Annotated in this window: 45 protein-coding genes (1 of these 45 running past the window's edge); 30 read left to right on the top strand and 15 right to left on the bottom strand. The window is 61.0% G+C overall.

The window, feature by feature from the left end:
- Positions 1-234 precede the first annotated feature (234 nt).
- Positions 235-513 carry a DUF167 domain-containing protein gene (locus tag VJZ71_00005; GenBank protein HKQ46433.1) on the top strand — a complete coding sequence of 93 codons (279 nt, stop codon included), beginning with the start codon at positions 235-237 and terminating at the stop codon, positions 511-513.
- 2 nt (positions 514-515) lie between these two features.
- On the opposite strand, the gene VJZ71_00010 is transcribed toward VJZ71_00005, so the two are convergent.
- Positions 516-989 carry a hypothetical protein gene (locus tag VJZ71_00010; GenBank protein HKQ46434.1) on the bottom strand — a complete coding sequence of 158 codons (474 nt, stop codon included), beginning with the start codon at positions 987-989 and terminating at the stop codon, positions 516-518.
- A 134-nt stretch (positions 990-1123) separates the two neighbouring features.
- Here VJZ71_00010 and hslV point away from each other — a divergent pair, with 134 nt between their 5' ends.
- The 12 genes from hslV to VJZ71_00070 all read left to right on the top strand — a co-directional run bounded on the left by hslV (position 1124) and on the right by VJZ71_00070 (position 13962).
- Positions 1124-1669, top strand: a complete 546-nt coding sequence (gene hslV, locus VJZ71_00015; GenBank protein HKQ46435.1) for an ATP-dependent protease subunit HslV — start codon at positions 1124-1126, stop codon at positions 1667-1669.
- Between the two features lie 122 nt (positions 1670-1791).
- Positions 1792-3096 carry a PEP-CTERM sorting domain-containing protein gene (locus VJZ71_00020; protein HKQ46436.1) on the top strand — a complete coding sequence of 435 codons (1305 nt, stop codon included), beginning with the start codon at positions 1792-1794 and terminating at the stop codon, positions 3094-3096.
- A 120-nt stretch (positions 3097-3216) separates the two neighbouring features.
- Complete coding sequence (locus VJZ71_00025) at positions 3217-3525, top strand: tetratricopeptide repeat protein (protein HKQ46437.1); 309 nt, start codon at positions 3217-3219, stop codon at positions 3523-3525.
- A 44-nt stretch (positions 3526-3569) separates the two neighbouring features.
- Positions 3570-6188 (top strand): DNA gyrase subunit A, encoded by a 2619-nt coding sequence (gene gyrA / locus VJZ71_00030; GenBank protein ID HKQ46438.1) that lies wholly within the window; start codon positions 3570-3572, stop codon positions 6186-6188.
- Between the two features lie 23 nt (positions 6189-6211).
- On the top strand, positions 6212-7000 hold the full coding sequence (locus VJZ71_00035; GenBank protein HKQ46439.1) for a double zinc ribbon domain-containing protein: 789 nt from the start codon (positions 6212-6214) through the stop codon (positions 6998-7000).
- A 154-nt stretch (positions 7001-7154) separates the two neighbouring features.
- Positions 7155-7523 carry a ribosome-associated translation inhibitor RaiA gene (gene raiA, locus VJZ71_00040; GenBank protein ID HKQ46440.1) on the top strand — a complete coding sequence of 123 codons (369 nt, stop codon included), beginning with the start codon at positions 7155-7157 and terminating at the stop codon, positions 7521-7523.
- A 12-nt stretch (positions 7524-7535) separates the two neighbouring features.
- Positions 7536-8009, top strand: a complete 474-nt coding sequence (locus VJZ71_00045) for a PTS sugar transporter subunit IIA (GenBank protein ID HKQ46441.1) — start codon at positions 7536-7538, stop codon at positions 8007-8009.
- Positions 8010-8106: 97 nt separating this feature from the next.
- Positions 8107-8394: an HPr family phosphocarrier protein gene (locus VJZ71_00050; GenBank protein HKQ46442.1), complete on the top strand. Its 288-nt coding sequence runs from the start codon at positions 8107-8109 to the stop codon at positions 8392-8394.
- Positions 8395-8437: 43 nt separating this feature from the next.
- The gene (ptsP, locus tag VJZ71_00055; GenBank protein ID HKQ46443.1) at positions 8438-10171 is read left to right on the top strand and encodes a phosphoenolpyruvate--protein phosphotransferase; all 1734 of its coding nucleotides are present in this window, start codon (positions 8438-8440) and stop codon (positions 10169-10171) included.
- A 23-nt stretch (positions 10172-10194) separates the two neighbouring features.
- Complete coding sequence (locus tag VJZ71_00060) at positions 10195-10953, top strand: TIGR03936 family radical SAM-associated protein (protein HKQ46444.1); 759 nt, start codon at positions 10195-10197, stop codon at positions 10951-10953.
- 42 nt (positions 10954-10995) lie between these two features.
- Positions 10996-13431, top strand: coding sequence for an Rne/Rng family ribonuclease (locus tag VJZ71_00065; GenBank protein HKQ46445.1), 2436 nt, complete (start codon positions 10996-10998; stop codon positions 13429-13431).
- Between the two features lie 99 nt (positions 13432-13530).
- On the top strand, positions 13531-13962 hold the full coding sequence (locus VJZ71_00070; protein ID HKQ46446.1) for a hypothetical protein: 432 nt from the start codon (positions 13531-13533) through the stop codon (positions 13960-13962).
- Positions 13963-14004: 42 nt separating this feature from the next.
- Here VJZ71_00070 and VJZ71_00075 read toward each other — a convergent pair whose 3' ends face one another.
- The 5 genes from VJZ71_00075 to VJZ71_00095 all read right to left on the bottom strand — a co-directional run bounded on the left by VJZ71_00075 (position 14005) and on the right by VJZ71_00095 (position 20074).
- Positions 14005-14256, bottom strand: coding sequence for a hypothetical protein (locus tag VJZ71_00075; protein ID HKQ46447.1), 252 nt, complete (start codon positions 14254-14256; stop codon positions 14005-14007).
- Positions 14253-17099, bottom strand: a complete 2847-nt coding sequence (gene alaS / locus VJZ71_00080) for an alanine--tRNA ligase (GenBank protein HKQ46448.1) — start codon at positions 17097-17099, stop codon at positions 14253-14255. The genes VJZ71_00075 and alaS overlap by 4 nt, the downstream gene beginning before the upstream one ends.
- An 81-nt stretch (positions 17100-17180) precedes the next feature.
- Entirely contained in the window at positions 17181-18575 is a 1395-nt protein-coding gene (locus tag VJZ71_00085) for an FG-GAP repeat protein (GenBank protein ID HKQ46449.1), read from the bottom strand.
- A 216-nt stretch (positions 18576-18791) separates the two neighbouring features.
- On the bottom strand, positions 18792-19127 hold the full coding sequence (locus VJZ71_00090; GenBank protein ID HKQ46450.1) for a rhodanese-like domain-containing protein: 336 nt from the start codon (positions 19125-19127) through the stop codon (positions 18792-18794).
- A gap of 98 nt (positions 19128-19225) precedes the next feature.
- On the bottom strand, positions 19226-20074 hold the full coding sequence (locus tag VJZ71_00095) for a thermonuclease family protein (GenBank protein ID HKQ46451.1): 849 nt from the start codon (positions 20072-20074) through the stop codon (positions 19226-19228).
- 298 nt (positions 20075-20372) lie between these two features.
- On the opposite strand from VJZ71_00095, the gene VJZ71_00100 reads away from it, so the two are divergent.
- From VJZ71_00100 to VJZ71_00135, 8 genes are all read left to right on the top strand, one after another.
- Positions 20373-22844 (top strand): DNA translocase FtsK 4TM domain-containing protein, encoded by a 2472-nt coding sequence (locus VJZ71_00100; GenBank protein ID HKQ46452.1) that lies wholly within the window; start codon positions 20373-20375, stop codon positions 22842-22844.
- A gap of 56 nt (positions 22845-22900) precedes the next feature.
- The gene (gene panB, locus VJZ71_00105; protein ID HKQ46453.1) at positions 22901-23770 is read left to right on the top strand and encodes a 3-methyl-2-oxobutanoate hydroxymethyltransferase; all 870 of its coding nucleotides are present in this window, start codon (positions 22901-22903) and stop codon (positions 23768-23770) included.
- Between the two features lie 347 nt (positions 23771-24117).
- Positions 24118-24507 (top strand): hypothetical protein, encoded by a 390-nt coding sequence (locus VJZ71_00110; protein ID HKQ46454.1) that lies wholly within the window; start codon positions 24118-24120, stop codon positions 24505-24507.
- 114 nt (positions 24508-24621) lie between these two features.
- Positions 24622-25476: a type II secretion system protein gene (locus tag VJZ71_00115; GenBank protein ID HKQ46455.1), complete on the top strand. Its 855-nt coding sequence runs from the start codon at positions 24622-24624 to the stop codon at positions 25474-25476.
- A gap of 139 nt (positions 25477-25615) precedes the next feature.
- Complete coding sequence (locus VJZ71_00120; GenBank protein ID HKQ46456.1) at positions 25616-26053, top strand: hypothetical protein; 438 nt, start codon at positions 25616-25618, stop codon at positions 26051-26053.
- Positions 26050-26901, top strand: coding sequence for a prepilin-type N-terminal cleavage/methylation domain-containing protein (locus VJZ71_00125; GenBank protein ID HKQ46457.1), 852 nt, complete (start codon positions 26050-26052; stop codon positions 26899-26901). Before VJZ71_00120 ends, VJZ71_00125 begins: the two co-directional genes overlap by 4 nt.
- A gap of 54 nt (positions 26902-26955) precedes the next feature.
- Positions 26956-28782 (top strand): translation elongation factor 4, encoded by a 1827-nt coding sequence (gene lepA / locus VJZ71_00130; GenBank protein HKQ46458.1) that lies wholly within the window; start codon positions 26956-26958, stop codon positions 28780-28782.
- Positions 28783-28888: 106 nt separating this feature from the next.
- Positions 28889-31450, top strand: a complete 2562-nt coding sequence (locus tag VJZ71_00135) for a M28 family peptidase (protein ID HKQ46459.1) — start codon at positions 28889-28891, stop codon at positions 31448-31450.
- A 26-nt stretch (positions 31451-31476) separates the two neighbouring features.
- Here the strand turns inward: VJZ71_00135 and VJZ71_00140 are convergent, their stop codons facing one another.
- Both VJZ71_00140 and VJZ71_00145 read right to left on the bottom strand, forming a co-directional pair.
- Positions 31477-32367 carry a zf-HC2 domain-containing protein gene (locus tag VJZ71_00140; GenBank protein HKQ46460.1) on the bottom strand — a complete coding sequence of 297 codons (891 nt, stop codon included), beginning with the start codon at positions 32365-32367 and terminating at the stop codon, positions 31477-31479.
- Positions 32364-32921 carry an RNA polymerase sigma factor gene (locus VJZ71_00145; GenBank protein HKQ46461.1) on the bottom strand — a complete coding sequence of 186 codons (558 nt, stop codon included), beginning with the start codon at positions 32919-32921 and terminating at the stop codon, positions 32364-32366. The genes VJZ71_00140 and VJZ71_00145 overlap by 4 nt, the downstream gene beginning before the upstream one ends.
- A gap of 260 nt (positions 32922-33181) precedes the next feature.
- On the opposite strand from VJZ71_00145, the gene lysS reads away from it, so the two are divergent.
- The 5 genes from lysS to VJZ71_00170 are packed head-to-tail and all read left to right on the top strand — an operon-like array spanning position 33182 to position 39853.
- A complete protein-coding gene (gene lysS / locus VJZ71_00150) occupies positions 33182-34645 on the top strand; it encodes a lysine--tRNA ligase (GenBank protein HKQ46462.1) in 1464 nt (487 codons plus the stop codon).
- A 32-nt stretch (positions 34646-34677) separates the two neighbouring features.
- Positions 34678-37332: an FtsX-like permease family protein gene (locus VJZ71_00155; GenBank protein HKQ46463.1), complete on the top strand. Its 2655-nt coding sequence runs from the start codon at positions 34678-34680 to the stop codon at positions 37330-37332.
- Positions 37333-37350: 18 nt separating this feature from the next.
- Positions 37351-38154 (top strand): ABC transporter ATP-binding protein, encoded by an 804-nt coding sequence (locus VJZ71_00160; protein HKQ46464.1) that lies wholly within the window; start codon positions 37351-37353, stop codon positions 38152-38154.
- A 58-nt stretch (positions 38155-38212) separates the two neighbouring features.
- Positions 38213-39109, top strand: a complete 897-nt coding sequence (ilvE, locus tag VJZ71_00165) for a branched-chain-amino-acid transaminase (protein HKQ46465.1) — start codon at positions 38213-38215, stop codon at positions 39107-39109.
- Positions 39110-39142: 33 nt separating this feature from the next.
- Positions 39143-39853 carry a site-2 protease family protein gene (locus tag VJZ71_00170; GenBank protein HKQ46466.1) on the top strand — a complete coding sequence of 237 codons (711 nt, stop codon included), beginning with the start codon at positions 39143-39145 and terminating at the stop codon, positions 39851-39853.
- 6 nt (positions 39854-39859) lie between these two features.
- On the opposite strand, the gene VJZ71_00175 is transcribed toward VJZ71_00170, so the two are convergent.
- From VJZ71_00175 to VJZ71_00185, 3 genes are all read right to left on the bottom strand, one after another.
- Positions 39860-40471: a hypothetical protein gene (locus tag VJZ71_00175; GenBank protein HKQ46467.1), complete on the bottom strand. Its 612-nt coding sequence runs from the start codon at positions 40469-40471 to the stop codon at positions 39860-39862.
- A 41-nt stretch (positions 40472-40512) separates the two neighbouring features.
- Positions 40513-42987 (bottom strand): glycoside hydrolase family 31 protein, encoded by a 2475-nt coding sequence (locus tag VJZ71_00180; GenBank protein HKQ46468.1) that lies wholly within the window; start codon positions 42985-42987, stop codon positions 40513-40515.
- Between the two features lie 210 nt (positions 42988-43197).
- Positions 43198-44742: a radical SAM protein gene (locus VJZ71_00185; GenBank protein ID HKQ46469.1), complete on the bottom strand. Its 1545-nt coding sequence runs from the start codon at positions 44740-44742 to the stop codon at positions 43198-43200.
- A 372-nt stretch (positions 44743-45114) separates the two neighbouring features.
- Between VJZ71_00185 and VJZ71_00190 the strand changes: the two genes are divergently transcribed.
- On the top strand, positions 45115-45480 hold the full coding sequence (locus tag VJZ71_00190; GenBank protein ID HKQ46470.1) for a hypothetical protein: 366 nt from the start codon (positions 45115-45117) through the stop codon (positions 45478-45480).
- 351 nt (positions 45481-45831) lie between these two features.
- On the top strand, positions 45832-46179 hold the full coding sequence (locus tag VJZ71_00195; GenBank protein HKQ46471.1) for an RNA-binding protein: 348 nt from the start codon (positions 45832-45834) through the stop codon (positions 46177-46179).
- Positions 46180-46257: 78 nt separating this feature from the next.
- Here VJZ71_00195 and VJZ71_00200 read toward each other — a convergent pair whose 3' ends face one another.
- From VJZ71_00200 to VJZ71_00215, 4 genes are all read right to left on the bottom strand, one after another.
- Positions 46258-47118: a carbohydrate ABC transporter permease gene (locus tag VJZ71_00200; GenBank protein HKQ46472.1), complete on the bottom strand. Its 861-nt coding sequence runs from the start codon at positions 47116-47118 to the stop codon at positions 46258-46260.
- Positions 47115-49463: an extracellular solute-binding protein gene (locus VJZ71_00205; protein ID HKQ46473.1), complete on the bottom strand. Its 2349-nt coding sequence runs from the start codon at positions 49461-49463 to the stop codon at positions 47115-47117. Before VJZ71_00205 ends, VJZ71_00200 begins: the two co-directional genes overlap by 4 nt.
- Before the next feature lie 83 nt (positions 49464-49546).
- A complete protein-coding gene (locus VJZ71_00210) occupies positions 49547-52696 on the bottom strand; it encodes an alpha amylase N-terminal ig-like domain-containing protein (protein ID HKQ46474.1) in 3150 nt (1049 codons plus the stop codon).
- Between the two features lie 198 nt (positions 52697-52894).
- Positions 52895-53926, bottom strand: a complete 1032-nt coding sequence (locus VJZ71_00215) for a LacI family DNA-binding transcriptional regulator (protein HKQ46475.1) — start codon at positions 53924-53926, stop codon at positions 52895-52897.
- 394 nt (positions 53927-54320) lie between these two features.
- Between VJZ71_00215 and VJZ71_00220 the strand changes: the two genes are divergently transcribed.
- Together VJZ71_00220 and VJZ71_00225 are read left to right on the top strand one after the other, a co-directional pair.
- Positions 54321-55232, top strand: a complete 912-nt coding sequence (locus VJZ71_00220; GenBank protein HKQ46476.1) for a type II secretion system protein — start codon at positions 54321-54323, stop codon at positions 55230-55232.
- A gap of 342 nt (positions 55233-55574) precedes the next feature.
- On the top strand, positions 55575-57671 hold the start of the coding sequence (locus tag VJZ71_00225; protein ID HKQ46477.1) for a proprotein convertase P-domain-containing protein. It continues 2118 nt past the right edge of the window; only the first 2097 of its 4215 coding nucleotides appear in the window; it begins with the start codon at positions 55575-55577; its stop codon lies beyond the right edge, outside the window.

Raw genomic sequence — 57671 nt, forward strand, 5'->3', positions numbered from 1 at the left:
CGGCGCAACGTGATAACGTCATCGATCGATCCGAACACGACGTACCTTATTCGTGTCGCGGGTCGGGCGGTGGTCGGCCATCCCGGGGCCTCGCGAGGCGTCTTTACCCTTACGGCGACCGAGCCCTAAAACCGCTCGGACTGAATAGAGTCCATCCTCGGCCTCCGGAGTGACATGCTCCGGAGGCCGATTCTTTTTAGGGCAGGTGATGGAATGTCCGCCGTGAGTCCTTGTTTGAAAACAACGGCCGAGGGAGTCGAGATTCGCGTCAAGGTTGTGCCGGGCGCGTCGCGAAGCCGCATCGACGGGCTGTACGGAGACTGCCTGAAGATACGAGTGGCCGCACCTCCGGAAAAGGGTCAGGCGAACCGGGCGATTACAGCACTCCTGGCGGAGCAGTTGGGAATAAGCGAGTCGCTAGTGGCGGTCGTCGCCGGCAAGACGTCGCCTCGCAAGACCGTGCGAATACTGCAACGCAGCGCGATCCAAGTCGCGGCGGCGCTGGCCCTATAGGGTCATTCTCTCCGTGGCGATTTCTCGCGGTCCACCGCCCAGATGCCGTTGGGCGAGCGAACGAGATCCAGGACTTTTCCGCGGACGCCGGTAATTTGAATCCCCTGCTGGTCGATCTGCAGGTTCCAGGGCCCACGGCGCGGCGCGCCCGGTGGGAGCCTGGTCAGGTCCACCGTGAGGCGCGTGACGTTAATTGTCACGACCTGAAGCCGGTTGCCCCCGGTCCATTGGGCGTCGCACAGAACGTCTTCGCTGGGGTCGGTGGCGTTTCGGAAGATGACCCAGGAATCGACGGGCCGAAGGGGACGGCGCGGCGGCGACTTCGTCGTCAATTCCTCCGGGTCGGTGACGGAGGGACGGGCTGGCGGCGCGGGAGATTCCTCCTTGTGAGCGGCTCTCGACGTCGCAATGGGTGGCGATTGCTCCGGCTGGGTGACAATGGGCCGAGCGCTTTCGGAACAGCCCGAAAGTGGCATAATGAACAATGCCAACTGACAAAGGGAGCCGACAGAATTTCCGCGGCACGGACGATTGATTGGGGCCATAGGTTTCCTGTTCGCGTCGGTTGCCGTACAATGATACCCGCCACGTCGGCAGGAGGTCGCGAGGAATGCCCCGCCTACACAACCGATTCCGCTCGACGACCATTCTTTCCGTGCGCCGGGACGGCCAGGTCGCCATCGGAGGTGACGGGCAGGTCACGCTGGGGGATGCCGTGGTCAAGGACGACGCGGTGAAGATCCGGCGTTTATATAAGGGCAAGGTGCTGGCCGGTTTCGCGGGGTCCGCGGCGGATGCGTTTGCCCTGCTGGAACGATTCGAAGGCAAACTGGAGGAATTCAAGGGGGCAACAAAGCGCGCGGCCATCGAATTGGCCAAGGATTGGCGGACCGATCGAAATTTGCGGCGGCTGGAGAGCCTCCTGGCGGTGGCGGATTCGGAAGCGAGTTTGATCATCGGCGGCAGCGGTGATGTCATCGAGCCGACCGACGGAGTGCTGGCGATCGGCAGTGGGGGGGTCTCGGCCATGTCGGCGGCGCGAGCCCTTTTGGCCCATACGGAGATGACCGCCGCCCAGATCGTCGAAACGGCACTAAAGATCGCGGGCCGGATCAATATCTACGCCAACGATCAGATTACGATAGAAAAACTCTAGATTATTCGAGCGGAGTCCCCTATTGACACAACCCCCAACAAACCCTTATAGTTATCGCTAACACCAAGGGGTTGGTTGAAGCAAGATTCTGCCTTGTCGATTTGGGCACCGGAGGGTTTCACATGTCGCGTTCGATTCATCGGGTCATCGCTGGTCTGATCGTCGGAGTTTTATTCGCAGCCACGCCCGCGGCATTCGCCGTGACTCCTGTGGACATCGTCATTAAACAGGGAGATGTCTTCGGCGCACGGACTGTGAGCACGCTGAACGCGCCTTTTACCGATGGCCTCGGCAAGGTCGGTTTCGTCGCCGCTTTTGACGACAGCACTCGAGGCATCTGGCATAGTTCGGGTTTCGTTTTTAACAGCAGCGATGCGCTTCCGGATTCGCTGACCGGCGGCGAGGGCACGATGGGCGTGAGCAATCTTGGAAACTTCATCTATAGCCCATCCTTCAACGGTGGCGATGCCGTCTATACCGCCGGAGGCAAATTGCTGGCGGACGGGGACGCGGTTCCCAATAACCCCGGGCTGTTCAGCGTTTTCAATAGCCGTCCAACGATGTTGCCCAATGGAACGGCGCATTGGATAGGCGGAACTTCGACGACGGCGGGGGGGAGCACCTCGAACCGGCATCTGTTCCGAGCGACCGATCCGAATAACCCGATGAGCATTTCCCGCATCATCAGTGGCGGGGATGTTATCGAAGGCAAGGCGATTTCGACGGCGGCCAGCAATTTCAACTACGACATCTCCGACAACGGTTCACATCACGTCCATATCCTCGACATGGTTACGGGGTCCACGACCAATAACGTACACGTCTATCGGGATGGCGCCTTCGTCGCCCAGGAAAGCCTACCGGTCGGAGACGGCACCAACTGGGAGAACTTCGACGGCGTATTTGTGAATAACGCCGGCGATTGGCTGCTGCACGGCGACACGTCCGGCGCCACGACCAGCGATGAGTTCATCGCGTTCAAGGGTGAGATCAAGGTGCGCGAGGGCCAGACGATCGACGGTATCACTCTGGCCTCGGGCGCGTCGGTCAACGCGGCGAGCATCGACAACAAGAACAACGTGGTTCACACGTGGGGATGGGGCAGCGGAACCACGGCCCAGGAACACCTTTTCTTCGGCGATGCTGATGACTTGATAAACGGCGTGCGGCTGCTGAGCCGCAACGACCAGGTTGACTCGGATGGGGATACCATCGCCGACTGGATCATCACGGACTTTGAGGCCAGCACGGTCATCGGGCCGGGATTGGATCTGGCGGAGGATGGGTTTGTATTCGTCGAGGTAAGTATGATCCCGGCCGCAGGAGGGACGGAAATAGGCGCTATCCTTCGAGTGGAGGTACCCGAACCAGCGACGGTCGGCCTGTTGGCACTTGGGCTACTGGCCATCCGCCGGCGGCGGCGCTGATTCAGCCCTTTGCTCGTCAGCTATCATGACGAGCCGGATCGTCGAAAGGCGTTCCGGCTCGTTTTTTGTTGAGACTTCCCACACAATAAGGCGTACGGGGCCGCCGTCGACTCGGAGCTTATGATGTCCAAGTTGGAGCAATTGGAGAGACTGCTGGCGAAGGAGCCGGACGATGCGTTCCTGAACTTCGGCATGGCGATCGAGCTGGCCAAGGCGCAGCGGTATGAGGAAAGTCTGGCCCGGTTTGAGCGCGTGACGGAGGTCGATCCGAATTACGTTGCGGCCTACCACCACAAGGCCAAGACGCTGATTACGATGGGGGACATCGAGGCGGCCAAGGCGGTGTTGGAAAAGGGCATGGACCAGGCCGGAAATTGCGGCGAAATGCACGCCAAAGGCGAGATGGAAGAACTTCTGAATTCCCTCTAAAATCTCTTCTCTAGCCCGGACGAATTCCGGGCCCCAAAGGACCCATGAGCGAATCACAACCCGAAGCCATTCGTAATCTTCCCATCGTCGATGAGATGCAGGATTCCTACCTGCGCTACGCGATGAGCGTCATCGTCGCGCGGGCCCTGCCGGATGTCCGCGACGGTCTTAAGCCGTCCCAGCGCCGCATCCTCGTGGCCATGAACGACCTCAAGCTCGGGCCGCGAGGGGCGCACCGCAAATGCGCGAAGATCTCCGGCGACACGACGGGCAACTATCACCCGCACGGGGACGCGGTGGTTTATCCCACGCTCGTACGCATGGCGCAGCCGTTCGCGCTGCGTTACCCGTTGATTGATGGCCAGGGCAATTTCGGGTCGATCGACGGCGATCCGCCGGCCGCGATGCGTTACACGGAAGCGCGCATGGCCCCGCCGACCGTGGACATGATGGACGACATCGACAAGGAGACGGTCGATTTCGTGCCGAACTACGACGAGACGACGACGGAGCCGGTCGTGCTGCCGTCGAAGTTCCCGAACCTGCTCGTGAACGGCTGTACGGGCATCGCGGTGGGGATGGCGACAAATATCGCGCCGCACAATTTGGGGGAGATTTGCGACGGTCTGCTGGCGTTGATCGCGAATCCCGAGGTCTCGATACCCGAGCTGATGAAGATCGTCCCTGGCCCGGACTTTCCGACGGGCGGGATGATCTGCGGGCGGCAGGGGATTCTGGACGCCTACACGCGGGGCCGGGGGTCCCTCACGCTGCGCGCCAAGACGCATCAGGAGGAGATGAAGGGCGATCGGGTTCGGATCGTCGTGGACGAGATTCCCTTCAATATCATCAAGAACACGATCACCGAGAAGATCGCAGAGTGCGTGAAGGAGGGGCGGCTGCCCGAGGTGAGCGACGTGCGGGACGAATCGGATCGCAAGCACGCGATCCGGCTGGTCGTCGAGTGCAAGTCGGGCGTGAGTCCCGAAGTGGTGTTGAACAAGCTGTACGAATACACGCCGCTGCAAACGACGTTTGCGGTGATCAACATCGCCCTCGTCGGCAAGCAGCCGCAGACGCTCACGATCAAGCAGTTGATGGAGCACTATCTCGAGCATCGCAAGGACATCATCACGCGGCGAACCCGGTATCTTCTGCGCAAGGCGCGACAGCGGGCGCACATTCTCGAAGGATTGATCCTCGCGTTGGGGGACATCGACGCCATCATCGAGCTGATCCGGAAATCACCGAACCCGGACGCGGCGAAGACGCGATTAATGGAACGAAAACTGCGGCTGGCGGAATCTTCAGCACTCACCAAGCTGCTTCCAGAGACGTTTGCGCGGCGGGCGGCGACCAGCGATCAGTTCCTGACCGGCGTGCAGGCCGCGGCCATCCTGGCGATGCAATTACAGCGTCTGACAGGGTTGGAGGTCGAGAAACTCGCGGGCGAATACACCAAGATCGTCGAGGAAATCGAGGGTTACCAGGCGATGTTGCGCGATCCAGCCCTGGTGTTGGACGTCATCCGCGAAGACCTGCACGAAATGAAGGCGAAGTACGCCGACCAGCGGCGGACGGAGATCACGGCGGCGGTCGGCGAATTCCGCATGGAAGAGCTGATCGAAGATCTGCCCATGATCGTGACGATCTCGCACGAGGGCTATATCAAGCGCGTGCCGGTGGACACCTATCGCAGCCAGGGGCGGGGCGGTCGGGGTATCCGGGGGAGCGATACGAAGGAGGGGGACTTCGTCGAGGACCTCTTCGTCGCAAGCACGCATAATTATCTGCTTTTCTTCACGAATCGCGGCCGTATCTACTGGCTCAAGGTCTATGACATCCCGGAGATGGCGCGCACGGCGCGGGGCCGGTCGATCGCAAACCTGCTTAAGCTGCAGGATAATGAACGGCACACCGCGGTTCTGCCGGTCTCGCAGTTCGAGGAGAAATTCATCTTTTTCGCGACCGCCAAGGGGACGGTAAAGCGGACGGCCCTGGGGGCGTTTTCCAACCCACGGCCCAGCGGCATTATCGCGATCAGTCTCGACCCGGATGACACATTGATCGGGGCCGCCCTCTCCAGCGACGAGGACGAGATCGTGCTCGGCACGCGGCAGGGCATGGCGATTCGCTACCAACAGACGGACGTCCGGGCGATGGGGCGGGCGGCGGGCGGCGTGCGGGGAATTTCGCTGCACCGTGACGACGTGGTCGTTGATCTGGTTGTGATTCGGCCGGGCATGAGCTTGCTGACGGTCTGCGAAAACGGCTACGGCAAACGGACGGACATCGAGGAGTACCGACTTCAAAAGCGAGGCGGCAGCGGCGTCATCAATATCAAAGCCACGGAGCGCAACGGCCTGGTTGTTGCGCTGCGGAGCGTCACCGACGCCGACGAGCTGATGCTGATCACGGCGAAGGGCATCATGCTGCGTACGGCTGTTTCGGAGACTCGAGAGATCGGTCGCGCCACACAAGGCGTGCGGCTCATCCGGCTTGATGAAGGTGACAAGGTCGTGTCGGTGGCCCGAGTGGCGAAGGATGAAGCCGATGAGGCGGAAACTCCGCCGGCCGGGTCGGGCGGCGTCGCACTCGAAGGGCCGGCGGGAGACAGCGACGGCGGCCCGGCGGCGCCGGATGGAACTGAGTCCGCTGAATAGTCGGATCCAAGTATCTCACACGCATGTTCGCGCAGTCATGGTCTCAACGTGTCGGCCGGGGGCTGGTGGACCTGTTGTTCCCGCCGGCCTGCGCGGCCTGCGGGGGCGGCATTCGGAGAGAAGAGGGCGAACTGTGCGCGCCCTGCGCTTTGGACCTGCAGCGTTGCCTCGGCGGCGACTATTGCCAAACGTGCGGCGAAGATCGAGGTGCGCATCTCCTGCTCGACGGACGGTGTACGCCATGCCGGCTGGGAAAGCCCGCCCTTCGATTCGATCATTTCGTTCGCGTCGGTCAATACGAAGGAGTGTTGAAGTCGTTGGTACTCCACTTCAAGACTCGATTCACGCTGGATCGACTGTTGGGGGAGCATCTGGCGGATGCGATTCAAGGCCGTATCGATCCGACGATCGTGGATGTATGGGTTCCCGTCCCCGCGCATTGGCGGCGACGATTGTCCATGGGATTTCAGCCGACGGCCGTTTTGGCGGCGGCGGCGGCGCGACGCTGGTCGGGAAAAGTAGTACCCGCACTGGTCGCTGCGAAATATGTCCGGGCCCTGCACCGTCGCCCGGGCATGACAGCCGCCGAACGGGCCGAGGCCGTGCGGGGCGTTTTTCGCGCAGCGCGATGGGCGAACATAAAAGGGAAACGGGTCGGCCTTATTGACGACGTGACTAACACCGGAGCGACGCTTCGGGAGGCCAAGCGCGCACTCAAAATCGCGGGCGCGTCTCCGGTCGTGGCCGCCGTCCTGGCTAGAGTATCGCGGCAACCGGTCGCCATTGCGGGGGTTGACCCGCCGGGACATTGAGCGTAGACTCGGAGCGCTTATGGCAAGATAGTCGCAACTGCTTTGTTGGATTAAGTTTATGGTAACAGCGCCCCGTTTTCGAACCTGCCGGGCTGCAACTGAATCGGCATCGCTTGGCTAGTCTTAGGCGGCTTGCTTGCTGGAGATACCCCTCATGCGGATTACCGTCAGCGGACGCCACACCGAAATCCCCGAACGCCTGAAGACGTATGCAGACGAAAAATCCTCGAAGCTCGAACGATTCTACGATCGTGTCCAGACGGTAGAAGTCGTTTTTGATCAGGAGGCGAATCACTATTCCTGCGAGATCATCGTCAAAGCGGACCATCACATGACTTTTATCGCGAAAGAACAGCACGCGGATGCATTCGCGGCGCTGGATGCAACGGTGCGGGACCTCGAGCGGCAGTTGTCGCGCCACAAGGAACGATTTCGAAATCGTAAGCATCCCGACGGACCTCCCGCCAAGAACCTGCTCGCCGGGTCGGCGGAGACCGGGGTGACGGAAGAGGATGAAGAATAAAGCGGATTTGCCATGAAGCTGACGGATTTTGTCATTCGTAAGGCGATCGTGCCGAGCCTGTCCGCGTCGGATCGCAACGGTGTCATTCGCGAAATGGTCCAGGCCTTGGCCGCGGGTGGTGCGCTGCCGAAGGACGACGCCGAAACCATCGCGAAGGCCGTGATCCAGCGCGAAAACCAGGGGAGCACGGGTTTCGGAAAGGGCGTCGCGGTACCCCATGTGAAACACGATAGCGTGCCCCGAATCATGGCGGCCGTTGGACGAAGTGTCGCCGGCATCGATTTCGCCGCGCTGGATCGCGCACCGGTATACACCGTCGTCGTCCTGCTGTCGCCGCCGAACAACCCCGACGAACATCTACAGGCGATGGAAAATATCTTTCGGCATTTACAGCGGGATAATTTCCGTCGTTTTCTGCGACAGGCCGAGACATCGGACGCGGTTTGGGACCTCATCGAGGAGGCGGACCAGCTTCCCACCGGCTGATGATCGGCCGCGTTACCCGTCGGCCGCATCGCCGACCGATTTGGGTGCGTTCGTTTGGGTCGCCGGCGGGAGTCCAGGAACGTCATGGACGGTTACCATGCAAGACGACAACCATCGACAGGTCGAAGTCGAGGTGACCATCTCGAATGTGCAGGGCCTGCACGCGCGCCCGGTCATGCGGTTTGTCGATCTCGCAGGGCAATATACGAGCCGGATCAAGGTCTGCAAGGGCAATCATTGCGTCGACGCCAAGAGTCCCATGGAGATGATGCTCCTGGAGGGAACTCCGGGTACCGTCCTGAAGCTGGTGGCCGAGGGGGCGGACGCGGCACAAGCCGTCGAGGCGTTGGCCGGCCTGGTGAACAGCAAATTTGGCGAAGATTAGCGTTGCCGCCACCTACTAACTCCCAGAATACCGGAGACCGGCCATGCCGTTGAAGCGTGGAATCGGCGTCTCCGCGGGCGTCGTCGTGGGTAGTGCGGTGGTCCTCGACACGGAGGAGGCCCGCGTTCCGCGACGAACCGTTCCGGTCGACGAAGCGCCGCACGAGCTCGCTCTTTTAGAGCGGGCGTTCGAAGCAGCGCAGACGGAGTTGGCGCGAGAGCGCGAGGAACTATCGCGTCGGGCCGGCGCGGATATGGGGGACATTCTGGGGTTTCATCAGCGCTGGCTGGCCGACCCCAAGCCACGGAAGGAAATCGCGGCGCTGGTCGAAAGCAAATCATACAGCTCGGCGTACGCCATCAGCCTCTTCATGCGGAGGTATCGCCGCCGGTTTCAGGAGATGGGCAGCCCGTACTTGCAGGAGCGGGCCAAGGATGTGGTGGATATTGAGCGCCGGCTCTTGCACCACGTCGGGGGAGAAACGCGTCAGGAACTGGCCGATGCCGAAGAGCCGGTCATCATCGTCGCGCACGATCTAACGCCGTCGCAACTGGTGATGCTGGAAAAGACGCGCAAGTTGCTCGGCTTCGCGACGGACGCGGGCGGGGCCACATCACACACCGCGATTTTGGCGGCGGGCCTGGGCATCCCGGCGGTGATCGGGCTGGAGGACATCACGGCAAACGTCTCCGGCGGAGATACGCTGGTGATCGACGGCCTGCACGGCGTGGTGGTCATCAATCCCGACGAGAGCCAGCAGGCCGAATACACTTCGCAGGTGGCGCATCTCAAGGAGGTGCGCGCGACGCTGGATGAGCTGCGCGAACTCGGTGCGGAGACGCGCGACGGTCACAAGATCGAGTTACACGGCAATATCGAATTTCCGTCGGAGATCGCCGGCTGCCTGGCAAAGGGGGCCACGGGCATTGGTCTGTTTCGGACGGAGTTTCTGTTCATGCAGGAGGACTGCTCGCCGACGGAAGAGGAACAATTTGAGACCTATCGCGCGGCGGCAGAAGCGCTCGACGGCCGGCCGTTAGTCATCCGCACGATGGATCTGGGCGGGGATAAGTGTCAGCCCGGATGGGAACCGGAAAGGAATCCGTTCCTGGGGCTGCGCTCCATTCGTTACAGCCTGCAACACCTCACAATGTTTCGCCCCCAATTGCGGGCGATCGTGCGGGCGAGCGCGTTCGGGGACGTGCGCGTGATGTTTCCGCTGATTTCCCGATTGATGGAGCTTCGACAGGCGAAGTTCGTGCTCAATCTGGTCATCGAGGAGTTGGAGGAGGGGGGATACGAGTTTCGCTCGCCGATTCCCGTGGGAGTCATGGTGGAGACGCCCGCGGCGGCGATCTGCGCCCGCGAACTGGCGGTCGAGGCGGATTTCATGAGCATCGGGACGAACGATCTCGTGCAGTACACGCTGGCGGTGGATAGGGCCAACGAGCGCGTTGCACAGCTTTACACCCCGGCTGATCCCTCGGTTCTGCGGCTTGTTCGCGGCGTCGTTCGGGACGGGTGCCGGGCCGGAACCCCGGTCAGTTTGTGCGGGGAAATGGCGGGAGACCCGATCTTTACTATCTTATTGATAGGACTAGGGTTACGGACGCTGTCAATGGCGGCAAATAACGTCCCGGTCATCAAGAAGATTATCCGCAGCATCACGATGGCCGATGCAGAACGGGTCAAGCGGCGGGTTCTCTCTTTCGAGACGGAGCGGGAGGTGCTAAACTACCTTCGCGACGAGACCCGCAAGGTGTGGGGGGATATCTGAGACGGGGCAGGTCGCGGCGCTGCATGGAAAGGAACCGTGCGCCGCCGCAGCTTGCCCGATGGTCGGGCGGCACAGATTTGTTCTCGATGCGGGTGCGGTGTACGCACCGGGGCATCGGGCAAAATGAAATAGAGGGATCGCTAACGGGCTTGCGCATTCGTTTGGCGATTCGGTACGCTGTTGACGGCGACCTTCGGTTCATCTCTCACCACGACACCCTGCGGCTTTTCGAGCGGGCCTTGGCACGAGCGAGTTTGCCCGTGCACTATTCGCAGGGATTCAATCCTCGCCCGCGGATGTCGATCGTGCTGCCCCGCCCGGTGGGCGTCGCCTCGCGCGACGAACTCCTCGTGGTGGAACTGGACAGCGAGATGAATTCCGAGGAAGCGTTGTCGCGGCTCTCGCAGCACATGCCGGTCGGTTTGATGCTCTTAACGGCAGACTTTATGGATACGACGAAGCGATGGACGCCCGAACGGGCGACCTATTCGCTTTCGCTCGAACGCGAGCAACGCGACAGCGTGGCGCAAATAGCGTCCACGCTTCTCGCGGCGGAAAGTCTCCCCGTTGAACGCACCATTCCGAAGAGCACCTCACGGCGGTCGGTGGATATCCGGCCGTATCTCGTCGAGGTGACGCCGACGCCGGAAGGCGTCCAATGGACGCAGACGATCTCGCAAAGCGGGACGGCGCGCGTCGGCGAAGTGCTCGAGGTGCTGGGCCTGCCGAGTCGCGAATATCTGCACCGCGTCCGCCGCGAGCGCGTCGAATACGCGTCGTAAGGCGGCTGCGGGTCCGCCCAAAGATCCCCAGAAAGGAAAGTTGTGAAGAATCTCAAGAAGCGTTCGCGCTCCAAGAAGCCCAAGGTGGCGACCGGGCGAAGTACGCGCGGCGAGGGCGCCCAGCCCGACCCGCTGGAGCTCAGCGAGGCCATTGCAACAGCCAAGATCGTTCGGCCGTCCGCGAAGCGACCGATCGTGAGCAGTATCGGGAACGAAGTCGATTTCAGTGCGGGTATTCTCGAAGCCGACGAACGGCCGTCTTCCGGCGGCGCCGCTTTCATTGGGGCAGCGTCTTCCGAGGCGCCGCACGACATGTTGCCGACGGCACTCGCGCGCTGGCCGTCCGATTCGGCGGAATCGCTGGACTCGGACTCTGAGGCGCACGGCGTGGAGGCGGACGGGGATCGTCCTCGCGAGGCGACGGCGCGGGAGGCGGCGGCGTTCGAACAACGCGCCGACGCCGCTGAATTGCGCGACCAAGCCGAGCGACGCGGTCCACCCGATGGCGAAAAAGGCGCGGAAGAACGCCCGAGCGGCCGACGGCGTTCCCGGCGGCGCGGGGGCCGGGGGCGGGGCAGAGGGCGCGCCACGGAAGGAGAAGCGGGCGGCGAAGCATCTCCCGCGATCTCAGAATCATCATCGGAACAACCAGTTGTCGCCCGGGAAATAGCGGCGCCGACCCAGGGCATCTCGGTCGAAGGCGAGACCACACTGGTCGATGAAGACCTCGAAGAAGTGGAGGAGGCGCCGCGCCGCGGAAGGCGACGGGCCAAACCAGAAGCGGCCGATGCGGAAGAAACGCCGCCGGCGGCCGCCGAGCGCCGGGAGATGCTGATCAACGTTTCTGATCCGGATGAGGTGCGGATCGCGCTGCTTCGCGCGGGTCGCCTGGACGAACTATACATCGAGCGGACCACGTCCGTGTCGAATGTCGGCAATATCTACAAAGGCCGGATTACCAACGTCGAGCCTTCGATCCAGGCCGCTTTTGTTGATTTCGGCAAGCCGGCGCACGGTTTTCTGCACATCAGCGATCTGCACCCCCGGTACTTTCCCGAGAGCAAGGGCGAGCCGGAACTGGTCGGTCGCAAGACGCCGCGGCGGCATCGGCCGCCGATCCAGAACTGCCTGCGCCGCGGGCAGGAGGTGATCGTGCAGGTGATCAAGGAAGGCGTGGGCACCAAGGGCCCAACGCTGTCCAGCTATATCTCATTGCCGGGACGGTTTCTAGTGATGATGCCGGGGATGGACGAGCTGGGCGTGTCGCGAAAGATCGAAGACGAGGAGCAGCGCCGCGATCTCCGCGAAATCCTCGGGCAGCTCTCACTGCCCAAGGATATGGGTTTCATCGCGCGGACCGCGGCCATCGATCGCCAGAAGCGCGATCTGCAGCGCGATCTGAATTACCTTGCGCGGCTCTGGGAAAATGTGGAGGAGCGGATCAAGAACGAGCCCGCCCCTGCGGAGCTGTACAAGGAGTCGGACCTGGTCATCCGGACGATCCGTGATGTGTTCGATTCGAGCCTGCACAAGATCATCGTGGACAACGCGCCGGTCGCGTCCCGCGTGAAGGAATTTCTGGCGATCGCGAGCCCGCGAGGGCAGGACGTCGTCACGCTCTACGAGGACCCCGAGCCGATTTTTCATCGTTACGGCATCGAGAGCGAGATCGACAAGCTGCACTCCAAGCACGTAGCGCTGCCGTGCGGCGGTTCGCTGGTCATCGAGTCGACCGAGGCCCTCGTAGCCATCGACGTGAACTCCGGGCGATTCCGGGTCCACGACAATCCGGAGGAGACGGCGTACCGCGTGAACCTGGAGGCCGCCGACGAGATTGCCCGCCAGCTTCGGCTTCGCGATCTCGGCGGGCTGATCATCTGCGATTTCATTGACATGATGCAGGAAAAGCACCGCCGCTCGATCGAGTATCGTCTGGCGGACGCCTTGGAGAAGCATAAGGAGCGGGCCAAGGTACTGAAGATCTCGCGGTTCGGCATCCTGGAGATGACCCGGCAGCGTCAGCGGCCCTCGTTCGCCAAAAGCATGTTTCAGGATTGCCCGCGCTGCAACGGCAGCGGCCGGATCAAGGCGACGGAGTCCGTCGGGCTGGACGTCATGCGCGAGATTCGGATGGCCGGGCAGCGCGAGGGCGTGGCGAGCATCGATGTTCGCGTGACCACGAGCGTGGCCAATGACCTGCTGAATCGCAAGCGGCATCAGATCACGGATCTGGAGCGGGCGACCGGACAGTCGATTCGCATACAGGGCGATCCGCTGCTCGGGATGGATGAGGTGCATATCTCGTGCATCGATCGCCGCGGACGCGAAGTCCCATTGGGAGCGGCGCGACCAGTCACGCCGGTCGGGGGAGGGGGCCCTCGGGAAGTCGGGCGGCCTGCCGGAGGCGGGGGTAGCACGACCGGTCGTCGCGGGGGCCGACGGCGCGGGCGGGGGCGGGGACGCGGGGGGAGCCGATAGGTAGACGGGGGCCTTTCGACAGCGTGAAATGCGAACGCGGCGCTGGACGACGGCGGCGCGATGGATGGAGGTTGTCGGTTGAAAAGGGAGCGTGCGAGATTGAATCGGCTGGTACTGGGGGCGATTTGCGCCGTCAGCTTGTATGTTGCGAGCGGGTGCGGGCCGGTGTGGTACCTGGATCCTAGCTATGCTGAGCGATTGGCGGCGAAGGAGAAAAAGCCGCTCCTGCTTTATTTCAAGGCGTGGGATTCGACCGTGCATCGCAACATGAAGTTGGAGGTACTGGAAAACGCGGCGGTCAAGGCGGAGTTGACGGGTACGGTCAACGCGGAACTGGAGTACGCCTATTTCAAGGAGTGGACCCACCGGTTCGGCGTCCGCCAGCCACAGGTGTGCGTGATGGTGAATCCGGCCGGTGAGCGCGTGGCCTCTCCGCTATACGTGAACCCGGTGCCGACGCCGGAGAAATTCTTGGATTGGCTGAAAAAAGCAAAGTCGGAAGCGCTGGCGGCGCCTGGAACGGGCAAGTGATTGCTGACTTGTTCCTTCGTTGGCTCGCTTTGGCGATCGTTTTCATTTCGTGCGACGAACGAACAGCCTTTCGACAGACTTGTCCATCTTGAGCGTACGAAGATCGATCCCCTTTTTTCCCCAGTGATCCACGGAAAGTTCCCAGACCGCGTCGATGCGTCGTTGCGGCCCGACGCGATGCCAATTTTCCACATCGAAGCTGCCGTCGTCTTCGCCGAGCTTGGTTAGCCGCTCCATCACAATCCGACGCCGTTTGCGGCTTGTCTTTGAATTCGCCTTTTTCGTTCGCTTCATGCCAATCTGCCTTTCAACGATGCCGTTGCCGCGGAAATCACATCGCCGATCCTGCTGACGTCCGGACCGCCGCCCTGGGCGAGGTCGGGCTTGCCGCCGCCCTTGCCGCCGACGAGGGGGGCGATTTCCTTGATCAGATCGCCGGCCTTGAGGCCCTTGGCGATGACATCCGGCGTCATGGCCGCGAGCAGCAGAACCTTTCCTTCGTTTTCCGCGGCCAACAGGATCGCCGCCGATCCCGCGCGGCTGCGGAGCGAGTCGCAGGCGCTGCGGAGTTGGTCGATCGTCGCCGTTCCCATGTCGGCGGTGATGATGGCCGTGGCTCCGGCGCGCGGCGCGCTTGCCAGCACCTGATCGGCCTTCGCCACGATGTCCGCCGCCCCGGCCTTAGCCTGCTCTTTGGCGACCTTTTTTAAGCGTTCCTGTAAGTGCGCCAAATCCGCGCGAAAGCGCGCGCGCTCCACGACCGGCAGCTCCGCCTGATTCATGAGCGCAGTGATTTCGGCGATGCGGTGGGGCAGGGCCATCTCGTCCGCCTGGGCCGCCACTTTGAGCAGCCGGGCGACCGCGGTCGCATCGGCCTCGGCGCGCAGAGCGCGCTCGGCCGTCACGCCGGTCACGCGGCGGATGCCCTTGGCGACGGCGGATTCCTCGACGAGCCGGAAGCGGCCGATTTCGCTTGTCCGCTTCACATGCGTGCCGCCGCAGAATTCGACGCTGTAGCGCATCCACTCGTCGTTGGTGGGGTCGTCCAGGAGTTGATCGACCGGGACGCCGACGGAGACGACGCGGACCTGATCGGGGTATTTCTCGCCGAAGACGGCGCGGAGGGTGTTGATCTCGCGGGCCTTCTTCTGATCGGCCTCGGCGGTGAAGACCTCCAGGTCCTCTTCGATCTGCGAGTTGACGAGTTCCTCGATGCGGCCGAGTTGCTCGTCTGTCACTTGCGAGGGGTGTGAAAAATCGAATCGCGTCTTGTCCGGATCGACGAGCGAGCCTTTTTGCTGCACGTGATCGCCGAGAACCTCCCGCAACGCCCAGTTCATGACGTGGGTGGCGGTGTGGTTTTTCATGATGGGAATGCGTCGTTCGGATACTGACATCCGGCAAAGCTGACCAGGGGCGACACTGCCTTTAACAATCCGGCCCAAATGAATGATCTTGTCACCATGTCGCTGGACGATTTCTATGACAATCTCGCCGGTGGAGGTACTAGTAGTGCCCGTATCTCCAACTTGGCCTCCTTGTTCGGCGTAGAAACACGTCTCGCGCGTGGCGATGACAATTGGTGCCCCAACTGCTGGTACTCTTGAACCAAAATTCGTACATGCTGCAATCGTGGATTCAAACGATTCGCTGAGATGATATTTCGCCGAATCGTCACAGGGAGGAATACGCTCAATAAACCCGGCATCAACGGCCGAGAGAAGTTCCTCGGATTCTTGTTTTGAGGCTGATCGTGCTCGCTCCCTCGCCTCTTCCATTAACCGCTCATACTCGCCTATGTTGACGCTCATTCCGCGTTCTTCGGCCATAAGTTCCGTAAGATCGATGGGGAAGCCGTAAGTGTCGTGCAGCTTGAAGGCATCTTCGCCGCTGATGCGGCCGTGGTGATGCGACGCGGCGTAGTTGGCAGCTTCATCAAAGAGGGCGATGCCGCGATCGAGCGTTTTGATGAACGATTGCTCTTCGTCGCGGATGATATCGGCGACGTGCTGCGGGGATTTCGTCAGTTCCGGAAATGCATCTCCCATGCATTCGACGACGGCGGGGACGAGCTGACACATGAACGGTTCATGCGTTCCAAGATATTGGCGACCGTAGCGGACCGCGCGGCGGAGGATGCGGCGCAGGACGTAGCCGCGGCCTTCGTTGCTGGGCGTCGCGCCATCCGTCAGTGCAAAAGTCAAAGTGCGCAAATGGTCCGCGATTACCCTATAGGCCACATCGACCATGATCTGCGGATCACTCGGCGCTTCCTTACGGTCGCGGCTCTGATCGGCCGGTGCTTCCAGCTTCCCCGTGTACGCCGGCGCACCGGTAACTGCGCGGATCGCGGCGAAGATCGGCGTGAAGATGTCTGTGTCGTAGTTGCTTTTTTTGCCTTGCAAGAGCGACGTGATTCGCTCGAAGCCCATGCCGGTGTCGACGTGCTTGGCGGGGAGGGGGGAGAGCTTGCCGTCGGCGGCGCGGTTGAACTGGATGAAGACGAGGTTCCAGACCTCCATCACCCGCGCGTCGCCGGCGTTGACGAGCGGTCCTCCGCTCTTGTCCGGCGTCAGGTCGATGTGGATCTCGCTACACGGGCCGCAGGGGCCGGTGTCGCCCATTTCCCAGAAATTGTCCTTCTTGTTGCCGGGGTGGACGCGCTCCGGCGGCAGGATCTTCAGCCATAGATCGCGGGCTTCGCTGTCCGGCTCGAGACCTTCGGCCGCGTCGCCTTCAAAATAGGTTGCGTGCAGCCGCTGCGGATCGACGCCCCAGACCTTCGTGAGCAGCTCCCACGCCCACTCGATCGCCTCCTTCTTGAAATAATCGCCGAAGGACCAGTTGCCGAGCATCTCGAAGAACGTGTGGTGGTACGTGTCGTGACCTACGTCGTCGAGGTCGTTGTGCTTGCCGCCGGCGCGGATGCATTTTTGCGTGTTGGCGGCGCGGCGATAGGACCGTGTGCCCGTGCCGAGGAAGACGTCCTTGAACTGGTTCATGCCCGCGTTGGTGAACATCAGCGTGGGATCGTCGTGGGGGACGCAGGGGCTGGACGGCACAAAGGTGTGGCCGCACTTCTGGACGAAGTAGTCGATGAATTCCTGGCGAATCTGCGCGGCGGTTTTGTGGTTCATGGCGGGAGCATTATCGAGTCCGATGCGCGCGTTCACAAGTCCGGGAAACGTCCTTTGAAAACGCGGCGCAAGTTCAGGAATTCAAACGCCGGTCTGGGCCTGAACGAAAGGCTCAATATCGAGTCCGTCGGGTTGACCGGAGCCGTTGACGTCTGCGCGTATGATATGGTCCTCGCTCATGTCGAGGCCCAGAAGGACGCTGACGAAGATCTCGGTGTCGTCGGCGTCGCTGTCTCCGTCCCCGTCCAGATCGCCGTCCACGTTGCAGTTGAGGACAAAGACGTAGGCCGCGCCAGCGTTGGCCCCGGCGGCGTGATCGTCTTGCCGGGCTCCAATGATCGCAATATCGCCGTCGAGTGCGACCGAGCGGCCGAAATAGTCCGTCGCGGCGGCGTCGGAGGCGAGAAGTTTGTCCTGCTCGCTCCATGAATTGCCCGCGCCGAAAAAGACATAAGCCGAACCGGTCTCGCTTCCGGCAGGGATGTCATCGAAGGCGGCGCCCACGAGGGCGGTGTTGCCGGAGAGGGCCACGGAGTCGCCGAAAAAGTCGCTGGCGGCGCCATCCGAGGCGGAAAGACCGGTGGCTTGGGTCCAGACGCCCGCGGATCTGGTAAAGACGTAAGCGGACCCGGCGTCCGCGCCGCCGACAAGATCGTCGCGGTTGGCTCCAATGAGAGCGGTGTCGCCATCTACCGCGGCGGAGATTCCCAGGAAAGTGTTGGCGGCGGCGTTCAGCAACGTCAGCTTGCCCTGCTCGCTCCACGAGGTGCCGGCCCGGACGAACACATAGGCCGCGCCGGTGTCCATGAGAAGGCCCTGATCGTCTGCCTCCGCGCCGATGACGGTGGTGTCCACGTGAACGGCGACGGCGATGCCGAATCTGTCCTGGGCCGCGCCATCGGAGGCGGTGAGCTTGGCCTGTTGCGTCCAGACGGTCCCAGAACGGACAAAGACATAGGCCGCACCGGCGTTGGTGCCGCCGGGCGGGTCCTCGCGCTGGGCGCCGATGACGATCGTGTCGCCGTCGATGGCGACGGTGGATCCAAACCAGTCACTGCCTTGCGCATCCAAGGCGATCAGCTTGGCTTGTTCGGTCCAGGTGGTTCCCGACCGAACGAAGACGTAAGCCGAGCCGGCGTCGCTGCCGCCCGCGTGATTGTCGAGATAGGCGCCAACGACCGCGGTGTCGCCGGAGACGGCAACGGAAAAGCCGAACTGGTCAGAGGCCGCCGCGTCGAGGGGAGTGAGCTTGGCCTGCTCGGTCCAGACGGCGCCACTGCCGGTGAAGACGTAGGCGGCGCCGGCATCGGTTCCGCCGGAATTATCGTCGAACGGCGCGCCGATTACCGCGGTCGATGCGGAAATGGAGACGGAATAGCCGAATTGGTCGGAGGCGGCGGCGTCGGAGCCGGTCAGCTTGATGAGTTCCTGCGGGCTGCACTGCGCGGTGGCCTTGCTGGTAGAAAATAGTGTCACGACGATGGCACATACGGCGCAGGTTGCTGTGGAATTGGACGGCGAGCGGTTAAACGGGCGGGGTGGCGGGCCGGTGAGGCGAAGAGCGCGCATGGTCTATAATCGGATTTAGGAAGGTGCGGGCAGGAATGTCCCGCCCCGAATTCGAGATACAGGAAGTGGAGTATTCGGATTGGAGCGAACGCGACGGCATCGCCTGACTGGCGATGTCTCGCGTCAATCGTACCGCGGGACGGTCGGGTCTACGTCGCGTGACCAGGCGTCGATGCCGCCGGTCATGTTGCGAACGCGTTCGAACTCCTGCTTTCGCAGAAAGGATACAACGTGGGCGCTGCGGACGCCGTGATGGCAGAAGACGACGTATTCCTTCGCCGGGTCGAGCGATTGCAGGCGCGAGGGGATTTCGCCCATGGGGATGTGCAGGGCGCCGTCGATGCGCGCGATGGCAATTTCCTCCGGCTCGCGGCAATCGAGGAGGACGAAATCGGGCGAGTGCGCCACGAGGAGGGCATTGACCTCGGCGGGGTTCATCTCTTCAACTTCCGATGACATGCTCGTAAATAGTAGCGGAGGCATGCGCCACTGTCTTGCGGAACGAATTCGCGCCCAGCCTCCACCCCGTAGCTTTGTGACACCGTACCACCGAGTGTTTACTGGGCGGCAACCTTCGGCGGGCAAGTGCTGATCTGTTCGAATCGCTCCACCGTGATCTGCGGCTGATCGCCTGCCATCACGAGCGGGGCGTCGAAATAGAGAAAGTTGGGCTTTCCTTCGCCGACGAATTCGCGCTCGATGAAGAGGGCGAGCGGCCGCGCGGCGGGGGGGAAGTAAGCGGAGAGCGGTTGGTGGGGGCTGCCGAGTTGGATCAGGATCGACCCATCGGAGAGGTGAAACGGCCGGACCAGGTCGGCGAAGATCACGATCGTCGCGGCGGCCCTGGCGTGCTTGACGATGCCTTCGTAATCCAGTCGGCAATCGAAGTAGTCCTCTCCCTGCGCCCTCAGGCAGCGGAAGTCGTCCACCTGCCCCGCGCGGATTCGCCACCACGTTTTTTGCCGATCGTACACGTCGCGCCGTGCCGCGTCGCCCCATATCCCCAGGCCTTCGCGGCGCGCCCATAGCTCGGCACGTTCCATGGCATCGCGGTGAATGGAAGGGCGGCCGTATTTCTCGAAACAAGGGCTTCGACCGTCGCGAATAAGACGGGCGTTGTAAAGTTCGCCTCGGGTATGGACGTAGGCAAGGATTCGTCCCGAATTGCTCCATTCGAGGCGGCCGGACGGAAACTCGACCTGGACCTCGGAAGAATTCTCCAACAGAAACTCTCTGGCCCATTTGAGCGTACGGCGACCGAGGTGCGTGGGTGATCGGGCGGCGGCGACCGCCGGCTCGGGCTGGACATCCATCAGGCGGACTTGCCGCGGCGCACCCTCCCATTGAACCAAAAGGGTATCGGTATCCACAAGATCGAGAAGGGCGCAGACGATCCGCATGGACATCTTTCTTCCTCTCCAACTCGTGGCCCGGCAGGGTGTGTGGTGGCGATCCCGCGAGGGCGCCGCCTCCGATGCGATGTTGGCGACTATAACCAAAAAATCCGCCGTTTTCAAGAGTTTTGGCCGCGAAAGCGCGCCGATCGGTGATGGACTTCGGGCAATTCGAGGGCGCCGCCGATTCCGGTCGATACAAATTGGGGAGATTGGACGACGACGGGTTTTGTGCGCGCGTGATTTGTGATCAGACAGGGGCGAGGACGACAGAACCCGATGAACGACGCGAGCTTTCAACGAGACCCTCATGGATGAACCGGCGGACGCGCCCGCAACTACGCTTCGTAACTGTCGACACATCGCGCTGCTTGTGTTCTGCGCGTTCGCCTGGGTGGCGATACTGACATTTGACAACGGCGATTGGCCGAACACGGCCGTGTGGCCGCAGCCCGATCCGGTGCACAACGGTTGCGGCCGGGCCGGGGCGTGGATTTCGTTTCAATTGATGCATTATCTCGGGGAAGGCACGTTTCCGTTACTGCTGGTGCTGACGTTTGGCGCGCTGCTCCAGCTTGCCCGCCGGCCCATCACAGGCGTCGTACTACGCCTTATTGGATTAGCTCTGTTGACGTCCGCGACGGCGGCATCGTCGGCGCTGATGGACGTCAGGCTCGCCGGCGGTCTTGTCGAGGGCCGCGGCGGCATCCTCGGGATCGCCCTCGCCGCTGTACTCAAGACGGGGTTTTCGACGTGGGGGGCTTGGCTGGTCCTCATTGCTGCCCACATCGTGGGGTTGCTGCTGACGGCCGATGATCTGCTGGTACGCGCTCCCCAAGGCGCGAATTGGTTGCGACGCAAGTTCAGCGATCTCATTGAGGCGCTGCGCAGTGCGGGCACGGCTGGACCAACACTGACGCCGGTGATGATGGGCGCGGGGAATGTCGCCGTGGCATCGCCGCCTTCTCGAAAAAGGAGCGAGCCCGCGCGGGAAGAGGCAGTGCGAACGGAGGAAGTTGAAGATGAAGAGCTGGACGGCATCGAATCAGCGGGGGGATTGGAGGCCGAGCTTGAATCCGTGCCCGTCGACGACCCCGCCACGCTGCCGGAGCGGGAGCTGATTATCAAAATGCTCGGGCGGGACCGCGTGGAGGGCAAGGCGCCCAAGAGCGCGTGGCCGACGGAGTTGGGGGATTACGTACTGCCGCCGCTTTCGCTTCTGCGCGATCCCGAAGGGCGTTATAGCGCGGCGCAGGAAGGCCTTGTCCGCGATCAGGCCGCCATCCTCCAGCGCACGCTGGCGGAGTTTCGCATCGAGGTCCAGGTCGTCGAGATCGACACCGGGCCGGTCATCACGATGTTCGAGCTGGAACTATCAGCGGGGACGAAGGTGAGCCAGATTCAGCACCTGGCAAACGACATCGCGCGGGCGCTGAAGGCGCCGGCGGTTCGTGTCGTCGCGCCGATCCCCGGCAAGCACACGATCGGGATCGAAGTGCCCAACGTGAACAAGGAGAAAGTGCGGCTGAAGGAACTGATCATGCTCGGCGGCGTAAAGCCGACGCGGATGGCGCTGCCCGTGTTCATCGGAAAGAACGCCAGCGGCGACCCGCTGATCTGCGACATCGCGACGATGCCGCACATGCTCATCGCGGGGACGACGGGCAGCGGAAAGTCCGTCAGCATCAATACGCTGGTCATGTCGATCCTCATGACACAGCGGCCCGACCACGTAAAGCTGATCCTTGTCGATCCGAAGATGGTCGAGCTGTCCGTCTTCAAGGAAATCCCGCACCTCATGTGCCCCATTGTCACCGACATGCAGCGTGCAGAGATGATCCTCCAGTGGGCGACGACCAAGATGGACGAGCGGTACGAACTGCTGGCGGAGGCGGGGGTCCGCGACATCGCCAACTTCAACCGACTGGGCAAAGAGGAGATTTACAACCGCTTCCAGCCCTCGACGGAGGAAGAGAAGCGCCAGATCCCGACGCACTTGCCATACATCCTGATCCTGATCGACGAGTTGGCGGACTTGATGATGACCAGTGGCAAGGAGGTCGAGCATCATCTGTCTCGCCTGGCCCAGAAGAGCCGCGCAGTCGGCATTCACCTCGTCGTCGCGACGCAGCGACCGCAGGCCAACGTCGTCACCGGGCTCGTCAAGAGCAATCTCCCGTGCCGCGTTGCCTTCCGCGTGGCGAGTCGAATGGACTCGCGGATCGTGCTCGATCAAAACGGTGCTGAGGTTCTCATGGGTGAGGGCGACATGCTGTTCCTGCCGCCGGGTTCCGCAAAGCTCGTTCGTGCACAGGGCACGTATATCGAGGACGACGAGCTTCGAGCTGTCATCAAAGACCTCGCGGCGAAGGCCCGGCCGGAGTTCCACCATGAATTGCAGCGCCTCAAGCCGGATGGCGACGAGTCGTCGGGTGAGCGCGATCCACTGTTCGACCGGGCGGTCTCGATCATCGTGGAGACAAAGCGGGGCAGCGTGAGCCTGCTCCAGCGCCGGCTGGAAGTCGGCTATTCGCGCGCGAGCCGCTTGATCGATCAGATGGCGGCCGCAGGCATCGTGGGCGAGTACAAGGGCAGCCAGGCCCGCGAGGTATTGATCACTGACAAGGAGTGGGGCGCGATTCGCAAGCAGCGCGACGGCGAGGTCTCAGGCGGGAACTATCGGGCCGACATGGAGGCGCACGATGACGATCGCTACGGCTCGGCCGATCTCGACGAGGGCGTCCCCGATCTTATCGATGATCGTAGCGACATCCGCGGCTGAAATCGTCGCGGCGGACCCGACTTGATTCGATCCATCCCCTGACCTACGCTATTCCCGTGAACCAGCGGGAAAAGATCACCCTTTCGACCCTCCGCGCCCGGAAGAAATCCAAGACGCCGATCACGATGTTGACGGCGTACGATTTCCCCACGGCGCAAATCGAGGAGGCCGCGGGGATCGATTGCATCCTCGTCGGTGACTCCGCGGCGCAGGTCGTGCTTGGGCATGGCACGACGCTTCAGGCGACGATGGACTACATGATCACCATCACCGCCGCCGTTCGCCGCGGCGCGCCGGGCGCCTTCCTGATCGGCGATATGCCGTACCTTTCGTTCAACATCAACACGGAGGAGGCGATCCGCAACGCCGGTCGTTTCATGGCCGAGGCCGGCTGCGATTGCGTCAAGATTGAGGGTGACGGCCGGATCGCCCCGACCGTCGGTGCGTTGGCCGCCGCTACCATCCCGGTCATGGTTCACCTGGGACTTCGACCCCAAGCCGTCCATCAGTTTGGAGGCTACCGGGCCCAGGGACGAGATGCCGTTTCAGCCCAACGGCTGATTGCCGATGCCCGCCTGATGCAAGAGGTGGGGGCCTGTGCCCTCCTCCTGGAGGCGGTCCCGCCGGAGCCGGCCCGGATAATCGCTGAAAGGACCCCCTTGCCAGTAATTGGGTGCGGGGCGGGCCCTTTTTGCGATGGCCACGTGGTCGTACTGCATGACATGCTGGGGTTGTCGCCGGGCCCTTTGCCGAGGTTTGTGAAGACCTACGCAACCGTACGGGAAACGATTGCAAAGGCTGTAGGGACATATATCTCCGACGTTTTGGGGAGGCGGTACCCGGGGGAAGAACACTCCTATCGCATGGACCCAGGCGAGGAAACGGCCTTGAAAGAGGGGTGTCTGGACGGCCATTTGAACGGCTAGAGCCGTCCAAATGGCGTTGTGATGCTCTGTCCTTGGGAAAGACAAGGCAGTACGGACTAGTGCTTGGGGATAGTGCCTTTTTTAGTAGCGTTGCGGGGGCGAAACGTGCTATAATCGGAGGCCTAGGTCGCAGTGGTTGATTTTCGGTGGTGACCCCCCGCCGGCCTGCTTGGTCGATCGTTCGCACCGAAACAGGCGATCCAAGGCGCGTGAGGTCCCTCCTGCTTGATTAATGCAGACCGGAAAGCGTTCCACCGACCACGGATTTGGTGAGTGCGTGTAATGCCGAAAAGCCCCGTGGCTTGTTGGTGGTTCGCGCCAACGGTTTTTGAGTGAGGTGAAGACCCTTGGGTAAGAGTTCGATCGTGAAGATCATCATCATCCTGGCGGCGATGGGGGCGGCGGGCGTCATCTATGCCACCACGAGCCGCGAGGAGAAGGCCGGCGTCGCCAAGGACGCGAAGGCCATCGACTTTGTTTGCACCAAGTGCACTCATCATTTTGAAGTACCCTATGAGGAGTTCAAAGCTGCGCAAAAGGCAGCAGCGGCGCCGAGGTCCGGAGAAGACGACGGCGTCAAGATGAAACGCCGTCGGGACGTCAAACCGCCGGTCCTCGCGTGCCCGCAATGCAGTGAACAAGCCGCGTTGGCGGCGAATCGATGTCCGACACACTCGACGTATTATCCAAAGCTGAATGAAGATGGAACGAAAGGCCGTTGTCCGCAATGCCGTTGATTGCGGCGGCGACGAAGATCTACACTGTAACTGACGCGTCGCACGGCACGACAGCCGGGCGGCACGAAGAAAAGGCGAACCGAACGTCTCTTAATGGACTGTGGGAGTTACGAAATGAACAGAAGAGGTTTTACGCTTATTGAACTCTTGGTCGTGATCTCGATCATCGCGGTCCTGATCTCGATCCTGTTGCCGGCCCTGAGCGCCGCCAAGGAGTCGGGCGCCATCGCCCTTTGTCAGTCTAACTTTCGTGAACTGACCAAGACGGCGAACATGTACATGGACGACGAAGATAAGGCGACTCAACCCTGGTACCTTACGATTCAGAACTTGAATCCCTCGTATGTGTCCGAGTTTATCTTCGGAGGATTTCAGCACGAGCGTCCGCATCCGGATTATGGTGACCAAACCGATACGAGAATCACACCGACAAATTTGCGTCCGTACAACAAATACATCGCACCAGGTATCACAACTAAGACCATCATCAAATCCTACGTCTGTCCCTCAGACAAGTCGGACAATACGCCAACGGTCAACCAAGATACCCCGGATATCGAGGACGCTGAAATATTTCCATCCTGGCAGGTCAATGGAAACAGTTATGCTCTGAACTGGTATTGGCAAGAGTCTCCTCCCTGGTTCGGGGGCATGTATGATGACATCGACAGCTTCAGCACCGCCGGCACCGATATGCTTCGCCTGAAAGTCGGTGGAGAAGCGGGGCGGTTTGTCATCTTCATGGAAAACACGATGAACGGTTACATGTATGACGCTCGCCCTTCCAGTGGGGAATACGGGCAAAGCGTCCTTCAGGACCTCGGCGTGGGATGGCACAGAAAGTACTCAACCTATTCGATGGGTTTCCTGGATGGACACGCCGAGTACCGGTATATCGATACGCGCTACACGGGCGACGCCGGTTACGATATCTGGCCGTCGAAGATCACTCAGATGCAAGGGCAATAACTAAGACGGCGTGTCGCCGGTGTAACCCGGGAGCGTTGGATCAAAATCAAAAGCGCCTGCGGTGCAATGGCCCGCGGGCGTTTTTTTGTAAATAGAATGGTATAATTCCCGTAGCGAGCCTGCTCGGACAAGGGAATCTGTGCTTTCACACGCAGCCCCAACCACTTCGGTACGGAATCAGCGAATCAAGATCGCCATTACGATCATGGGCTTTGCCGTGGCGGGAATCGTCCTCGCGGCGAACCTCCGTTCGCCGCCGCCGGTTGAGGCCGATGAACGCAAACCCGTCGTTTTGCTTTGCCCGCGCTGCGATCGTCACTTCATCGTAGGCTTTGAGGAGTTTGCCAAGGCCGCCGGCGCCGTTAGCGATGTGGAAATAAAAACGGCGGCGGGGACCGGCAGGAGGCGATCACTGCAGGAACGCGCGGTCGCAATGACCTGTCCTTCTTGTGGGCAGATGAGCGGCAAGCCGGCGTCGCATTGTCGGCGTCATGATCTCTATTATCTTAAACATACCGCCAAGGGCGCGAACGCACGCTGTCCGAAGTGCAGTCCGGTGCCGGGGGCCGCGTCATGAAGCGATCTGCATTTACCCTGATCGAGCTCTTGATGACCATTGCCATCATCGCAATTCTCATCTCCCTGCTTCTCCCCGCGCTCGGCGGGGCCCGCGAAACCGCGAACATCGCCTACTGCCTGTCCAACCTCGGGACCCTCGGCAAGACCGCGATGATGTACATGGACGACGTGGGCAGGCCGACCCAGCCGTGGTACGTGGCGCCCTTCGGGTACCTCAACATCGGCACCGTCAGCGAGTACAGCTACGGCGGATTCCGGCACTCGCGGCCGAATCCCGATCCCCGGTTTTCACATCTGGATACGTTCCTCCTTCCAACGGGGGAGCGACCGTATAACAAGTACATCGCTCCGGGTCATGGCGAGGGCTCGCCGATCAAGGCGTACATCTGCCCGTCGGACAAGTCGTGGACGACGCCGCTGGTGGGGGACCAGCTTCCCGAGAATTTTCCGCCGGAGGACGCCTTCGCGTCGTGGGAGGTGAATGGCAACAGCTTCGCGATCAACTGGTACTGGCTCCAGGCGCCGCCGTGGTATGGGGAGGAGTCCTGGTACGCGAACCTGGATGCGTTTTCGCGGGCCGGCGAGGAGATGATGACGCGCAAGGTCGGCGGGGAGGCGGCGAAGTTCGTCCTCTTTACCGAGAGCTGCATGAACTACTTCATGTACGACGCCCGGCCGCGGAGCGAGACGTACGGGAACAGTCCGCTGCAAACCTTCGGTCCCGGTTGGCACAAGAAGTGGACCACCTACAGCGTCGGGTACCTCGACGGCCACGCCGAGTTTCGCCGGGTCGATACGCGTTACAGCGACGACACGGGCTTTGACATTTGGCCGACGCTGCGCTGAACGAGGGAGGCCCGGCGGCTATTCAGAAAATCATTTCCCCGGTAGAATTACCCGGTGGAAATCGACCGCCTCCGAAACTTCTCCATTATCGCGCACATCGATCACGGCAAGAGCACGCTGGCGGATCGGATTTTGCTGCGCTGCGGGGCCATTACGGAGCGTGAGTTCCGCGAGCAGTTCCTCGACGACATGGATCTGGAGCGGGAGATGGGCATCACCATCAAGGCCAATCGCGCCTGTCTCGCCTATGAGTATGCCGGCAGAAGCGATGCCACGAGCCGAAAACCTCAAGTCTATTCCCTGAACCTCATCGATACCCCCGGCCACGTCGATTTTCACTATGAAGTCAGCCGGGCGCTCGCCGCCTGCGAAGGCGTGCTGCTCCTCGTCGACGCCAGCCAGGGTATTCAGGCCCAGACCCTCGCCAATGCCTACAAGGCCATCGAAGCCGGCCTGACGATTATTCCGGTCATCAATAAGATCGATCTCCCTTCCGCCCGACCCGAGGATATTGCCCTGGAGGTCGAACAGGTACTGAGTATTCCGGCGGATGACGCCGTTTTTGCATCCGCAAAGACCGGTCAGGGCGTCGAAGAGATTCTCGCCGCCATCGTCGAGCGAATCCCGCAGCCGACGGGCGATCGCGAAAAGCCGCTCAAGGCGATGATCTACGACGCCAAAGTCGATCCGCATCGGGGCGTGGTGTGCCACGTTCGCCTGGTGGACGGCTCGGTAAAAAAGGGCGACAAGATTCGGCTGATGGCCGCCGGACGGACATATCAGGTCAGCGACGTCGGTATCTTCGCGCCGAAGATCACCAGCCAGGCCGAACTCTCCGCGGGCCAGGTCGGCTATCTCTTCGCGGGGATCAAGACGATCCACGACGTCACGATCGGCGACACCATTACGCTGGACAGCCACCCTTGCGACGGCGCGCTGCCCGGCTACAAGCCGCCGCAGCGGATGGTCTTTTGCGATTTTTATCCCGGCCCCGGCACGACCAGCCCGCAACTTCGCGAAGCGATGGAGACCCTCTGGCTCAACGACTCCAGCTTCAATTTCACCCCCGCCGCCAGCGCCGCGCTGGGCGTCGGCTTCCGCTGCGGCTTTCTCGGCCTCTTGCATATGAAGATCATTCAGGAGCGGCTGGAGCGTGAGAGCGAAGTCGACTTGGTGCAGACCGCGCCGACCGTCGGTTTCGAAATCCTCTTTACAGACGGGGCTGTGCGGGTAATTGAATCGCCGGCGGACATGCCATCGCCGGACCAGATCGCCGAGATTCGCGAGCCGTACGTGCGGACCGAGATCATCGTCCCGGCGAGGTACATTGGAAACGTAATGCAGCTCAGCGAGGAGCGGCGCGGCAAGCACAAGCGGACGGAGTACCTGTCGCCCGACCGCGTCGTGTTGACCTATGAATTCCCACTCGCGGAGGTGATCTACGATTACTACGACCGGCTCAAGAGCGTCACCAGCGGCTATGGGACGATGGATTACGAGCTGATCGGCTATCGGGCGGATGATCTGGTCAAGCTCAATATCCTTGTGAACGGCGCGCCGGTCGATGCGTTAAGTATCATCGTTCACCGTTCGAGGGCGGAAAGCCGTGGGCGGCGGCTCATTATGCGGCTCAAGAAGGAGATCAGCCGGCACCTGTTTGAGATTCCCATCCAAGCGGCGATCGGGGGGAAGATTATCGCCCGCGAGACGATCAAGCCGGTGCGTAAGGACGTGACGGCCAAGTGTTACGGCGGCGACGTGTCGCGGAAGCGGAAGCTGCTGGAGAAGCAAAAAGAGGGCAAGAAGCGGATGAAGCAGGTGGGCAGTGTGGCCATCCCCCAGGCGGCGTTCATGGCGGTGCTCGATTCGTCGGACGAATAGGGGAGGCTGGCAATCGCCACGACAAAATGCTCTAATAGGATTGCGAGCTGAAGGGGACTCGCGGCCAAATGGCCCGCGTATCCAACCCGATTCGGAGTTCCAAAACATGCTGACCTATCGCCGATGGCCTCGCGCGGCCGCTGTATACCTTTGGATCTTGCTGCCGCTGACCGTGCAGGCCGCTGACGACGGCCTGGGAGCGCGTCGTCATTCGCAGAATGCGGCCCTTTTTTCCCAGGCCGCCTATGAGAAAAATGTCGCTCACCTTGCCAGCGATGACTTGGAGGGTCGTGGCACCGGTCAGGAGGGGATTGACAAGGCGGCGGAATATATCGCCGCGTGGTTTGAGAAATGCGGCGTGGAGCCGGCCGGCGACAAGGAAACGTATTTCCAGAACTTCACGCTCAAGCTCTCCAATCGCATCGGGCCGGGCACGCGGCTGGCGATTGGGGTACGCGGGAGGACGTCACGCAAGCCCGCAAAGCTCAACGAAGAATTTACGCCCTTCCCCTTCTCCAAGAGTGCGTCGTTTCGCGGGGACGTCGTCTTCGCCGGGTACGGAATCGTCAGCGACGATTTGGACTACAACGATTACGGCGATCTCGATGTGGCCGACAAGGTCGTTCTCATCCTGCGACGGTCGCCGAAGTTCGCGGACTTTTCCGAGGCCGACATGTCGTTTCGCGCCAAGGCTTCGCGGGCCAGCGCCCGAGACGCCGCGGCCCTGATCGTCGTTAATCCCGACGGCGATGAGGATAGTGACAAGCTTTACAACTTCGACGGCAGCGCGGGGGCGGGGTTCGGGTTCGGCGGCGGCTCCTATGGGATCCCGATGATCCACGTCCGTCGCTCGGTCGCCGACCGGATGCTGAAGGCGGGTGGGCTAGGCGACGTGACGTCTCTGCAAAAGCGGATCGAGTCGCGCAAGCGGCCGGTGTCCGCCGCATTGAAGGGCGTCAGCGTTCGCGGCCGCGTAAACATCGAGCCTGTCGAGAGCCCCGTACGCAACGTCGCGGGCTTCATTCCCGGCGATGGTCCGCAGTCAGACGAGATCATCGTTCTGGGGGCGCATTACGATCACCTGGGCATCCGCCACAAGGGCGAGGACAATTTCAACCCCGCGAAGGACATCAGCAACGGCGCGGACGACAATGCCTCCGGCACGGCCCTGATCATGACATTGGCCGACGCCTACACGCGCGGCGAGCGGCCCAATCGTTCGCTGTTGTTGCTTCTCTTTACCGGCGAGGAGCGCGGTCTCTTGGGCTCACACTATTTCGCGAATCATCCGACGGTGGATTTGAAGGAATGCGTGGCCATGCTCAATTTCGACATGGTCGGACGGCTCAAGGACGACAAGCTGGAAGTAGGGGGGATGCGCACGGGCGATTTTACGGAGATGGTCGATCGGCTCGCGGAACCGTACGGTCTGGCGATCAAGGACGGCGGCGGGGGTTCCGGTCCGTCCGATCACACCAGCTTTTACAACAAGGACATTCCCGTTCTCTTTTTCTTCACCGGCATCCATAAACAGTATCACCGACCGGAGGATGACACGCATTTACTGAACATCGATGGGGCGATTCGCATCGCGAAGTTCGCGGCGGATTGCATCGATGAGATCGACGCCGATCCCCAACCGCCGAAGTTTAGTGAGGACACGCGCCGGGCGCAGCTGGCCCGTCAAGACGCCGAGGAGGAGGAAGGGGATGCGGCGCCTCGCCGGGGCCGTGTACGGCTGGGGATCATGCCGTCACCGGATGACACCGAATCGGGCGTTCTCGTCGCGGAGGTCTCTGACGATTCTCCGGCGAAGCGGGCTGGGGTTCGCGAGGGCGATCGCATTGTTAAGCTTGGGGATGCAGAGATTGAATCTTTCGACGATCTGGCGGCTGCGCTGAGCGAGTTTCGAAGGGGCGATACGACAAGGTTGATGGTCCGTCGGGCGGGCAAACCGTTCGGGATGGACGTCACATTCGGCCGCCGGGGCCGCCGCGACGCGCGGCAGGTGGGGGACGATGCCGGTGAGCGTCTTGTCAGGCTTGCAAGAGAGCTGGCCAAAGATTCCAGCATAAAAGTGCACGTGCAAATCAAGGACGCGGGCGGGGAATGGCGGATCGAGTTCAGCGAACTGGATCGTGAGTCGCTGGGCAAGGTCCTTGACGAACTCATCACGTTTTTGGAAGAAAGTAAGTCTGGCGGCAATTACACCATCTCACTCGGCTTCGAGTTCCCCCCCGGCCTTCATCGAATCACAATTCAAAAGAAAGCCCGAGTCGATTCAGCAGACGCAAAATCGCCAACCGTCAGGAAGCAAAAAGAACGGCTGGCGCCCGATTCCCACGCCCGCGCCCCCTCCGACGACTCCGGCCGCAACACCATGCCCGGCGTGCGGCTGGGGATCATGCCGACCTATGGCGAGGCGACCGAGGACGGTTACGAGATTTCCGGCGTGGTGGAGGATGGCCCTGCGGCAAAGGCGGGGATGAAGGACAGCGATCGCATTTATCAGATCGGCCAGGAGCGGATCAAGGACGTGTACAGCTACATGGAAGCGCTACGGAAGTACAAGGCCGGCGACGAGGTGAAGGTCGTTGTGCTTCGCGATGGGAAGAAGGTGACGCTCACGATCAAGACCGCCGCACAGAAGTCGCGGGAAGCGGCTTAACCGCCCTCATCGGCAATCGGCCCTAATCACCGCATCGCGAAGCGCACGGCCGAATCGATTTGATCTTCCAGATTCGGCATCGCCAGGCGGATGCCGGAGACCATTTCGCGAAGCTGCTCGATCGTCAGGTTCGCACAGCAGGCGTAGCTGGTCGAGTTGCGATGCCATGCCAGGATCGACAGCTTCTTGCCGCCATCCTGGTCCACTTCGTATTGCAAATAGCCGTCGGGGCTGGGGCCGCTGCCCTGGTCCAGCCGGTCCAGCCGCGGCACGCAGAAGAGCGACAATCGCGACTGCCGGTCGGCCGAGGCGTAGACGAGATGTCCGCCCTCGCGGCTCAGGCTGGCGTCGATGCCGCAGAAGTTCACCGACTCAAACTCATAACCGAACCGGGACAAGTTCGGCGCGACCGCCGCAACCCGACCGGCGAAATGTTGGTTGATCGCCGCGGCGACCTGCGATCGGTCGCGGGGCAGGCTGGGGTATTGATGCTTGGCCGGCTCGGCGAGGCATAGGCGATGCACCTCGGCGATCATCGTGGCGGCCGTCGGCCCGCCTTCTACGCGAACCGGCGCATTCGCCATCTGGTCAGGATCGGCGCTTCGATTCGCGAACGCCCACCAACCGCCGGCCGCCGCAAGGGCAACGCAGGCCGCCGCGGCGAGTGGCCGAAGCCAGGGCACGGGCCTTGCCGATGCCCCTTCCAGGCGTTGAACCACTCGTTGGTGCAGGCCCTCCGGCGTCTTTTCCGCCGCGAGATTCCGGCCGATGGCCGAGCGGAGCGCCTGGTGTTCGTCCACCAAGCGGCTGCACGCCGGGCACATCTTCAGATGGTCCAGCACTTCGCAGTTGGCCTTCACGCCGAGCTGGCCGTCCGCGAAGGCATACAAAAATTTTCTCACGGTCGTACAGTTCATGGTGACGATCCCATTCCAGGAGTGATCCCCCGGTCCCTGGCATATTCGCTCAACGCCTCTCCCAACTTCTGTCGTGCGCGGTGGAGCCGGCTCATGACCGTCCCGACCGCACAGCCCAACACATCGCCGATCTCCTTATAGCTCAGATCGCCCAGCGCCCACAGGAGCAGTACGGAGCGATATTCGGGCAACAGGTCGTCGATCGCCCATTTCAAATCCTCGTCGAAGCCTTCCCAGTCGATCTGCCCGGGCGTCAGCGCCGGCAGTCCGTCGTGCGCCAACTCCGCGGCGAAGTCGTCGAGGCTTAGGTCCGCCGTGAGCGTCGGCGTACGGGCGTCGCCACGCAGGCGATTGACCCAGACGTTGTGGAGGATTTTGAGCAACCATGCCTTTGCTCCGTGCGCTCTCAGTTCGAATTCCGCGAATCCGCGATGGGCTAGGAGGAACGTCTCCTGCGCGAGGTCCTCCGCCTCGTGTTGATCGGCGGTCAGTTTTTTCGCCACTCGATAGACGAGGTCGAGGTGGCACAAAATATGCTGCTCAAACCGGGCCATTAGTCCGCTTCGGCCCGCCGCGGCGGGTAAACTCCTCTTTGACCGGGGACTTTTCATAGGCCCCAGTCTTGTGTGACGTGGATCACTTTCGATTTCCTCACACCCATAAACACCGCCGGCGCGGGGTTTATTCCCGGTATTTGCGCATTTTTCCTGCTCCAAAGTCAAGCCCCAAAAGGTCTTGCGCCCGCTCGGGCACTTGCAATGTCGGGGGGGAGCGTGGATATTGGCCCAGCAGGGCCTGCAAGGCGAATGATTCGATGGCGGACCAATACTACGAAGAACGCAAACGCAAGCTCGACCGGCTAATCGGCCTGGGGGTGGACCCCTATGGGGCCCGGTTTGACGGGGTGGGGGGCAATGAGGAGGTCCGCCGGCGCGTCGAGGGGCTTTCCGTCGGGCCGGGCGAATCGGATGAGACCGCCAAAGCTCGGGTGGCAGGTCGGATCGCCCTTTTTCGGCTCATGGGCAAGCTCGCTTTCCTGACGCTTCGCGATTCAACAGGCGAAATCCAGATAGGCGTGTCCAAGGCCCGTGTCGGCGACCAGGCGTGGGAGGTACTCTCCCTGTTGGACTTGGGGGACATCATTGGGGTGGACGGCTACTTGGGCCGGACCAAGACGAACGAGATCACAGTTTGGGCGGAGGGAGTCACGCTGCTCTGCAAGAGCCTCCATCCGCCGCCGGAGAAGTGGCACGGTTTGCACGATGTTGATGCCCGGTATCGGCAGCGCTATCTCGATCTCTTCTCCAATCCGGAGGTCATGCGGACGTTCAAGGCGCGGTCACAGATCGTGGACGCCGTGCGGTCGTACTTCCGCGATCAGGGGTTCCTCGAGGTCGAGACGCCGATGCTTCAGCCGATCTACGGCGGCGCGGCGGCGCGACCTTTCACGACGCATCATAATACGCTGGACATCGACCTATTCCTGCGGATTTCGCCGGAACTGTATCTCAAGCGGCTGCTCGTCGGCGGAATGGAGCGGGTCTTCGAGATTAACCGCAACTTCCGCAACGAAGGGATCAGCACGCAGCACAATCCTGAGTTCACGATGATGGAATGCTATCAGGCGTATGGCGACCTGACGGACATGATGAACCACGTCGAGGGGATAGTCGTACGGAGCATCGAGGCGCTCGGCGGTGGCCTGAAACGGCGCTTTCGCGATCACGAACTCGACTTTACGCCGCCCTGGCCGCGAAAGTCGTACGGCGAATTATTGCGCGAGCATGCCGGGCCGGACCTTCGCGACCCAGCCGCCGTCCGCAAGAAAGCCGCAGAGCGCGGCATCGAGGATCCCAAAGCCGACGACGCGATCATTGCCAACCGGCTCTTCGAGGCCGCCGTCGAGCCGCACCTGATCCAACCGTTGTTTGTGACCGAGTATCCGGCGGCCCTGTGCCCTTTGACGCGGCGCAAGCCGGGCGATCCAACGCTGGCCCTGCGGTTCGAGGCTTACGCTGCGTGCATGGAGCTGGGAAATGCGTATACAGAGTTGAACGACCCGGCCGTGCAGCGGGAAACGCTCAGCTCGCAGGTCAAGGGCGAAGGCGACGAGACCATGCGCGTCATGGATGAGGACTTTTTGACGGCGCTGGAGCACGGCATGCCTCCCGCTGGCGGACTGGGCGTGGGCATTGACCGGCTGGTGATGCTATTGACGAATTCACCGAGCATCCGCGACGTGATACTTTTCCCCCTACAGCGGCCGCAAAAAGTATAGGTCCGATTGGACCCTACGGGACTCATTGTTCGATGCACTCCCCGATCCTTCGCATTCTCTTTATCGCCCTCGCGCCGTTGACCGTCCCGCTTTATTTGCTTTTCCTTGCGGCGACAAATCTCCTGGGGGGCGCCTTCTACATCGTCATCGAAGCAACAGCGTCTCGGCTGGCGCAGCGGCCGATTTCCCTGTCCAAGGGCCGCATGGCCTTGCTCGCCGTCCCCGTTCTTATGGCCGCGCCGGTGGCGATGGCCGTCCACCTCGTGATCTGGTTTGTCAAGCTGGTTGGAGCGTCGCTGATCTGGATCGGACATTGGCAATGCAGCGTACGAACGAGATCGGGGGCGTTCTTTGCCGGAACGGCGTGGTCGCTGGTCGCGCTGTGGACCACATTGACGTGCCTCAATGCGGCGATGGGGTCGGCGTGGATCGGTCGTCCCGTTCGGGGGGCCGATCTGTTCGTGGAAGTGCTGACGCGACCACGGACGCTGGGCAGCCTCCCGCCCGTTGCGCAAGAGCGCCGCCGGCAACTTATCCGCGAGCTGGGACAGCATCGCGAAGCCGTTCACAAACAGTGGGACGTGCTGAAGACCGCGCTCGAAGACGACGAGGCGATGGTCCGGTGGTTTCACGATGAACCGGAAGTCGTTCGAAAACTCTGCGGAGTGCCATGGTACTTCACGCCGGCCGATCTCGCGGAGGATGGCGTGGACCACAGTGTCCTCCTCCTGGGACCATTGTTTTTCGTCTGGTTGTTGCTCATTCGTTGGCCCGGGACGTTTGCCTTACTCCGGTCCGCGAGTCTTCGCACAGCCTGGCTGGCTGTTCGATTAATGGTCATCGCCGCGGCGATTTGGGCCCTCATCGCCTGGGTCCCGCTCACGAACTACTATTCGTTCCGGCCAGACCAACTCTCCTGGACCTTTGGTATCTTCTCACCCGCCCAATGGCTCGGCTTGGATTACTCCACTTGGGTCCGGCCGGAGTGGTATCTCTTCAATGCCGGCCTGTGGATCGCCATCGTCATGCTGCTGGCATATCTTTGGCGATTAGCATGGCGGGTTGCGCCTTTTCTCGGCTGGCCGCGATATTATGTCGCGTTTCTTGCCGCACGTTTGCTTCAGCGCAAGCGAATCGCCTTCTTCTCCGTCGGCGCGGTCACGCTCTGCGTGGCCATGATGATCATTGTCATCAGCGTGATGGGGGGCTTCGTAGACAGCATCCGCACCCGCGCACATGGGCTGCTCGGCGATCTGGTGATGGACGGCGGCTTGCAGGGGTTTCCTTATTATCAGGAATTCATCGATCGCATCAGCAAGATAACCGACCCGGAGACCGGCGGACCACTGGTGCACCAGGCGACGCCGCTGATCCACAGCTACGGGATACTTCAATTCCCCGTAAACAAGAAGACGGCCGCGGTTCGGATATGGGGCATCCGCCTGGACGAATACGTCCGCGTCAACGAGTTCGGGAAAGACCTCTTCTACCAGAACCGATTCGGCGGAACGACACTCGCCCGACAAATGCAGCCGACGTACGGCCTCGATGAACGTGGGAATGTCGCGTTCCCGGCAGACTACAATCGCCGTTACCAGGAATATCTGGATCGCCTTTCGTTGGAGGAGCGCGAGAAGGAAATTAAACAGTTCCAGCGCGAACCGGGTGATTTTTGGATGGGGCCTGGTGTTCTCAAGGGCCCGACCACGCAGCCCGCGTTTGAGGGGAAGGAATTTCCCGGCGTGATCATCGGCCGGAGTATCATCGCCCAGCGCACGCCGGCGGGCGACTATCGGCGGAGCGACTATTACCCGCGCGGCGAGCCGTGCATGTTGACGGTCCTGCCCATGACGCGGGGAGGAGACATCAGCCCCGAGCCACCGCCTAAGCCGACCTTTCGCTATGTGGATGATTCGCGCACGGGCATTCACGAAATCGATTCGATGAACTGTTATGTGGACTTTGACGAGTTGCAGCGCTTGCTTTCGATGGGGCCGCAGCAGCGCACCGATGGAGAGGGGATGAGCGGAGCGCGATGCAGCCAGATTCAGATCAAGCTGACGTCGCCGCTGGGCGACGACCGCGTCATCCTGGGCCGGAAGAAGGACCTCCTCCTGGAAGAGTGGGAGAAGTTCTGCGATGCCCTGCCGATGGACCGCTTCGAATACGACATGATCCGCAAGGTGGACATCCAAACGTGGGAAGAGATGCAGGCCAGCTATATCTCGGCCATTGAGAAGGAAAAGTTCCTCGTCCTGATCATGTTCGGCGTCATCAGCATTGTCGCGGTCTTCCTGATCCTGTGCATCTTCTACATGATCGTGCAGGAAAAGACCCGTGACATTGGCATCATCAAGAGCATCGGCGGCAGCGCGGAGGGCGTGGCGGCGGTGTTCCTCGCCTACGGCGGGGCGATCGGCCTGGTGGGATGTCTTCTGGGATCGCTGCTCGGGATCGTTTTCGTCGAGCACATCAACGACGTGCAGGATTGGCTTGCCCGGATCAACCCTGCGTGGCGCGTGTGGAGCCCGGAGACGTACTCGTTCGACAAGATTCCGGACGTTTGGAAATGGTCGGAAGTCATCTGGATTAGTATTCTTGCCGTCGTGGCGTCGATTGCCGGCGCGGCGGCTCCGGCGATCCGCGCAGGGCGGAGTTGGCCGGTTGAAACCTTGAGATACGAATAGGATTTCACAATAACGAATATGACTTCGGGATTCCTTCGCTGCGAAAACGTTCACAAGAGCTACCAGCTCGGCCGCACGGTCCTGCCGGTCTTGCGGGGCATCACTCTGAACATCCCCAAGGGCCGTTTCGTAGCCATCATGGGCAGCAGCGGCAGCGGGAAGAGCACGCTCCTGCACGTCCTCAGCGGTCTCGACGTGCCCCAGCGCGGACAGGTGTATTACCAGGGGCAGCCGATGTTTGAACCGGAAGGAAGACGAAAGATGCCCCAGGGCCGCGAGACGGGACCGGGCGGGGGGGAGGAACCGGAAGCCGCGGCTTCCCGCCCGATAAGTTCCGAACGGCCTGTCGCGGACGGCGTCCTGGAGGACCGTCGAAATCGTCTGTTGAATTCCGCGTACGGCTTTGTTTTCCAGTTCTACCACTTACTTCCTGAATTTGACGTGCTGGAAAACGTTTTGCTCCCGCAAATGGTGGGAAAGTCCATCGGCGGCTGGCTCGAACGGCGTGGCGAAGGCGCGGCGCGAGCGCTGGATCTGCTGGATCGCGTCGGTCTGGGAGATCGGCTGCGACACCGGCCCAACGAGCTTTCCGGCGGGGAACGCCAGCGCGTCGCCATTGCGCGGGCGCTCATGAACGAACCCGCCGTCTTATTCGCGGACGAACCGACCGGTAATCTGGACGCGCGTACCGGTCGCGGCATATTTGATCTGCTCAGGGGGCTCAACCAGTCGGGCCAGACGATGGTCATGGTGACGCACGATCGTGACCTGGCCTCGCAGGCCGATGAGGTTGTGCAACTGACGGATGGTCGCATACAATAAGCGCGACGCTCGCCGGGAGTGTGAATCGCGGTTCTCCAGGCCGACGGAGGAAGGATGCATGGCCGATGACTACACACCGAACCCAAACCTGAAGATCTGGCTCGACGGCAAGCTGGTGCCCACGGCCGAGGCCAAGGTCAGCGTATTTTCCCACGGACTGCTCTATGGCGACGGCGTGTTCGAGGGGATCCGCGTCTATGGGGGGCGGATTTTCGAGTGCCGCGCGCACATGGAGAGGTTCGAGAACAGCCTTAAGGCAATTCGCCTCGACATTCCATGGAATATGACCCAAATCGTTGATGCCATGAAGGACACAATCAAGGCCAACGGGACGAAGGATGGCTATGTCCGACTGGTGGCCATCCGTGGCGTCGGGTCCCTCGGAATCCACCCATTCCGCACCGTCAGCCCGCAGGTATTTGTCATCGTCGACAAGATCGCCATGTACGAGCCGGAAATGTACGAGCGGGGGATGAAGGTCATCACCGCCTCGACGATCCGAAATCACCCCGCCGCCCTTTCGCCGCAGATCAAGAGCCTGAACTATCTCAACAACATCCTGGCCAAGATCGAGGCCATCGACGCGGGTTGCCTCGAAGCGGTCATGCTCAATCACGAGGGCTACGTCGCCGAGTGTACCGGCGATAATCTGTTCATCGTATCGCGGGGCCGTCTACAGACGCCCGCCCCGCACAGTGGTCTGCTCGGCGGAATCACCCGCCGCCTCGTGCTCAAATTTGCCCAGAAGCGCGGCATCCCGACCGACGAAATCACCCTGACCAAGGCCGATCTGTACTTTGCCGACGAGGCGTTTATCACCGGCACTGGCGCGGAAGTCTGCCCGATCAACGAAATCGACAAGCGGCCGGTCGGAGAGGGAAAGCCCGGGCCGATTACGAAACAGCTCATCGCAGATTTCCGGTCACATATCAAGTCGGGCGAAGACCTGCTGTGAGTCAGGCCGGGGACGTGGAGCGAGTTGGCGCCCATGATTGTGCTGGCGGTCGGCGTCCATTTTTCTCCGCTGATGTTCGCCGCGCTCGGTGCATGGATTCTCTGTACCACGCTTCATGAATTCTCTCATGCCGTTGTCGCCTATTGGGGGGGCGACGACACGGTTCGCGGCAAGGGATACCTTACCCTCGACCCCACGCGATTCATCGACCCGGTCTTCAGCCTGCTCATCCCCGCGGTCGTCTTGTTGATGGGGGGATTCCCGTTGCCCGGCGCGGCGGTCATGATCGATCATGGACGGCTTAAGAATGAACGCTGGTCGGCGTATGTTTCCGCGGCGGGCCCGGCGAGCAACCTGATCCTGTTTCTGCTTTTCAGCCTGCCGCTTCACCCCCTCGTCGGCCTGGTGGACGCGGACGCGTCGTTTCAGCCGACTTGGGTGCATTTTCTCGGCGCCATGGCCGTCCTGAACTTTTTTGCCCTATTGTTCAATCTGATTCCCGTGCCGCCGCTGGACGGATTCGGCATCATCGAGCATCGGCTCGATCATGAATTGCGTTGGAAGCTCCGTCAGCCGCAGGTGGCCATGAGTTGTCTGGCGGTTGTCTTCATACTGCTCTGGAACGTCCCGGGCGCCTGGGAACCGTTCTTTTGGATGCTGGAGCAGGTGTGCGGCACATTGGGCTTGCCGCTTAGGGTGCTGGGTGGCGGGTATAACGTTGTGATGTTTGATAGGGAAGTTTAGGGAGGGTCACGTCGTCGTCGCCGTCGTCGTGCAGGAATGCCAGTGCCGCACGAGCACAACGACGAACCACATCCCGCCAATGCCGTACGCCGCGGCAGCGTACCATTCCTGATTGGGCCATTGCTGGGCGATGCTCATCACGGCGCTGCCCGAGGCCACGGCGTAAAAGACGACGAAGACGAGCAGGAAACTCCCAAAGAAATAGCGGTCGGTATCGCGCAGACGATGGTTGCTTTCCAGCCAATTTTCCCACGTCACCACGCCTTCGATGTGCGGCTCGACATGGTCCTTCAGGTAACGCCCCGCGCGAATGATGCTGTTTTGCTCCATTAAGAATCCCAACATGAGGACAAGGATAATGAAGGGCATGGATGCGGTGGCGTAGGTCGCGCCGTACTCCTGGGCGGCGAAACCCGCGGCCGGGACAAAAAGCGTCCCCAAGACCATTAGCATGAAGATCCGCGCTTTGCTGGAACGAATCTCGTCGCGTAGCGTCAGGTACTGTTGGGTCATGAATTGATCACTGGACATCGCTGGCTCCTCGAAGTGCGTCCGCCGAAGCGCCGCTCCTTCCTGCCGGGCTCCCGCGCAGAACGTCATCATAACCGATAGCCGCATCGCCTGTCGATCCACTGCGATCGAGTGGATCGTGGAGGTTTTTAGACCACGCTGGGCCGCACTGACACGCGCCGCCGCGGACCCTTGGAAGCGTGGCTGGTTCGGCGTAGCAGTTCCACGCATTCCTGGGCCGCCAACCGTCCCACGCGGACCCATACGACTCCCCTTTTCGCCTCGTGGAACCAGCCTGCCGACGCCTTGATCAGCGCCTTGTGTGTTCGGCATTGCGGTACCGGCGCTCCCGCGGCGGCCACGGCAAGGGGGGCTTTGCGGATTCCCTTGAACTGAATGAGATAGGTCTGTGGGGCAAAACGATCGTCGCCGATTCGCCGGGTTAGTCGCAGCGTCGTCACGTCGCCGGCCGTCTCGACCTCGTAGTCTTCTCGGGTGAAATTCCCATCCTGGTAATCAAAACTCATTCCATCATCGTTGTAGAAGGAGCCGCATCCCTTGCCGGGAAAGACGTGGAGAATCAGCTCTTCGATGGCCGATTGCCCGGTATGCTGCACCACGCCGCGTAGGGGAATAATCGCCCCCTCCCGCGCGAACATGGGGATCGACTCAATCGTCACGGGCAATTCAAATTCCTGACCGCCGGTCTGCGGTTCGGCATCATCGAACGCGTACCACGGGCCGGCCGGCAGTGTCACCTTGCGTTTGCGAATGCCTTCCAGCACGACCGGGGCGACGAGCAATTGCCGGCCGAACATGAACTCGTGCTCGCAGCGATGGACTTTGGGATGGTCGGGGAAGTCGACGAGAAGCGGACGCATAACCGGCAGGCCGGTGCGCGTCGCATGTTCGTATTCCGTATAGAAGTAAGGCAGCAATTGGTAGCGCAGTTCGATGGCCTGGCGATTGATCCGTTCGTGTTTCTTCCCAAACGACCAGGGATCTTGCTCCTTGCCGCCCGCCGTATGGACGCGGCAGAGCGGATAGAAGATTCCGACCTGCAGCCAGCGCGTGAACAGTTCGGGCGACGGATAATCGCGGAAGCCGCCGATGTCCGCACCGCACAACGTGATTCCAGACAGCCCCATGTTCAGCAGCATCGGGATGCTCATCCGTAAATGATCCCAACTCGACCGGTTGTCGCCCGTCCAAACCGCCGCGTAGCGCTGCACCCCGGAAAACCCTGCGCGCGTTAAGACAAAAGGGCGCTGGCCGGGACGCAGGCGCCGGAGACCCTCAAACGTCGACCGGGCCATCTGCATGCCGTACACATTGTGCGCTTCGCGATGGTCGCAGGCCTGCCCGTCATTATCGTGCTGCATCGATAGCGGGACGGTGCCATGGGGAAATGTGAAGTCGGCCGGCTCATTCATGTCGTTCCAGATGCCGGTCACGCCCGCGTCGAGTAGCTCGCGATACAGCCCCGCCCACCAATCGCGAGTCGCCGCCCGCGTGAAATCGGGATAGACCGACGCGCCCGGCCAGACTTTGCCGATATACGGCTGACCGTTGGCGTCCTTGCAGAAATGATCGCCCGCGATTCCTTCGTCGTAAATGCGATAGCCATGCTCGGCCTTGATCCCCGGATCGAGGATGACCACCACTTTCATCCCGGCCTTGGCGAGGCCCTTGAGCATGGCCTGCGGCCGGGGGAATCGCTTGGGGTCCCACGTAAAGGAGCGAAAACCATCCATGTAGTCGATGTCGATGTAGATCGCGTCGCACGGGATCTTCCGCTTGCGAAATTGTTTGGCGATCGTCTGCACGCGCTTGGCCGACTCATAGCTCCACCGGCACTGGTGATAGCCAAGCGCCCACATCGGCGGCAACGGCGGCGTGCCTACAAGCTTTCCGTAGCGGCGCATCACGTCGGCGGGCGTAGGTCCCGGGATGAAGTAGTAGTTCATCTCACCGCCATCCGCGCCGAACGAGTAGCTTGATCGTGAGGTCTTGCCAAGGTCGAAGTACGACCGGTAGGTGTTGTCGAAGAAGAGGCCGTGGGCTTGTCCGCTGTTCAGGACGAAAAAAAACGGATGGGTCTGATAGAGCGGGTCGGTAAACGGTTCGTATTCCGCGGCATCGTGATTCCAGTTGTGAAGCGCCGTATCCCGCTTATCCAACGGGCAGCACTTTTCGCCGAGGCCGAAAAAATGATCGTCGCTTTCGAGGGCCATGTGACATCGAACTTCGCCGTCGTCGGCCCAGGTCATTCCCGCCGTGGAATCGCGGCAGAGGCGTTTTCCGTCCGGAGTCACGAATGAAATTCGACAGGGGCGCTTTTCAACGCGAACACAAACCGCATCGAAGACGATCTCCAGGGCCGCGTCGTCCTCTCGAAGTTGCCAGGAAACCGCCGGTTCATCGACAGGTACGACCGCCCACGAATGGTCGCGACCAAACGTGCCGTTCGGCGCGAGCCGTACGCGAACGACGCCGTCGGCGAGGGGAGTCAGTCTCAGGGCAGCCGCATCACATGTGCAGTTCAGATGCCGCTCGTCGCGGGTATGACCGGTCACATCGCCCAGTGATTGCACACCTGGCCCCCGACTCGATTCCGTGAACATGTATTGCCCTTAGAAACAAGCCCACCGGGGGCTGCGCGCGAGTAATCACAAGGCTTAGACGCCTTCAAACCGACCGTAAGGAGATGCACGGACTGATCTCCCCGCCGCCACGGACGACGGTAAAACACTTTAGCAGATTCGAAATCGGTGGTCAAAGGGCCGTGGGCACGTTGCGGCGAGCCGCCCGATTTGACATGAAGATCCGCAAAATCAAGGTGCGGCGGCGGCCGCTTGGAGGCTCAAACGGGTTGGAACCCAGCGACGCTGAAACATACCAAACGCCTCACGGATTCGCGAGGTGCGCAGGCTTTCCATGAGGTGCAGGCCAAAGCGTGCTTCATCGCGCGGCGCCTGAACCTTGGCCATTCGCTTCCAACCGATGTTCATCCCGTGAATGAAGGCCGCCGTCAGAAGGCTGCGGGTGCGCCAGAGCGTCCGCAGCGTCCGTTTCCATACCCAGTTTTCCTTTGCAGCGATGTGCCGCAATTCGTAAATCACTTCATCCAGGCGCTGGGCCGTCATGTTGCGCGGGTGATAGACGGTTTCGACGAAGGTATAGCGCTCCCAATCGGCCGGGTAATCGGTGGCAAAGATTCGCCCTTCGTTCAAATAGCGATCGTACATCTTGGTGCCGGGCAGGGGAGTAAGGTTGGTGATCTGGATGGTGTCGATTCCGACCTGCACGGCCTGAAGGGCGGTCGTGGCGACGGTGTCTTCATCGTCGGCGTCCGCCCCGATGATAAACCCTCCGAAAACGGAGACCCCTTGGCGCTGAAATCCGCGGACCAGCGTCTGATACCGTTCGAGGTTCTTTCGGTTAATTCCCTTATGAAAGTCCTTGAGATTCTCGCTGTTGAAGGTCTCAAAACCTACGAGCATCCCCACGCAACCGGCTTCCTGCGCCAGCGACAACCCCTCCGGATCGTCCCCCATGTTGATGGTGGTCTGGCTGAACCAAAGCCGCGGCGCGAAGCCCAGGAGCCGCCGCAGCCAGGGAATCCGCTTGAGCATATTCGCCACGCGGCTTCGTTTGTGGCCTTCTTTGATAATTTCTTTGAGGAGCTGCTTGGCCCAGACGGCGTGCTTTTCACCGACGCCGAAGAAGTTATCGTCCACGACAAAGACGAACGGTTTGGTGGTCTTGAACCACTCATCGATGACGTCGGCCATCGGCCGTCGGCGGATCGGCGCGCCATTAAACGTGGTCACGCTGCAATACTCGCATCCGACGGGGCAGCCGCGAGACGTTTGAATCGCGGACACATCGTACTCGCCGTTGATCGGTTGCAGTTCCTGCCGCGCTCGCCCGTGGCGGCCGTTTTCCAGGTCCGCGAGTTCACCGCGGTAAAATCGCTCCAATTTGCCCGCGGCGGCATCGGCCAGGATTTTGGGGAAGATGTCGTCGCACTCGCCGATGGCAACGGAATCAAAATGTTGGATGGCCTCTTCGGGCATGGCGGAGGCATGGGGTCCGCCGATGATGCAGGGGATTTCCTCCTGCCGGCACTGCGCCGCGATCTCGTAGGCTCGGGTGGCCCCGCTCGTGTAGGAAGTGACGCCGATCAAATCGTAATTCCCGCGACGGATTTTTTCGTCCGTGCAATCCGTTCCGAAGAGTTCGTCGATGAGATCCACCGAATGCTCGGGAGGAGTGAGCTGTGCCAGAACCTGCAGGGCCAACTGCGGGATCTTGCTTCCGATGGTGTGATAACCTTGAGTCCTGCGCGCGATAGGATTTACGAGGGCTATTCGCATGATAGTTGTTCCTGACGTCGGCCGTGTGGGTCGCTGTTGACCCTATCGGCCAAACGGTGTACGGGCCGCGCCGAATTGTTCAACGCGTTGGCCGGTTATTTCGCTCGTGTCGAGAGCCACGCGGGAGAGCTAGTTCTGCGTGGAATATGCTGCCGTCGATGTCATCTTTTGTGATGGCCGCAAGAAGGCTTGGAAAAACGTGAAATGAGCGTACGTTTGGCTTTGCCTTCCGCTATAATCTGGCGATGGAGAAACGCTCCGGTAGTCGGCGGGCGACGTTTGATTCATACTGAGCCGCTCCGATCGGCGCCTTGTCGCGTGAATCCGTCACAGGCCCAAGCATCGAAACGCCCTTATAAGCGATTGCCCCCAATGATGCAAGAAGAGAAGGACAAACTGATCGCACTCTTTGACGAGGAAGGCCGCTGGTGTCGCGGCGTGGATGCCGTGGATGAAAACGGCCAAGCCGTGCATTACGACGCCGATCAAGCGGTCTCGTGGGACGTGGTGGGAGGCCTTTGCCACCTGTTCGGCTGGAAGCGGGCCTGCCAGCTTTTCGAGCCCATGAGCCGGCACCTCTCCGGGCGTCGACACATAAATTCAACCACTCAAAGCCAGGAAATCGCCGCCATGTCCGCACTCTTCGACTTCAACGACGATGATGGGACGACCTATGACGTACTCCTGGCCCGGCTTCGGGAGCTGCCCGTTTGGCATGGAAAGCGGGCCGCGATCTGAGGAAACTTCCCTTTTCAGCCCAGGGGCCGCGGTCGTCATTTCCTAGGTGAATAATGAGGGTCAACCCGGTTTTCAGGGCCGTCAGAGGCCCTGAGCCTCCACGTACACGATGCGCCACGCGGCTTATGGGCCAGTTTTACACTGGACAATCGCGGCTGCGGTCATTACAGTTTCCCCCGGTTGGTTCGACGACCGAGCTTTCAGGCCACGTGTCAAATCTTTTGACTTTTCGCCCTGACTTTCCTCTCTCGCGCACCGTGCCTTTTTGGTCCGAAATGCTGGACTCTTTCACTTCAATCCTGAAAGTAAAACGAGCGGATTGATCGGCCCACCTATTGAAGGAAATGTAACATGGGCAAAAAGTTGTATGTCGGAAATCTGGCCTTTAGCGTGAGCGACGCGGACCTCCAGGAGATGTTCTCTCCGCATGGCAGCATTCTCAGCGCGCAGGTCATCATGGACCGCGATACGGGCCAAAGCAAAGGCTTTGGGTTCGTCGAGTTCAGCGCGGACGGCGAGGCCCAGGCGGCCATCGCCGCGCTGGATGGAAAGGACCATGGCGGTCGCGCCCTGAAAGTGAACGAGGCCAAGCCGAAGGAAAACCGCAGCGGCGGCGGCGGTGGTCGCGGCGGCTTTGGAGGCGGCGGCGGCGGCGGTCGAGGTGGTTACGGCGGTGGTGGCGGCGGACGCCGATACTAACCAACGAACCGGATAGACCGATACGTCATCCCACCTACGCCGGCCCTCGGGTCGGCGTAGGTTTTTTTGTCGCGGCCGTCAGCCCTTCACTGCTCCCAAACTCAGGCCGCCGACGAATTGCTTCTGGGCCACAAAGAACAGGACGATGCACGGGATCATCGTCACCATGCTCGCCGCCATGAGGTATTGGGCGTCGCGGAAATCGCCATACGTGGTCTGGAAGGAATTCAGCGCGACCGCCAGCGTCATGTTCTCCTCGCTTTGCAGGTAAATGAGCGGGCCCATGAAGTCGTTCCACACGCCGATGAACGTGAAGATCGCCGTGATGGCGATGACCGGCTTGCAGATGGGGAGCATGATCTGCCACCAGATGCGGAGATGACCGCACCCATCGATCCGCGCCGCCTCCACGAGCGCCTCCGGCACTTGGGCGAAAAACTGCCGGAACATGAAGATGAAAAACGGCGTCCCGAAGAACAGGGGCACCACGAGCGGGTAGAAGGTGTCCACCCAGCCGAACCAACGAAACAGAATGAACATCGGGATCATCGTGACTTGCGCCGGGAGCATCATGGTCGCGATCATGACAACGAAGGCGATCTCCCGCCCGCGAAAGCGCATGCGGGCGAAGGCGTAGCCGACGAGGCTGCACGAGAGGACCTGGCCGATGACGCTGAGGGTCGTGACGACGACGGTGTTGGAAAGGGCGTCGAGAAATCCATACCACGGTCGGCTGCCCATCTTGCGCAAGGCGGCCGGGTAGTTGTTCCACTGTGGATCGCCGGGCCACCAATTGAATGTGGCCGCCGTGCTGGAAGCACTGGCCTCCGCCGGTGTGGATAGGCTCGTAACGGTCATCCACCAGAAGGGAAAGACCATGACGACGCTGCCGATGAGGAGCAGGACGAGGACGATGCTGTTGGCGGCCCGGCGACTCATCGAAGGCCCTCGTAGTAGACGAATCGTTTCGTGCCCTTCATCACCACCAGGGTCAGAGCCAGGACGATGACGAGCAGCATCCATGCCATGGCTGAGGCGTACCCCATTTCGTGAAAGTCGAACGCCTGGTTGTAGAGGTAGACGACGTAGAACCGTGTGGTGTCCCCCGGCCCGCCGCCGGTCATGACGTACGCCTGCGTAAAGACCTGGAACGACGCGATGATGGCGATAATGAAGTTGAAGAAAATCACCGGGCTGAGCATCGGCAGCGTGACGTGCAGGAACTTCCGCCAGCGGACCGCGCCGTCGATCTCCGCCGCCTCATACAAATCGCGGGGAATGCCCTTGAGTCCCGCGAGATAGATCATCATCGTTCCGCCGATCGCCCAGAGGTTGACAATGGCGAACGCCGGCACGCCCCAAACTTCCGCGTCCTTCTCGAACCAGGCCGGCGAGTGGATTCCCGCAGGCAGAATCGGATCGAGCAGGAGTTTGAGAAGGCCGTGCTCGTGGTGAAATACCCACTTCCACATGACAGCCACCCCGACGCCCGCCAGAACGCTAGGCAGATACCAGATCGCGCGAAAGACTCCGATCGAGCGGAAGGTATGGTTCATCAGCATCGCCGCGACCAGCGCCGCGACCTGACTGGACGGCACGGCGAGGAGCGCATACCACGCCGTCGCCTTCAAAGAGTTGGTAAACGTGTTATCCCGGGTCCACAGCGACCGGAAGTTGTCCCAGCCGACAGATTGCGCATGATCCAGAGTCGCCAGGCTACTCCATTTTGCAAAGGAGAGGATCAACGACAGGCCGACGGAAAATGCGGTGAAGGCGATGAATCCCAATACCCACGGTGAAATCATGCCCATCCCGGCCAATTCATCCCGGAATTGCAGCCCCGCCGGCCGGCGTCGCCACCAGAAGACTGCGCCCAAAATAATGACCAGCGCGAGGGGCAGACCAATCGTCGTCAATAGCGAAGCCCAGTGAATCTTCCGGTCGGTCTGCGCGACAGCCGCGCGCCGGAGATTCTCCGTCCATTTCTGTTCGACGTCCGCCATGGCGCCTGCGGCCGAACGCCTCAATTTGAAAACTTCCTCCACGTGAACGCGAAGCTGCTGTTGAAACTCCGGGTCGGGCGGATAGTCGGTAGGATCGGCGACCTCCGCCCCTTCCAGGAGCAGGCGGGCATTTCGCGGCTTGGCGTCGGCGACGGCTTGCACGACTTCTTCCGCCACGCTTCGCAGCGCGGGAAACTCCAATCCCGCGTCCGCCATGACGCGCTGCCCCCGGACGCTCGCCAGGTACTTTACGAAGCGCCAGGCCTCTTCCTTGTGTGGCGTCGTCCGCGCGATCGACCATGCGACCGTAAATACGCCGTTTCTCGGCGGCCGGCCCTTGACGTGCGGCAGCGGCGCGAGATCCCAATCAAACGAATCGACGTTGCGATAGACCGGCGCTTTCCATTGGCCGTACGGGCCCGCCAGACCGACGTTGCCCGCCAGGAACGGCTCCTGCATCGTCTCAATCTGCGTCTTGGCTGACAGCAAGGTCCGCGATTCATCGTGAAACCACGCTTGCAATTGCGTCATCGCCGCGAGCAGCGTGGGATTGCGGAAGTAATACGGGGGCTGCCAACCCGGCGAGGCGAAATCTACGCCGTAAGTCCAGAGATAAACGCGAACCATCTGTTCCCAGGTGACAAAATCCGCGCCGTAGCAATGGGGCAGCTTGCCGATGGCCCGGGCGGCGGCGATGAACTCGTCCCAGGTCCATCCGTCGGGCGACGGCTCCGGCACCCCCGCGCGGCGGAACAGGTCGCGGTTGTAATAGAAGCCGACCGTGGTGAATCCCTTGGGCAGACCGACGAGACGTCCCTTGCCCACCTGCCCGGTCTCAGGATCGACGCGGAAACACCGTACCGTCGCGGGGTAAAAGTCGTTGAGGTCGATGGTCGGAATGCCCCGGGCCGTGTCCTGCTCAATCAACTCCTCCATGTCGGCGAGCAGGTTCTTCGTCGCCATGTCGGATACGTTTTCCAGCCCGAGGTAAAAGACATCCGGCGGCTCGCCCGCCGCGAACATGGTCTGCAGCTTAGTCCGGACGGATGCGGCTTGGCCGAGGTTGATGCGGATGATCTTGATGCCCTTGTTTTCGGGCTGGCGCTCAAAATCCCTCACCAGCTTGCCGACGATCTCGTCTTCAGCCTTGTCCCCCCAGTGCAAGACCTTGATCGCGACGACGTCCGGCGGCAGTTTTTCGCGGGCCAGCCGCCGATAGCCCCACCACGCGAATGAAAAAACCAATAGCGCCACGGCCACAATCGCGACCGCCAGCCGCATTATCAATCCGATTCGACGCATCACTGCTTGCATGAAGATGGGCCTGCGCTGCGTGGATTCGCGCCGGGTCAAACCGCGGTCGGTCATTGCTTCGCGAACACGTTCGTGGTTCGCGGCGGGAGCAACATCCCCTTGAGCCTCCCCAATTCGACCTTCAATGCCGATCGATGGGCCGCTTTAGCGCGGATCGTCGGCCTTGCCGCAGGTTGTTCCTTGGAGGGCTCGGCCAGTTCGCATGCCTCGGGATTCATTATCGCCATGACCTTCGTACCGTTGGGCCACGGAGAGGGGACGTCCAGGCGTCGTCGCTTGCTGCCGTTGTTCACCACCACGACGATCGACTCTCCATCCAGCGCTCGGGCAAATGCAAAGACCCGGTAATTGTCCATCGCTAGCAGCGTCTGGTAGGAGCCCAGTTGCAACGCGGGATAAGTGTTCCGAATCGCGATCGTCCGGCGGTAGTGTTCGTACAGGCCGGGCTCGATCCGCTCGTCGGGATCGTCATACGGCATCAGATCTTCCCAGAACATCGGCTTGCGGTCCGACGGGTCGTCCGCCCCAAACATGCCGACTTCGTCGCCGTAATACACCATCGGCGCGCCGAGAAACATCATTTGAAACGCCGCCATCGATTTCAGCCGGTGATAGCACGCCGCCGTCGGCCGCTTCGTGTTGTAGCTCGGCCCGTTGTCCTGCAGCCGATTCGCCTGGTCGTATTCCAGATCGGGATTCATGAACATCGACGCGACGCGATCGGTATCGTGGCTGTCGAAGAGATTCTGCAGGACGTAATTCACCTGCGGGGGGTACCAGCCGAGCATCTCCTCGATCTGTCGTTCCATTTCACTTGGCTTGATTTCTTTTTTCTTGTTCACAAAGAACCGCTGGCACGACCGGGCGAACGGATAGTTCATGACCGCGTCAAAGGTCTGACCGTCCAGCCAGGGCCGCGACTCCTCCCACAGTTCCGCGACGATGTACGCATCGGGATTGATCGACTTTACAAGCTTGCGCCAGTCCCTCCAGAAGTTCGCGTTGATATCGCTCGCCACGTCCAACCGCCAGCCGTCGATGCCGTCCGACGGGTCGCCGTCGCCGTCCGGATCCATCCAGCGCCGCGTCACGGCAAAGAGGTGCTCGCGCACGGGCTCCGCCAGTCCGAGGGCGTCGTCGTGCTTCAATCGGGGAAGCGAGCCGTTCGGTCCATCCCAACCAACGTATTGAAACGGCTCCCAACTCGTAACATCAAACCACCCGGCATAGGGTGAGTCCTTTCCATTCTTGAGAACGTCCTGAAACGCCCAGAATTCCCGGCCGACGTGGTTGAAGACGCCATCGATAATGACGCGATACCCCTGGCGATGGGCTTCTTGTAGAAAATCGAGAAAGATCTTGTCGCTCTCCGACCATTGCCACGTCTTAGGGTCCGTCGTTTCGCCTTTGATCTTCGCCAGGCTGCCCTTCACGCCGAAGTGATCGTCGATGTGTCGGTAGTCAGCGGCGTCGTATTTGTGCAGCGAGGCTGCATGGAAGACGGGATTGAAATAGATGCCCGTAATGCCCAGGTCGCGCAGATAGCCCAGCCGCTGTTGCACGCCCTGCAGATCGCCTCCGTAGCGACGATCGAAGATGTACTGAAAAAACGTGCCTTTTTCTTCAAACGTGCCTTTGTAGGGCTTGTCCCATTGGTGTTTCCACGGGACCGTCCGCGGTGGGTCGTTGGCAGGATCGCCGTTCGCAAATCGCTCGGGGAAGATCTGGTACCAGACGACACGCTTCGCCCAATCCGGCGTCTCGAACGACATGCGCACCTCGGTCTCAAACGGCTCCACCGCCAGGGAGATCACGCCCCCGGGATAGGTAGGCATCTTGTAGCACTCGTGTGAATCGAGCAACGACTTTGCGGATCTATCTCTCAAGTAAAACGTGTAGCTCAAGTGTACATCGTGCAACTGACAGGTCGCCGACCAGTAGTCGAACCCGCCGTGCGAAGCGACCCGAGCCAACGGCACTTTCGCATCCTCGGTTGCAAAATCTACGACGATGCCATCGACGTCGTCCTTGAGCGTGCGCACGGTCAGTCTGACCAGATCGTCGGCGATCGGCGTGAAGTAGGAGGGGTTGTGGGGATCATGCCGCACCGCCCCGCAGGCGATGTCATTCGGCTTCGCCGGCCCGAACGACGCCGGATCCGGCCCGATCCGAATGCCGCTGTGGAAGCCTCCCTTGCCATCCGACTTGCGGAGCTTAGGGTCGGCGTTCATGTCGTCCAGCGTGATCGAGCCGTTTACAACGAATTGGTAATGGTGCACGCCCTCGGGCAATTCCATGAGCCGTGAGAAGTGAAACTCCCCTCCTTGCGGTTCCAGCGGATGGGCCGTCGGGCTCCAGTTGTTAAAGGACCCGGCGACACAAACTCGCTCGACGATCAACCCGGCAGGCAGCCGAGTCTCTTTTGAAGGGGTGAAGATCAGCGTCGTGTAGCCCTCATCAGCCAGCGAGAGTTTTTTCGAATACTCGTCAAACAGCACGACGAGCGACCGCCCCGATTCCAAGGGCGCGGTCAACGATGCGAGCGGAGGCTGCGCGGGTTGACTGCCTATCGCTCGCACTTCCAGCTTTGCGATTCCGGCTCCCAGCAATCCGTACCCCGTCCCCCACAGACCGGGTCGGATAGGCTGAAATGGCCGGTCATTTCGGCCGTCGTGAAGGAGAAATCCATGTCCCAGTTCGCGAACTACCTCAGTCTGGTCCGTCACTTTCCCATCACCGACGGTTAATCGAATGCGATACTTGCCGTTTTGGTGAATCGGCAGCCACATACAGGACCGTTTTGTGCCGTTGCTCGGGCTCAATTCTGGAATGAAGGCGGTGTCGCCTTCGAGACTTACCTGCCACTCGTACATGACAAATGGATGTCCCTCGCGCGCGACGCTCGTCGTCGCGTCAAGCAGCACGACCGGCGCGTGGGGACTGGAAACTCGGATTCGCGCACGCGGTTTTGAGTTGGGCTTCCTGGCAAGTCCCCACTTTTTCTCCTCGGGCTCAAGCCAGATCGTGTATTCGCCGGATTGGGCAATATTCAGCGCGATGTTCTCGCCCGGCTGCGCGAGCCGATCGTCGCCGGCGGATCCCAGGTGCCGCGACCAGTTTCCGTCGAAAACAAATTTGAATTGGTACGGGCCGCACTCCCAATACCGGTCGAGCGCCCAGCGTTCGCCCTTTTTGGCCATCGCGAATTGATCGTCCGCCGCGGCCCAGTTGTTAAACGTCCCCGCCAGGCGGATTACTTGATCTGCCCTCGTGGTCCGGGCGGATGACAAAATGAGGATGATTGAAAAAAGAACGCCGTGCAGAACAACTCGCCGATCATGCGTACGTCGGAATCGGCGTAGCGGCGTTCGGAAATCAAGGCGGGGGTGGATTTGCATTTATGTTCGGGGCGGAGACGACGACGCTCGCACCGTCAATCCCACGGGCCGGCGATCCTCCACCGACGTTTCGCGGCCGTCAATGATGTCGAGCAGACGGCGGCAGGCCAGTTCGCCCAGGTCGTAAATGGGCGTGTGGACCGTGGTAAGTGGGGGGTCGCAAAACGCGGCCAAATGCATGTCGTCGCAGCCGACGACGCTGACGTCCTGGGGGACGCGCCGTCCGCTGCCTTTCAAGCCCGCAAGAGCGCCGATCGCCATCTTGTCGTTTCCGGCGATCAAGGCCGTAATCGACGGGTCGCGCGCCAGCAACTCGACGGCAGCGCTGGCCCCGCCCTCCTCCGTGAAGAGACCGTCTTCCACTCGCCGCGGCGACAGCGCGCATTTCGCACGGCCCAGGGCCTCTTCCACTCCTTCCTGAAAATCATGCGTGGTTTGAACTTCCGAGGCGCCGTGGATCAGGCCGATATTCTTGTGCCCCAGGCCCACCAGATACTCCGCCGCCATGCGCCCCGCTTCGTGATAATCACAGCGGACATGGCTCAACTTAAAGCCCGGCAGATAATTGTTCACGACGATGACCGGCCGTGCGCCATCCTCGAATTCCCGAAGATAGGTGTCCCGGTTGGTCACGCCGAGGCACAACATGCCGTCCACGAAATGGCGATCGAAAAGTTCGAGGTGTTTTTGATCGCGGATGAACTCGGGGTGGGCCACTTCCAGGAGAATCTTATATCCCGCGCGGCTGGCGCAATCGTGGATCGCGCTGATGAGTTCCCCGAAGTAGGCGTCGGCGAAGGCGTGTCGCAGTTGCGGGACAAGGATCGCCAGGCATCCCGATTTGCGGGCTTGAAGACCCTGTGCCAATCGGCTGGGCTGGTAGCCGAGCCGCTGAGCCGTCTCCAGGATGCGGTTTCGCGTCGCTGGGCTGATTCGGCGATCACGCTTATTGAGCACCAACGAGACGGTCGTGAGCGAGGCCTGGCTCTCCCGCGCCACATCCTTGATGCTGATGTTTCTTCGTTTACTCACAGGCTCACCAATCCGAAACTCGGGCTCAACCGCCTGCTAATCTGACACTTAGCGGATTGTCGATTCCAATCCGCAAGGGTCATGAGGCACTCAGAATACCCAAGCTAACATAAGTTCTCGAACCTGAGTATCCGGGGCCTGAGTGGAAGCCTACGCACAGTGGACTAACCTGCGGACTCCCCTAGAATCCATCGCGATTCATGGCATGAAATGCCACTATGAGCAGGTCCGCAAATTCTCGGTTTTTTCGCGCTTGAATTTGACTTCCATAACGCTATACTCGTATTAGTAAAATGTTTTACTACATCAGTTTACCCGGTTGCTCGGCAGAAATCAAATGCCGCTATCAGGCGCCTTGAAACACCCTCGGGTGCGGCTTCAGAGCAGGGATCGCGTGGCGCAGGCCGTCGATCCTCTGAGCCGGGTATTGTCGGAACGGGTTTTCACGTCGGGTCGCCGGGCCTTCACGTTAATCGAGCTGTTGATCGTCATCGCCATCATCGGTCTGTTGATTTCGATTTTGGTTCCTGCGCTCTCTCGCGCGCGGGAGATGTCGCGACGGGCCATCTGCGGGTCGAACTTGCGACAATTCGGAATCTCGCTCCTGCAATACAGCCAGGACTTCGAGAGCTGGCTCCCGGCCAAAGGCGCTCCCTTGGGATCTGGAACTGCTGTATGGGAGCTTGCGCAGCACCAGCAAGACGCTTCTCTCAACCGCTGGGGGCCGGGGTTTGCCGGTACCGTTCGCGATGTCATAGAGCGAAAAGTGACTCGTGAGGCAGGCTCGGAAGAGCGCGGCGTTGCGGTAAGTTATTTACCCGATCCGAAAGCGTTGCTTTGTCCCAGCGACCAGTTTAACAACAAGCCTAATGCGGGATCTTCAGACCAGGAACTTCCCCTGAGTGCTTTGTGGAAAACGGGTGCCGTTCTGAATTACTCTGAACTTCCGCGAACCAGCCAAGAGGAAGATAGATACAAAAAGTCATTCACTAGCTACTTTTATATCGCGATGTGGCGGAACGATGACCGCGGAGATTTTCTGGTAATGGCGGACCAGAGCAATAAGAACGATACCACTACCGGGTCTTGGACAGGTCTGACGAACGATGATAACCACGGAACCCGTGGGATGAATGTCCTGTTGTTGGATAGTCATGTGGAATGGACGCAAATGCGTTCGGGGGCTCCAGCCGATGTCCAAGCGGCATCGCGGCGCTTTTGGGGGTTGATAACTCCCGTGCGGCCCCGTTATCCGGACACGCCGAGTGACCTCAACCGAAGCGCCGAAGTTCAAACGATCGAATGAAGGTTGCTCATTGAAGCAGGGCGAAGATTGAGGCTGGATGGCCAGGTTTGGGGTGGAAGCGGGTTGCGGTTATAATGGCGGGACCCACCCACCGTCGGTCATGAGGATTACGACGCGAGCCGGGGGAATCAGGCTCGATCCAAGTAAGACCAGTTTGAACCGTTGGGAGCCACTGAGGCTGTCCCAATGGAAAAAGCGTAGCCACTCGAACCCCGGAGGGTTCAACAAAGAATCGTTGTTTTTCCGTTTGGCAAGGCTGATTTCGGCCGCTGCCGGACGGTTCTAACTCGCTGTCGTCCAAGGCCCGCTTCTGGCGGCCTAAACTTGTGTGGGAGGTGGAATGTGTCCCGGTTGACTGGCAAACTCATCGTCGTTCTCGCTATTGTTTGTGGAATTGCATTAGGCTCCCTTCTCAGTGTCTCCGTCGTCCGGGCGGTGGATTGTCCGGACTATTCGCCGTTTCCTCCGATCAACGGCCAGAATCTGACCAACTATCCGGTCAGCCCGAACGCCCTTCAGGACAATCCCACTGGCTTCGGCGACTCAATCCCCGATCCCCAGGATCCCAGCACGGGAAGCGAACTCGATCAACTCTTCCTCGCCAACAGCGCGACCGATCTTTACATCGCCGTGACCGGCAACACCGTTCGCAACGACGCGCTGGAAAATACGATCATAATTTTCATCGATAAAGACGCCGGCGCGACGCCGACCATCCTCGACACGAATGGCATGACGGGTTCCAACGCCCTCAGAAACCTCGATCCCGAAGTAGCGGCCGCCGGCGCCAAACTCGACTTCGATCCCGAGTATGCGGTCACGGTTTGGAACGTGCTCGGCGTTCAGAACGCCCGCATTTACGACCTGTCAAACCCAACGGACACCGGCGTGGCCCTGACAGAAGGAACGGATTTCGCAGTCGATAACAACAACCTGCTCGGCGTCAACTCAGACGCTTCCTACGATCCGCTGGCCCAGCAGAATAACGCCGCGACGGCCACGCTGGGGTTTGAGTTCAAGCTTTCGCTCGCCGCGCATCTCGGAAACCTCGCCAACAATGCCACGATCAGGGTCCAGGCCTTGTTGGTCAATGGACCCGGCTTTATCAGCAACCAGAGTTTGCCGCCGATCAACGTAACGGCGGGCAACAACGGCGGGGGCAGGGACTGCGTCGGAACACAGAATCCGCCGCCCGATCCTCAGCCCGACCCGCCAGAAACCTTCTTTCTCGTTGATTTTTCCGACGACGTCGCGTTTCCGGGCTCCCAAAACGTCAGCCACACGCTCAGCGCCGGAGGCTCCGCGCCGGGCGGGACGTTTAACGGGACCAGTCTCCCCACTCGCTATATGGCGGTCGGGCAACTCCGCGCGACTCAGAACAACTACACGTGCTTCGGCAACGCCGCCGCATTCCAGAATGCCCCGACCGAAGGCAGCGAACTCGATCAGATCTTCGTTCGCGCCGATTTTACCAAGCTCTACATCGGCGTCACGGGCAACGTCCCGCTCTTCGGAGACCTGCGGAACACGCTGCTGATCTTCATCGATTCCGGCTCGGGCAACGGCGGCCAGACGCTTCAAACCTGCAACAATACGAATGGATCGGGCGCGTTGCAGTACCTCTGCGACGCGGGCGGCGGCCTCAAGTTCGACGACGGCTTCGCGCCGGACGTGGTCATCATGTACTGGCGCGAGGCCGGCGCGCATCATGCCGTCCTCTCCAGCACCGTAACGAATGACTTCATCCCGTTCGATTTTTCCATCGACAACGCAGACCATATCAACCCCAATTCCGGCAACTTCTACAGCGCCGATCTCAGCAACATATTCGGCGTGAACAACATTCAGGGCGACGATCCGATCCGCCAGGAAGCCCTTGCGGACGGATCCGCTACAAGTCCGGACGGACCGACCTCCGGCATGCAGTTTTCGCTCCGCTGGGATAACGCCCTCATGTCGAAGGACGTCTCGGGCGGCACGGCGGACATCAAGATCGCCGCGGCCGTGGTCGCCGGCGGCGGGTTCATCAGCAACCAGTGGCTTCCCCCGCTGAACGAGACGGCCCTCTCGGCCGATAGCGACAGCGTCAGCTATTCCGATGCGCCGCTCCCGGCGGCCATTCCGGACAATACGCCAGCGGGCGTCTCCGATCTTCGGGCGGTGACAATGGCTGGCGCGGATCGGATCACCGACGTCAACGTTTCAGTCAGTATTACCCACCCGGATGTCAGTCAACTCTCCGTCACGCTCGCTCACGCTGACTCTGGCCGCACCGTTGAAATCGTCTCCGCCGGGTCGCAAGTCGGCGCGAACCTCAACATCACGTTTGACAGCGAGGGGGCACCGGCGGTGCAGCCGTCCAACTCGCTGCTGACCTTCAACGACGTGAACCCCAACAGCAACTGGACCCTTACGGTCGTGGACAACGCCACGGGTCAA

The sequence above is a fragment of the Phycisphaerae bacterium genome, from assembly GCA_035275405.1.
In the GTDB taxonomy this organism is placed as follows: domain Bacteria; phylum Planctomycetota; class Phycisphaerae; order UBA1845; family UTPLA1; genus DATEMU01.

Coding starts and splice junctions, on each gene's coding strand:
- VJZ71_00160 (HKQ46464.1), top strand. CDS start 37,351: ATGACTTCGGGATTCCTTCGCTGCGAAAACGTTCACAAGAGCTACCAG.
- VJZ71_00140 (HKQ46460.1), bottom strand. CDS start 32,367: ATGAACTGTACGACCGTGAGAAAATTTTTGTATGCCTTCGCGGACGGC.
- VJZ71_00075 (HKQ46447.1), bottom strand. CDS start 14,256: ATGAAGCGAACGAAAAAGGCGAATTCAAAGACAAGCCGCAAACGGCGT.
- VJZ71_00090 (HKQ46450.1), bottom strand. CDS start 19,127: ATGTCATCGGAAGTTGAAGAGATGAACCCCGCCGAGGTCAATGCCCTC.
- VJZ71_00095 (HKQ46451.1), bottom strand. CDS start 20,074: ATGTCCATGCGGATCGTCTGCGCCCTTCTCGATCTTGTGGATACCGAT.
- alaS (HKQ46448.1), bottom strand. CDS start 17,099: ATGAACCACAAAACCGCCGCGCAGATTCGCCAGGAATTCATCGACTAC.
- VJZ71_00170 (HKQ46466.1), top strand. CDS start 39,143: ATGATTGTGCTGGCGGTCGGCGTCCATTTTTCTCCGCTGATGTTCGCC.
- VJZ71_00020 (HKQ46436.1), top strand. CDS start 1,792: ATGTCGCGTTCGATTCATCGGGTCATCGCTGGTCTGATCGTCGGAGTT.
- VJZ71_00125 (HKQ46457.1), top strand. CDS start 26,050: ATGAAGCGATCTGCATTTACCCTGATCGAGCTCTTGATGACCATTGCC.
- VJZ71_00155 (HKQ46463.1), top strand. CDS start 34,678: ATGCACTCCCCGATCCTTCGCATTCTCTTTATCGCCCTCGCGCCGTTG.
- VJZ71_00135 (HKQ46459.1), top strand. CDS start 28,889: ATGCTGACCTATCGCCGATGGCCTCGCGCGGCCGCTGTATACCTTTGG.
- VJZ71_00175 (HKQ46467.1), bottom strand. CDS start 40,471: ATGCGGCTATCGGTTATGATGACGTTCTGCGCGGGAGCCCGGCAGGAA.
- hslV (HKQ46435.1), top strand. CDS start 1,124: ATGCCCCGCCTACACAACCGATTCCGCTCGACGACCATTCTTTCCGTG.
- VJZ71_00045 (HKQ46441.1), top strand. CDS start 7,536: ATGAAGCTGACGGATTTTGTCATTCGTAAGGCGATCGTGCCGAGCCTG.
- VJZ71_00200 (HKQ46472.1), bottom strand. CDS start 47,118: ATGAGTCGCCGGGCCGCCAACAGCATCGTCCTCGTCCTGCTCCTCATC.
- VJZ71_00025 (HKQ46437.1), top strand. CDS start 3,217: ATGATGTCCAAGTTGGAGCAATTGGAGAGACTGCTGGCGAAGGAGCCG.
- VJZ71_00060 (HKQ46444.1), top strand. CDS start 10,195: ATGGAAAGGAACCGTGCGCCGCCGCAGCTTGCCCGATGGTCGGGCGGC.
- VJZ71_00050 (HKQ46442.1), top strand. CDS start 8,107: ATGCAAGACGACAACCATCGACAGGTCGAAGTCGAGGTGACCATCTCG.
- VJZ71_00195 (HKQ46471.1), top strand. CDS start 45,832: ATGGGCAAAAAGTTGTATGTCGGAAATCTGGCCTTTAGCGTGAGCGAC.
- lysS (HKQ46462.1), top strand. CDS start 33,182: ATGGCGGACCAATACTACGAAGAACGCAAACGCAAGCTCGACCGGCTA.
- VJZ71_00010 (HKQ46434.1), bottom strand. CDS start 989: ATGCCACTTTCGGGCTGTTCCGAAAGCGCTCGGCCCATTGTCACCCAG.
- VJZ71_00190 (HKQ46470.1), top strand. CDS start 45,115: ATGATGCAAGAAGAGAAGGACAAACTGATCGCACTCTTTGACGAGGAA.
- VJZ71_00180 (HKQ46468.1), bottom strand. CDS start 42,987: ATGTTCACGGAATCGAGTCGGGGGCCAGGTGTGCAATCACTGGGCGAT.
- raiA (HKQ46440.1), top strand. CDS start 7,155: ATGCGGATTACCGTCAGCGGACGCCACACCGAAATCCCCGAACGCCTG.
- VJZ71_00115 (HKQ46455.1), top strand. CDS start 24,622: ATGAACAGAAGAGGTTTTACGCTTATTGAACTCTTGGTCGTGATCTCG.
- VJZ71_00210 (HKQ46474.1), bottom strand. CDS start 52,696: ATGGCCAAAAAGGGCGAACGCTGGGCGCTCGACCGGTATTGGGAGTGC.
- VJZ71_00145 (HKQ46461.1), bottom strand. CDS start 32,921: ATGGCCCGGTTTGAGCAGCATATTTTGTGCCACCTCGACCTCGTCTAT.
- ilvE (HKQ46465.1), top strand. CDS start 38,213: ATGGCCGATGACTACACACCGAACCCAAACCTGAAGATCTGGCTCGAC.
- VJZ71_00185 (HKQ46469.1), bottom strand. CDS start 44,742: ATGCGAATAGCCCTCGTAAATCCTATCGCGCGCAGGACTCAAGGTTAT.
- gyrA (HKQ46438.1), top strand. CDS start 3,570: ATGAGCGAATCACAACCCGAAGCCATTCGTAATCTTCCCATCGTCGAT.
- VJZ71_00035 (HKQ46439.1), top strand. CDS start 6,212: ATGTTCGCGCAGTCATGGTCTCAACGTGTCGGCCGGGGGCTGGTGGAC.
- VJZ71_00205 (HKQ46473.1), bottom strand. CDS start 49,463: ATGCGGCTGGCGGTCGCGATTGTGGCCGTGGCGCTATTGGTTTTTTCA.
- ptsP (HKQ46443.1), top strand. CDS start 8,438: ATGCCGTTGAAGCGTGGAATCGGCGTCTCCGCGGGCGTCGTCGTGGGT.
- VJZ71_00100 (HKQ46452.1), top strand. CDS start 20,373: ATGGATGAACCGGCGGACGCGCCCGCAACTACGCTTCGTAACTGTCGA.